The sequence below is a fragment of the Photorhabdus antumapuensis genome, from assembly GCF_020387775.1.
GTDB lineage: Bacteria > Pseudomonadota > Gammaproteobacteria > Enterobacterales > Enterobacteriaceae > Photorhabdus > Photorhabdus antumapuensis.
The window spans coordinates 1-57,671 of record NZ_JAHZMK010000044.1 but is presented as its reverse complement, the minus strand read 5'-3'; the positions used below and the strand labels follow the sequence as shown (position 1 = coordinate 57,671).

Below are 57,671 nucleotides of genomic sequence, written 5' to 3'. Positions count from 1 at the left end.
TTGTCAGATATTCTGATTTAATTCTATATATTGATAAATATGTGATATATATCACCAAGAATATTATTATGTAATTAAAGTTAAAATAACTCAATGAACTATTACTTTGATTATTAAATAATGGGAGAGCTTGTTTCTCTCAGTTAAGATTGGTGATTTTTTATTAGTTACAGCGTGTTTATTCGGCTATGAAATTTCTTGGTAAAGGAGGCTCTGGTAACAATTAAATGTTCCGAGCCATGTCTTAATTCCATCTGCGAAGTGACTGAGATAATGGGATGGTAGAAATAACCGCCGCTATTAGTTTTGATATCAAAATGATTTAGCGAGAAGTTTTCACCTTATTTCTCTTCTTCTTCACTTTCATTTGATTTGCTGTTGGCTGTCAGCAAATAGGGCGATTGTTGCCAGCGGCTTGGGGCTAATTGCAATAAGTTATGTGCCAGAATAAAACCAATTGCTAAAGCGAGTAAGATCATGATTCTGAGCAGGTTAGTGGTGTTGTCCACCTGTTTGGACTCTGTTGCCAATTTGTGGGTATCCAGCGTCAGACGCAGAAAACCTTTTGGCTCATCTTTTCCAGGGATGGGGACGACTATCTGGTAGTTAAAATAGCTGCCTGCTTTTTTACCATCCAGAGATAGACGATCTCGCACCGAGACGTTTTCTCCGCTATGGGCAACTTGTGTTCCATTGTTAAGATAAACACTGGCATCAAGTATGCGACTGTTTGTTGTCAGATGATGCAAATTAGCCAGTATCCGCTCATTATTAAGATCTTTGCTGCCACTCTCCATATAATCAGATAAGCTGAATGCGACTTGTTTTGCCAAGGTTTTTGCCAATTCTTCAAATTGATCCATCTGGGCTTGTTGGTGAGAACGGCTAAAATAAGAAACGCCCTGCATTAAAAATACTAATAAAGCAATGCAAATCAATATAATAGCTGTTTTATGCAGTCGGAATTTTAATTTAGCTTTGATCATGGTTATCTCTTCCAAGCTTTGGTCAACGCAATGTTGCCAGATGCAATACAGAGAGGATAGTTTGAAGCGCAATTTTTTGCTGTCAAATCATGTGGGATTACAGGAGTAGGGATTAATGTCTAATAACCTGGCTTATCACTATTTGCCGGAAGAGGTCCATAAGTGGCCGGGATTACCACTTTCATTAAGTGGTGAAGAGGTTATGCCATTGGATTATCGGGCTGGTGACAGTGGTTGGTTGATATATGGTCGTGGCCTGGATAAACAACGTATTAGTAATTTTCAACATCGGCTTGGCGCTGCTATTGTCATCGTTTCTTCATGGCGTATTGATGACTATCAGGTAGTCCGTATTGCCGGAAATTTGACTGCTCGTATTAAACGGCTAGCTGATGAGTGTCGGTTGGATGTGGTTCCTTTGGGGCAGATCCCACGGTTGCGGTCACCAGGTTTGCTGGTGATGGATATGGATTCAACGGCAATTCAAATTGAATGTATTGATGAAATTGCCCGTTTGGCTGGCGTAGGTGACAAAGTGGCCGAAATTACCGAGCGGGCAATGCAAGGAGAGTTGGATTTTTCTGATAGTCTGCGGGAGCGAGTTGCTCAGTTGGCAGGGGCTGATGCTGATATTCTGCAACAGGTTGTAGAAAATTTACCACTTATGCCGGGGCTGACCAGTCTGGTGCGTAAGTTACAATCCTTTGATTGGCATGTGGCAATCGCATCGGGTGGTTTTACCTATTTTGCTGACCATTTGCGCCAGAATTTACGTTTGGTGGCTGCGGTAGCCAATCAGTTAGAAGTAAAAAATAGCAAGTTGACAGGTAAGGTTATAGGACCAATTGTTGATGCTAAATATAAGGCTGTCACATTGGTGAAACTGGCGAAAAAACTGGATATCCCATTGGAGCAAACTGTCGCGATTGGTGACGGTGCTAATGACTTGAAGATGATCCGCAAAGCAGGGTTAGGTATTGCTTATCATGCCAAACCGAAAGTTTATGCACAGTCGAAAGTGACCATCCGTCATGCTGATCTCATGGGAGTATTGTGTGTGTTAAGTGGCGGTCTTAAACACGAAGAGCGTTAATAGAGTCTTTAGGAGTGCAGAGTGGCGAAAGCAGCAAAGCGGGCATTTGTCTGTAATGAGTGTGGGGCGGATTATCCGCGCTGGCAGGGGCAATGTAGTGCGTGTCATGCTTGGAATACCATTACTGAGGTGCGCTTAGCCGCAGCACCTTCCTCCCGTAATGACCGGTTCAGTGGTTATGCGGGAGATGCTGGTGTTAGCAGGGTTCAGAAATTATCAGAGATTAGTCTGGAAGAACTTCCTCGTTTTTCCACGGGATTTAAAGAGTTTGATCGGGTGCTTGGCGGTGGTGCTGTTCCCGGTAGCGCGATTCTGATTGGCGGTAATCCTGGAGCAGGAAAAAGTACCTTATTGTTGCAGACGATGTGTCAGTTGTCTGCACAGATGAAAACTTTATATGTCACTGGGGAAGAGTCGTTACAGCAGGTTGCAATGCGTGCGCACCGGTTGGGATTGCCGACTGATAATCTGAATATGTTGTCAGAAACCAGCATTGAACAAATTTGTCTGATTGCAGAGCAGGAGCAGCCAAAGTTGATGGTGATTGACTCCATCCAGGTCATGCATATGGCGGATATTCAATCTTCGCCGGGGAGTGTCGCTCAGGTCAGAGAGACTGCCGCTTATCTTACTCGGTTTGCTAAGACTCGTGGTGTTGCCATTGTTATGGTTGGTCATGTGACCAAAGATGGCTCGTTGGCGGGTCCAAAAGTGTTGGAACACTGTATTGACTGCTCAGTGATGCTTGATGGTGAAGCGGATTCCCGCTTTCGCACTTTACGCAGTCATAAAAATCGGTTTGGGGCCGTTAATGAGCTTGGCGTATTTGCCATGACAGAACAAGGATTGCGTGAGGTTAGTAACCCATCAGCGATTTTCCTGAGCCGTGGTGATGAAGTTACCGCTGGCAGTTCTGTCATGGTGGTGTGGGAAGGAACTCGTCCTCTGTTGGTAGAGATTCAAGCGCTGGTGGATCATTCTATGATGACCAATCCACGGCGGGTGGCTGTGGGTTTGGAGCAAAACCGGTTGGCTATTCTGTTGGCTGTCCTTCATCGTCATGGTGGTTTGCAAATGTCCGATCAGGATGTGTTTGTGAATGTTGTGGGTGGCGTTAAGGTAGCGGAAACCAGTGCGGATCTCGCTTTACTGCTCTCTTTAGTCTCCAGTTTTCGGGATCGGCCATTACCCCGTGATTTGGTTGTATTTGGTGAAGTCGGGTTGGCAGGGGAAATCCGTCCTGTTCCCAGTGGGCAGGAACGCATATCCGAAGCCGCTAAACATGGTTTCAAACGGGCGATAGTGCCTTATGCCAATATGCCGAAAAAAACGTTGCCAGGGATGGAAGTTTTTGGTGTGAAAAAGTTGGCGGATGCGTTATCTGTTATGGAAGATTTTGGTTAAGTAGGGAGGATATATGGGGCAATTTGACTACCTGAAAGAAGCGATTAAACAGACTGGTTATACGTTGCAACAGGTTGCCGATGCAAGTGGTATGACCAAAGGTTATCTCAGCCAATTAATTAATGACAAAATTAAAAGTCCCAGCGCCCAAAAATTGGCTGCTCTCCATCACTATCTGAGGTTGCAATATCCTGTGCAAAATAAAACTGTTGGAGTGGTATTCGGCAAGTTCTATCCATTGCATACTGGGCATATCTATCTGATTCAACGAGCCTGTAGTCAGGTGGATGAGTTGCATATTATCCTTTGCCATGACGAGTCTAGAGATCGGGAGCTGTTTATGAGCAGTTCCATGTCTCAGCAACCAACGGTGAGTGATCGTTTGCGTTGGTTGCTTCAAACATTTAAATATCAGAAAAATATTCATATTCATTCTTTTGATGAACAGGGAATTGAAGCTTATCCACATGGTTGGGATGTGTGGAGTGAAGGCATGAAAGCCTTTATGTCAAAAAAAGGCATTAATCCAACTTATATATATTCAAGCGAAACTCAGGATGCTCCCCGATATAAAGAGCATTTAGGAATTGAGACAATTCTTATTGATCCACAGCGCTCGTTTATGAAAATCAGTGGTCGGCATATACGCCAGGACCCATTCCGCCATTGGGAATATATCCCTACGGAAGTGAAACCTTTCTTTGTTCGTACCGTAGCGATTCTTGGTGGAGAATCCAGTGGTAAATCTACGTTAGTTAACAAATTGGCAAATATTTTTAATACGACAAGTGCTTGGGAATATGGTCGTGATTATGTTTTTTCTCATCTGGGGGGAGATGAGATGGCGCTACAATATTCGGATTATGACAAGATTGCATTGGGGCAAGCCCAATATATTGATTTTGCCGTAAAATATGCGAATAAGGTTACATTTATAGATACCGATTTCGTCACTACCCAAGCATTCTGTAAGCGATATGAAGGACGTGAGCACCCGTTTGTTCAGGCATTAATTGATGAATATCGATTTGATTTAGTCATTCTACTGGAAAACAACACTCCTTGGGTTGCTGACGGTTTGCGTAGTCTTGGCAGTGAGCAGGATCGTAAAGCGTTCCAGCAATTGCTGGAGGATATGCTGAAAAATAATAATATTGAATATGTCAATGTGGATTCACCCGATTATGATCAGCGTTTCCTACGTTGTATTGAACTCATTCAGCAACTTTTAGCGGCTAATCCTAAATGACACGTCAGTTGAATCGTTTATAATTAGATTTGTATATAATATTTTATATGATAAATTAATAAATATATATCTAATCACAATATGCATTGTGGCTAGATATTTTTATTTCCTGTAAGTAATAAAATATATAACAGCTATTAATATTTTTGATACTTCTATTGATTATTTATTTCTTGAATAAAAACAAAATTAATAATTAAATACTTCCCAGTTGATTTTTAAATAAAAGTTTTTGTTTTTTTGATTGGTGGGGGAATAAGAGAATTTTGATTTTTTTATTAATAATTTAATGTTCGATGTGTCACTGTTATTATGATAATTAAACATTAGTTTTAACATGTTGTTATGATATTAAGGTGTTTTTATCTATAAAAAATTATTTGTCTGATGTTATTTTTTTATTTGTGCTAACAAGATAATGGCCTGTTGTTAATGAGTAGTTGATAGGAATGGGTTGATCTTGTTTAGTAAAATTTTGATTTTAGCATACAGATAGTCATTTGAAATAGTCACTGGTAGAAATATTGATATACTTTCAATTGAGATATTTCTTATATGATTTTCCCTCGTTTGTGTAATCTTATAATGATGAATATCTGTATTTTTACGGATTGCTCTGGCTGTAAGAGTTACTGATAATGCCAGATTTCTTACACTATTAATTATGCTGAGATAATGAATTTGAATCAAATCGCTACGATTGAAGCCATTGATATTTCATATGGTTTTTCGAACAGTAAAGCTAACCAGAAAATGATTTCAGACATCACTCTTTCTATTTTTCCAGGTGAATTTACTTTGATTAATGGGGATCTCTGTTCAGGAAAAAGTACTTTGCTGGCAATGATTTCTGGGTTATTGCCTCTCGACGGAGGAAAAATATTAATTGCTGATAACGAGCTGGGGAGGTTGAATAACTTCGAATTAGATAGATTCCATTTGATGCATTGTGGTTTTATCTTTCAAAGAATTAATTTATCTAATGAACTTACGGTCTTGGATAATTTGCTATTATCTCTCTCTTGTGGAATCACGGCTTCTCATCAGGAAGCAATAGTCAGGGCAGCTAAGGCCCTCAATATTGTTGGTCTGAAACACAAGAAAGATATCTATCCCAAGGAATTACGTGATAATGAAAAACAACGGGTGGCAATGGCCTGCGCCATTGTGAAAAGCCCTCGGTATTTGTTTGCTGACGAGCCAACCCGTCATCTTAATAATTATGAATGCCAAACAGCTATTGATATCTTAAGTTTTATTGCTCATAACCAAAGAGGTACGGTTGTTGTGGCTTCACAGGATAATAGGCTTATTAAACATGCAGATCGTATTATTACTTTGAAAGAAGGAAAGATTATCCATGATACATATCTTACACATAGCATAATGAATAAGACTATGAGTTTATATCTAAATAATTGAGCGGAAAACGGCCTGTTGCCAGGCCATTTTCAATATGATTATTTGCTGATTTTCTTATATTTAATGCGATGCGGTTCCAGTGCTTCTGCTCCGAGAGTCCGCTTCTTATAGTCTTCGTATTCACTAAAGTTACCTTCAAAGAAAGTGACTTTACCTTCATCTTGATAATCAATGATGTGGGTTGCAATACGGTCAAGGAACCAACGATCGTGGGAAATAACCATTGCACAACCTGGGAACTCCAACAAGGCGTTTTCCAGTGCGCGCAAAGTTTCAATGTCCAGGTCGTTGGTTGGTTCATCGAGCAACAGCATGTTACCGCCGACTTGCAGCAGTTTAGCCAAATGCAGCCGTCCCCTTTCACCACCAGACAGTTCACCGACACGTTTACCTTGATCAACACCTTTGAAGTTAAAACGGCCAACATAGGCGCGACTTGGTAGCTCGAAGTTACCGATACGCATGATATCCTGGCCGCCGGAGATCTCTTCCCAAACGGTTTTCTTATCATCCATGTTGTCACGGAACTGCTCGACAGAAGCGAGTTTGACGGTTTCACCTAACGCTATGGTGCCGGAATCGGGTTGTTCTTGGTTGGAGAGCATCCGGAAAAGCGTAGATTTACCTGCACCGTTAGGCCCGATAATCCCAACAATCGCCCCTTTGGGCAGAGAAAAGTTCAGATTATCAATCAGAACCCGGTCGCCATAGGATTTGGTTAGATTTTCCACTTCCAGAACTTTGTCGCCCAGGCGTGGCCCAGGTGGAATGAACAGTTCGCTGGTTTCGTTACGTTTCTGGTATTCAACGCTATTTAATTCTTCAAAACGGGCCAGACGTGCTTTACCTTTTGCCTGACGGCCTTTCGGATTTTGGCGAACCCATTCCAGCTCTTTCTCAATGGATTTACGGCGTGCGGCTTCGGTTGCGGCTTCTTGAGCCAGACGAGCATCTTTTTGTTCCAGCCATGAAGAGTAGTTACCTTCCCACGGAATGCCTTCACCACGGTCAAGTTCCAGAATCCAGCCAGCAACGTTATCAAGGAAGTAACGGTCATGGGTAATTGCAACAACGGTACCTTCGTAATCGTGCAGGAAGCGTTCTAGCCAGGCGACAGATTCGGCGTCAAGGTGGTTAGTGGGTTCGTCCAGTAGCAGCATGTCAGGTTTTTCTAGCAGTAAACGGCAGATTGCCACACGGCGACGTTCACCCCCGGATAGATGCTCGATTTTTGCATCCCACGGCGGCAGACGCAGGGCATCAGCGGCGCGTTCAAGCTGGTTATCAAGGTTATGACCATCGTGGGACTGAATAATCGCTTCCAGCTCACCTTGCTCTTTAGCCAGTTTGTCAAAATCAGCATCAGGATCAGCATAGGCTGCGTAGACTTCATCCAAACGGGTTAGCGCATGTTTTACCTCGCTAACCGCTTCTTCCACTGCTTCGCGGACAGTTTGTTCAAGGTTTAATTTAGGCTCCTGTGATAGATAGCCAATTTTAATTCCTGGTTGTGGTCGGGCTTCTCCTTCGATATCTTTATCAATGCCGGCCATAATGCGCAGTAAGGTCGATTTACCGGCGCCATTAAGACCAAGAACCCCAATTTTTGCTCCCGGAAAGAAACTCAAGGAGATATTTTTCAGAATGTGACGTTTCGGGGGGACAATTTTACCGACCCGATGCATGGTGTAGACATATTGAGCCACGTTGCTATAAGCCTCGCTATCTCTGATGATGATAATGCCTGTATTGCGAAGCAAGTCGCATGGACAGGGCGCGTTGATACCTGATTATATCCGTTTAGGTTATTGATGTTCATCTGAACACGATTTGTCACAGTTTACCCGATTTAAGTTAATAAACTCTATAACCCAATTGCCCGAATAAGATGATCTTGGGTTGAATTTGTTAAAGTGAATCAATTTATTGGATAAACAACTTACCTGATTCTTATATGTAGTTATATATATCATCATAGGGTAAATTAATGTGGTGATCCGTGGTAGTTATATTATTATGCTGTTTATGCATTCGTAATATTAACCTATTTGATTTGATCTCCGGGAGGAGCGTGATAATGGCTAAATGGCAATGCCTTACGATGGCTATAGGATTGGTTTTTATCTCTGTAGCAGCAAACGCTGATTCTCTGGAAAATCAGCGGCAGAGATATCAGCAGATTAAGCAAGCGTGGAATGTCAGCGATAGGGCTGAAATAGCAAGACTGATGCCAACATTGAAAGACTATCCTCTTTATCCTTATCTGCAATACCGGGAACTGACTCAGGATCTGTCACTTGCCACAGCAACGCAGATCCGTGATTTTATTGATCGTCACCCTAATCTGCCTCCTGCACGTTCTTTATCATCCCGGTTTATCAATGAGCTTGCACGCCGCGAAGACTGGCGCGGGGTACTGGCGTTCACTCCTGCTGCACCGAAATCTATTACAGCCCGTTGCCATTACTATTTTGCTAAATGGGCTACAGGTGAGAAACAGGCTGCCTGGCAAGGAGCGAAAGAAGTTTGGTTGAATGGTCGTTCTTTACCAGACAGTTGCGATAAATTATTTGATGTTTGGCAACAAACAGGCCATTTATCAGTGAAACTGATATTACAGCGTATTAGTCTCGCGTTAAAAGCGGGCAATACGTCACTGGTCGGTTACCTCGCTAAACAGTTACCACAGGGATATAAAAGTATCAGTGAAGGTCTGATTAAGTTGCAGAATGATCCGGTTACCGTAGCGGATTTTGCTGATCATACCGGACCGACTGATTTTAGTCGTGTAGCCACTTTAGCTGCTTTTTCGCGTTTCGCACGTCAAGATCCGGAGCAGGCAAGAGTGATCATCCCATCAATGGTCAAAGTGCAAAAGATGAATGCAAGTGAACATCAGCGATTAAAAGATATTGTTGCCTGGCAGTTAATGGGTGAGGTGAGTGATGAACAGGAAAAGTGGCGTGATGATGCGATCCGCGATAGTCAATCTGTTGCATTGCTTGAGCGTCGTGTTCGTTTGGCGTTGGGCCATGCAGATGAGCGTGGTGTGGCTCAATGGATAAAATTGTTACCGTTGGAGAACCAGAACAAAGAGGAGTGGCGTTATTGGCAAGCCAATATTCTATTAGCTCAGGGTAATAAAAGCGAAGGTGAGGCAATATTGCGTAAACTGGCAGAAGGCCGAGGTTTTTATCCAATGGTTGCTGCGCAGAAACTGAACGTCAGCTATCCGTTGATGATAAATACCGCAAAAAAGCCAGATGCTGCTATTGCTTCAATACCCGAAGTACAGAGAGTAAAAGAGCTGCTGTATTGGCAAATGGATAGTCTTGCTCGCATCGAGTGGAGCTATCTGGTCGCCAGCCAAGATAAATTAAAACAACAGCAACTGGCGCGTTATGCTTTCGATCAAAAATGGGCGGCGCTTAGTGTACAGGCGACAATAACCGGGAAAATGTGGGACTACCTTGAAGAGCGTTTTCCATTGGCATGGCGGCGGGAATTTAGTCACTTCACTGCAAATAAAGGCATTTCTCAAAGTTATGCCATGGCGATAGCCCGTCAGGAAAGTGCTTGGAATCCGCAAGCTAATTCGCCTGTTGGGGCAATTGGGTTGATGCAGGTGATGCCAAAAACGGCAGAGGATATGGCTAAACAAAATGGTATTCAGGGATATGTAAACAGTAGCCAACTTATAAACCCGCTGACGAATATCGAAATCGGTACTGCTTATCTCGAATCGGTTTATCAGCGCTTTGGTAATAATCGGATACTTGCCAGCGCTGCCTATAATGCCGGGCCAACTCGTGTAGATCGCTGGTTATCTAACAGTGGTGGACGGCTGGATGCGATAGCCTTTATTGAAAGCATTCCATTTTCTGAAACCCGCAATTATGTCAAAAATGTTTTGGTTTATGATGTTTTCTACAGTCATTTCATGGGCAAATCATCAAATGTGTTGACTAACGCAGAATGGCAAAGGCGTTATTGATTTATAGGAAACTATGTTATGCTGCTGTACTAGTTAAATAGTATGATGACTGATTAATTATGACGACAAATCATCTGACAGACCCGGCACTTTCGCCGCAAGATCATGAAGATTGGCAATGTTTCGTGATATTACTCCAACAGGCTTTTGCTGAAAATCTACAGCATCCGATTTTGCAGTTATTATTGACACCTGATGAACGGACAGCACTGGCTACCAGGGTACGCATTATCAAGGAGTTGATGAGTGGAAAAATGAGTCAACGTGAGCTGAAAAATGAACTTGGGGTAGGTATTGCGACGATTACGCGTGGTTCTAATAGCCTGAAATTTGCCTCAAACGATGTGAAGGCTTGGTTGGAACAGCAATTACTGCAATAGCAGGCCGCCAATTGCGGCCTAGGCGGAATGCTTGTTTAACGGGCGTTCAGCTCTTTATAAATTTCATGATGTACAGGCACTAAAGCCAATATCAGAGCTTGGTGGTACACACTGGTACGAGTCAGGATGCCATCAGTGAAAAAGCCAATTGCACCATCTTTCTGCTTGATGTTATCAATGCCTGTCAGGTAAGCCATTTCATGGCCTAATTCCCGACCTTCGCGGATACCATCAAGAATTTTTTCTGGTAGCATCAGGCTGGCTGAACGAGATTCTCCGCGAATTTGCTGATATTCCACGACCATCCAGGCAAATGTCATATCGTCTTCAATACCCGCTTCCACACCTACCCAAAAGTCTGCTTCAGGGCGAACTTGTCTGGCAGCCATGACACGCTGGCGGGCGCCAGTGCGGGTTTCCGTGTTACCAATAGGCTGTTGTGGGACGCTACTGTCTACATTGATATCTTCGATCCGATAAGTACCTGGCCCAAAAACATCATCAAAAGCGAGACTAATGGCTTTAATTTTTGCAGGGTTGGTGGTTGCAGCAATAACGTGATACATAATAGATGAGTTATCCTTTGAACGAGTATTTACGCAGTATAACGGAAAATGAAAATGTTACAGGTATATCTTGTTCGTCATGGGGAGTCTGAATGGAACGCAGCACGTCGTATTCAGGGACAATCCGACAGCCCTTTGACTGAAACAGGCGAACATCAAGCCAGATTAGTGGCGCAAAGAGTAAAAGCTGAAAGTATTACCCATATTATTACCAGTGACCTTGGACGTACACGCCGAACGGCGGAAATTATTGCTGAGGTTTGTGGTTGTGAAATTATTCTGGAGCCACGTTTGCGCGAGTTGCATATGGGGGTGCTTGAACGCAGAAATATTGATTCATTAACATCGGAAGAAGAGAACTGGCGTAAGAAAGTCCTTGATGGCACACCTGGGGGACGTATCCCCAAAGGCGAATCTATGGATGAACTGGCTGTGCGTATGAGGGCTGCGCTGGAAAACTGTCGTAATCTGCCTGTTGGTAGCCGGCCCTTGTTAGTCAGTCATGGCATCGCTTTGGGATGTTTGGTTGGCACAATATTGGGATTGCCCGCACATGCTGAACGTCGTCTTCGCCTGCGAAATTGCTCTCTGTCCAGAGTGGATTATCAGCACAGTCCGTGGCTAGCGTCGGGCTGGATTGTAGAAACGGCAGGCGATATCACACATTTGGATACGCCCGCACTGGATGAATTACAACGTTAATGCTGGATAGGAATGAGATACTGAAATTCGATGATATGATTCGCCGCTTCCTTTTCTCTATCATTGGTATTGGTAAGATAATATCGTTCGATGTCGTATCCCTTCCTACGTGTCAGGTTTAGCATTGGCAGGCAAATACCATAGACGGTAAACAGGAAATCCTGTAAGCCATCTTTGGTACCGTAGTAACTAAATGAGACGTATTCTCCAGCCGGTAATGTCACAGGTTGGCTGCCTGCCACATCAAACTGGGCATATTGGGGTTCTACCGCTGTTGTATACAATACGGTTTGTTCATCTTCTTTTTCTGGATTGGGAGTCGCATGATGAAGGCCATAAAGTACAGGAGGTAACACTTCTGCATTTTGCAGATAGTATGTCCAGAAATTGTGGCGCATTTCAGTACAAAAATTAGACCATTGTTCCAGCGTATAGGAACAGGTCTGTTCTATACCCACCAGTGGCTGTTCCTTTAGTGTGAGATAGGTTGCTTCGGGAATATACCTTTTATCCAGCAATATGGGCGGGCAAATACCCGTGGCGCACCATTCCTCACTGAGTCGATAAAGTGCTGGTGTTTTATTGAATTGTTTTTTAAATGCGCGAGTGAAAGTTTGTTGGGAGTCAAACTGGTACTGTAAAGCAATATCCAGAATAGGGCGGCTGGTTAAACGCAAAGCAACGGCTGCCCGCGATAACCTTCTGGCACGGATATAGGAGCCAATAGCCTGGCCGGTAATGTCTTTAAACATACGTTGCAGGTGCCATTTAGAATAACCTGCTTTAGCTGCAACATTATTGAGTGATAATGGTTGATCCAGATGATTATCTAGCCAACGTAATAAATCACGAATGATGCCGGTTTGATCCATACATCTCCTTAGTCATTAAGACCAGAAAGAACAACATAAGAACCTATACTACTAGGCTATTTTGTTTGCCACTTGAACAGCCCCACAGAGTGGTAGAACGAATTATTCCTTGTGTATCGTATGTCTGCTCTGATTTCTGCGTAATGTTCGTGTTCATAATTTGTTGACAAGCGTGGCATTCAACAATAACTCTACTGGATATAAGCACTAAGTGTAAAACAAGTCTTATATTTACAATAGGATACTTATTCGTATTATTATTTCACTCATTACTTTGTGAAATTATATTAATGATTAATTGTTCCTATTGATGATATTACCGTTATGTTTGGTATCTTGGCGGTGAAATTTTACGCTGAATTAATTAAGGCATGAGACTATATATGTTAAAAATCATAAAGATACTCGTAGCAACAACATTGTCGTGCCTATCTGTGGCGGCTCTGGCTGAAGAGATTGGCTCGGTGGATACTGTTTTTAAATTTATCGGGCCTGATCACAAAATTGTCGTGGAAGCGTTTGATGATCCTGATGTTAAAAATGTGACTTGCTACCTGAGCAGGGCAAAAACAGGCGGAATAAAAGGGGGTTTAGGACTTGCGGAAGATACTTCTGATGCTGCTATTTCTTGTCAGCAGATTGGAGAGATTGAACTAACAGACAAGATTAAAAAGAGTAGCAAAAAAGGTCAGGTGGTTTTCCAGAAACGAACCTCACTGGTGTTTAAAAAACTTCAAGTCGTTCGCTTCTATGATGCAAGCCGTAATGCATTAGTCTATCTGACATATTCCGATAAGATGATCGATGGTTCACCGAAGAATGCGATCAGTGCTGTACCTATTATGCCGTGGAAGACAGTGGAAAATTGAGGGGCAGGATGGGTTCCTACAGGGATATCCCATCCTGTCATTTTTAGAGGCTTACCGATAGTTCAAGTTAGGCTTCCAAATCACCACAGAAACGATAGCCTTCACCGTGAATGGTGGCGATAATTTCTATCGTATCTGGCGTCGATTCAAAATGTTTACGGATACGACGAATCGTTACATCAACAGTACGGTCATGAGGTTTCAATTCACGACCTGTCATCTTTTTCAGTAAATCTGCGCGCGTTTGGATTTTGCCTGGATTTTCACAGAAATGAAGCATGGCGCGGAACTCGCTGCGTGGCAATTTATACGGTTCACCAGCCGGGCTGATCAGAGAACGGCTATTGATATCTAATTCCCAACCGTTGAATTTATAACTCTCAACCTGGCGACGTTCCTCGCTGACATTACTCAGATTCATGGTACGAGAAAGTAGGTTGCGGGCGCGAATAGTCAATTCACGCGGGTTAAATGGTTTGGTGATGTAATCATCTGCACCGATTTCCAAGCCAAGGATTTTGTCTACTTCGTTATCACGGCCAGTCAGGAACATCAAGGCAACATTTGCTTGCTCACGCAGTTCGCGGGCAAGTAACAAGCCATTTTTGCCTGGAAGGTTAATATCCATAATTACCAGGTTAATGTCGTTGTTTGACAGAATATGGTGCATTTCTGAACCATCGGTGGCTTCATAAACTATGTACCCTTCAGCTTCGAAAATGCTTTTTAGGGTATTGCGAGTGACAATTTCGTCTTCAACAATCAAAATGTGCGGGGTTTGCATGGTTGCTACCTAGAATCGCTTAAAAATAAATCAGAATGATTCAAACTACTCTTATCTCAGGATATTTACTGGTTATTATTTGTCATCACTGAAATTATAGTTTAAATCAGTAATAACATTTATTGATATGTTTTACACTGAAAGTAAAAGTTGCTTTTCCTTTGGTGGGTATGTACCCAAAAAACTGGTTAAACAGTGTTATGTTAGTCCATTAACAGCAATATAACAGCTTGCAATGCATTTACCATCTAAAAAAACTACCTTTTATTGACGTACATCAAAATTGATTGTAGCACGTTAATATTATTTATATTGGTTATTTTATACCTTGTATTCTGTCATGCAAATGACAAATTCTTGTTAACGCACAGAGTGGTTTTGTACGAAAAATAATCCCCCATGAGCTTGGTGGTGAATAAAAATAACTAATTTTTACGAAAAGATAAAATATATTGTTAATTTTGTTAAAAATGGATTTAACAACTAAAAGATTGGGTTCAGTAAGAAATATTTGTTTGTCTTTATGACCATGAAATGAATTATTCCAATGTTAAAAATATCAAAAGCATAAGGTTATTTAGAGAAAACGTTTGACTTTGCGCACAAATTCATTTAACCAATATAGGGTCGAACCCATTAAATGACAGGCAGGAACCTATGCGAACTATCAGCCTGAAAACCACAATTATTACCACCACCGGAACCACAGGTTACGGGGCGGGCTGACGCATATATAAAACAGAGAAAAAAGCCCGCATCCAAATCAGATGCGGGCTTTTTTTTGGCGCGGAATCAGGAGAAAAATGTTAATGCGAGTGCTTAAATTTGGAGGAACTTCGGTCGCTAATTACCAGCGTGTATTGAGCGTTGCCGATATTGCAGAAAAAAAACTTTCTCAAGGAGGGGCTGCGTTGGTGCTTTCTGCTCCGGCAAAAATTACCAATCATTTAGTGGCGATGATTGAGAAAACGGTAGCTGGGCAAGAGATCATTACCCATATGCACGATGCTGAGCAGATCTTTATTGATTTATTACAGGGGGTGGCACAGGTACAACCCGGTTTTGCTTATGAACGGTTAAAAATGATGGTTGAGCAAGAATTTGCTCAATTGAAACAGGTTCTGCATGGTATTTCGTTACTGGGCCAATGTCCGGACAGCATTAGCGCTTCCCTGATTTGTCGTGGGGAAAAACTCTCTGTCGCAATTATGGAATCTGTATTGCAGGCGCGTGGTCACAAGGTCACGGTGATTGATCCGGTAGAAAATTTGTTGGCACAAGGTCATTACCTTGAATCTACGGTAGATATCAACGAGTCTACGAAGCGCATTGCTGCTCTGAATATTCCTGATGATCATATTGTCCTGATGGCTGGATTTACGGCTGGAAATGATAAAGGGGAGCTGGTTGTCTTGGGGCGTAATGGTTCTGACTATTCTGCTGCGGTTTTGGCGGCTTGTTTGCGGGCTACATGTTGTGAAATCTGGACTGATGTGGATGGGGTTTATACCTGTGATCCCAGAGTTGTGCCGGATGCACGGTTATTAAAAGGCATGTCCTATCAGGAAGCGATGGAACTCTCTTATTTCGGCGCCAAGGTATTGCATCCACGGACCATTGCTCCAATTGCTCAATTTCAGATCCCTTGTTTGATTAAAAATACCGCCAATCCAGATGCACCGGGAACACTGATTGGTGACGGGCAGAAAGATGAAAGTACGCCGGTAAAAGGGATTACCAACCTGAGCAATATGGCAATGATTAATGTATCAGGCCCTGGTATGAAGGGGATGGTTGGTATGGCGGCAAGGGTATTTGCTGTTATGTCCCGCAAAGGGATCTCTGTTGTGCTGATTACTCAGTCATCTTCAGAATACAGCATCAGCTTCTGTGTCCCTCAACGTGAATTGGAACGTGCGCGTCAGGCGCTGAGTGAAGAATTCTATCTTGAACTGAAAGAGGGAGTTCTTGATCCTTTGGATGTGATGGAAAATCTTTCCATTATCTCTGTTGTTGGCGATGGTATGCGTACCCTGCGTGGCATCTCTGCCCGTTTCTTCTCTGCATTGGCGCGCGGTAATATCAATATTGTTGCCATCGCACAGGGATCTTCTGAACGTTCTATCTCGGCGGTTATCGATAATGAAGTGGCAACGACAGCTGTTCGTTTGTGCCATCAGATGTTATTTAATACCGATCAGGTGATCGAAGTTTTTGTTGTCGGCGTTGGGGGAGTTGGTAGCGTTTTGATTGAGCAGATCCGTCGTCAACAAACTTGGTTGAAGCAAAAGCACATTGATTTGCGGGTATGTGGTATTGCTAATTCACGGGCTATGTTGACGAACATGAGAGGTATTTGCCTTGATAATTGGCAGCAATGTTTATCAGAGGCCAAAGAACCTTTTAGTTTGAGCCGTCTGATCCGTTTGGAGAAAGAGTACCATTTGCTGAACCCGGTGATAGTGGATTGTACCTCTAATCAGCAAATTGCTGATCAATACGCTAGCTTCCTGAGTGATGGTTTTAATGTGGTCACGCCGAATAAAAAAGCCAATACTTCGTCAATGGCTTATTATCATCAGATCCGTAGGGCGGCAGAAAAATCTAAACGTAAATTTCTGTATGACACTAACGTAGGCGCTGGTCTGCCTGTTATTGAGAACTTACAAAACTTGCTTAATGCGGGTGATGAACTGGTTCAGTTCAATGGCATTCTTTCCGGTTCTCTCTCTTTTATTTTCGGTATGCTGGATGAAGGAATGTCATTATCTCAGGCGACGTTACTGGCAAAAGAGAAAGGCTATACCGAACCCGATCCGCGTGATGATCTGTCCGGTATGGATGTTGCCCGTAAGCTGTTGATCCTCGCTCGTGAATCAGGTTATGAACTTGAACTGGATGATATTGATGTAGAACCTGTGTTACCAGCCTCCTTTGATAACAAAGGGGACGTGGATGCTTTCCTTGAACGTTTACCCTCTCTTGATCAGGTTTTCAACCAGCGTGTGGCAGAAGCAAAAGAACAAGGGAAAGTGTTGCGCTATATTGGCATGATTGGAGATGGCTGTTGTAGAGTGAAAATCGTGGCAGTAGACAGCAATGATCCGCTTTATAAAGTCAAAAATGGCGAAAATGCGTTGGCATTCTACACGCGTTACTATCAGCCTATACCACTGGTACTGAGGGGATACGGAGCGGGAAATGATGTTACTGCCGCAGGTGTTTTCGCAGATATGCTGCGTACTTTGTCCTGGAAACAGGGAGTTTAATTGTGATTAGAGTCTATGCGCCTGCATCTATTGGCAATGTCAGTGTTGGGTTTGATGTACTGGGCGCCGCGGTCTCTCCAGTTAATGGTGCTTTATTAGGTGACTGCGTTACTGTCCGGGCAGCGAAGAGTTTCAGTTTGCGTAATGAAGGGCAGTTTGTGGGGAAGTTACCTGAGAAGCTGGAGCACAACATCGTTTACCAATGCTGGCAATTATTCTGCCAGCGTTTGGGCAAACAATTACCTGTGGAGATGATGCTGGAAAAAAATATGCCAATTGGTTCTGGCCTTGGCTCCAGCGCTTGTTCTGTTGTTGCAGGTTTAATGGCACTGAACGAGTTTGCAGGTCTCCCATTTAATGAAAGCCAACTACTGGCAATGATGGGGCAACTGGAAGGACGTATTTCCGGCAGTATTCACTATGATAATGTCGCTCCATGTTATCTCGGTGGTTTGCAACTGATTATGGAACAAGGGGATATTATCTGTCAGCCAGTACCTTCGTTTGATGAATGGTTATGGGTGATGGCCTATCCGGGTATCAAAGTTTCTACCGCAGAAGCCAGAGCAATTTTACCTGTAAAATATTTGAAGCAGGATGTTATCGATCATGGACGTTTTCTTGCTGGTTTTATTCATGCCTGTCATACACGGCAACCAGAGCTGGCAGCCAGATTGATGAAAGATGTGGTTGCGGAACCGTATCGTACCCAACTGTTACCGGGTTTTGCCAAGGCGCGTGAAACAGCAAAACGGGTAGGGGCATTGGCGTGTGGTATTTCTGGTTCTGGCCCGACATTGTTCTCCATTTGTAATGATATGGCTACCGCAGAGGAAATGGCTGAGTGGCTGCAACAGCATTATGTTCAGAATGATGAAGGTTTTGTACACATTTGCCGTCTGGATCTCGCAGGCGCACGACAAATAGGGTAACTAATGAAACTGTATAACTTGAAAGACAACAGCGAGCAGGTGAGTTTTGCGCAAGCAGTCAAACAGGGGTTAGGCAAACAGCAAGGGCTTTTCTTTCCGCAAGATTTACCCGAATTCAGTCGTGAAGAAATTGACCAACTGTTGAAACTGGATTTTGTCACCCGCAGCGGTCGCATTCTTTCAGCATTTATTGGTGATGAAATTCCGCCAGAGCAATTGGCGACCCGAGTTGAGAGCGCTTTTACTTTTCCGGCACCTGTGGCAAAAGTGGAAAACGAGGTTGCAACGCTAGAATTATTCCACGGCCCGACTTTGGCGTTTAAGGATTTTGGTGGCCGTTTTATGGCGCAAATGTTGGCACAAGTTGCTGGTGAACAGCCAGTAACTATCCTGACTGCGACTTCCGGCGATACAGGGGCAGCAGTAGCCCACGCCTTTTATGGGCTGAATAATGTACAAGTGGTAATCCTCTACCCACAGGGCAAAATCAGCCCGTTACAGGAGAAACTGTTCTGTACATTGGGCGGTAATATTCACACGGTGGCGATTGATGGCGATTTCGATGATTGTCAGGCATTGGTTAAACAGGCGTTTGATGATCAAGAGTTGAAACAAGCTCTGTATCTCAATTCAGCCAATTCAATTAACATCAGCCGTTTGTTAGCGCAAATTTGCTATTACTTTGAAGCGGTTGCTCAGTTACCAGAAGATAAGCGCGAACAACTGGTTATCTCTGTACCGAGTGGGAATTTTGGTGATTTGACCGCGGGTTTATTGGCAAAATCAATGGGATTACCGGTAAAACGCTTTATTGCTGCTACTAATGTTAACGATACGGTTCCACGTTATCTAGAGGATGGAAAATGGTTGCCTCATCGGACCGTTGCCACGCTTTCCAACGCAATGGATGTGAGTCAGCCAAACAACTGGCCACGTATTGAAGAACTGTTCCACCGTAAATCCTGGCCGTTGAGTGAATTGGGATATGGTGTAGTTAGTGATGAAGTGACTAAAGAGACCGTTAAGGAACTGGCTAAACTGGGTTATATCTCTGAACCTCATGCAGCGGTTGCTTATCGTGTTCTGCGTGATCAATTACAAGAAAATGAATACGGATTATTTCTCGGTACGGCTCATCCAGCAAAATTTAAAGAGAGTGTGGAACAGATTTTGGGTGAGGAATTACCATTGCCCAAAGCGTTGGCTGAACGGGCTGATTTAGATTTGTTATCCCATCATTTACCAGCAGATTTTGCTAAATTGCGATCTTTTTTGATGGAAAGAACACCTAAATCATCATGAAAATAGGCGCCGCACAGATTATGCGGCGTATATTATTGATAATAAGGTCTTAATGTTGTTCAGGGCGTTTAAATACCAGTTCATTCCCTTTGGATAACGATTCATCGAAAGCGTAGCCATCCAGATTAAACTCCACCAGACGGTCAGTTTGCGTTAACTGATTCTGAATAATAAACCGGCTCATCAGTCCACGGGCTTTTTTTGCATAAAAACTAATGATTTTATACTTACCATTTTTCTCATCGAGAAATACAGGTTTGATAATTTTACCGGCTAATTTTTTCGTATTCACGGATTTGAAATATTCATCAGAAGCCAGATTAACCAACACATTATCACCTTGTTGTTCCAGAGCATCATTGAGCTTTTCTGTGATCAGATCTCCCCAGAAAGCGTAGAGATCTTTACCGCGTTTATTTTCCAGTTTGATCCCCATTTCCAGCCGATAAGGTTGCATCAGATCCAAAGGACGGAGCACACCATAAAGGCCAGACAAGATCCTCAGATGCTCCTGAGCAAAATTAAAATCCTTATCGGAGAAAGTTTCAGCTTGCATACCAGTATAAACATCACCTTTAAATGCCAGGATAGCCTGACGGGCATTTTCTGGAGTGAAATCAGTATGCCATTCGCCAAAACGGGCTGCGTTTAAGCCAGCAAGTTTATCGCTGATACCCATCAAACTCGCAATTTGGGCAGGTGCCAGTTCGCGGCAAATATTGATTAACTGCTTTGATTGGTCGAGTAATTCTGGTTGGCTATATTCTGCCGTGGTAAGCGGGCTTTCATAATCAAGGGTTTTTGCAGGTGAAATAGTAATAAGCATAATATCGTCCCGGTTGTTCAGATGAAGTTACTTTAACAAAAGATAGGATAATAAAGAATTAATAATGACGATAGTAGAAACTGTGTACGTGATATCTGTCGGGTGACAAGCTGATAATTTTGCACTCCATTTTATTAATCTACACTGCCCTTAACATTAAAAACATTTAAATAATTTATAAAGGTATATTTTAATTTAAATTTAGATATAAATTTAAATTAAGTTTTTGTGGATTATTTAAATATCAGCTTTTGTGCGTTTGATCAATTTTTTTTGAATTGTAATATAGTAATTATTCTAAAAGTAAGCGGCTATATTATATTTACAATTTCTTATTTGATTGAAATCGATTGGATAAATAAAATATAAGTGGGATAAGATATGGAGAATAAAAATAGGCTATTATCCTCTGATATAATATCTATCTTTGGCACAGGAATAAGTGAAATAGCGCTTCTTTCACTTGTATATTCAATTACCAAGTCGGAGATAGATACGTCTTTAATGGTATCTGTAAGGTTAACAGCGAGTATATTAGTTTTTGTGGTTATTGGTGGGCTAACTGCTCGGTTTAATATGCGGGCTATTTGTATTTTTTCGGATTTCTTCCGGGCAGTAACAATATTTCTTGCTGTGTTTGTCAATAATATATATTTATTATTTTTCATATCTTTTCTTCTGTCATTTTTTTCAGGTTTGAATATATCGATAAGATCAGTGGCATACCAAGTATTTGTTAGCTCAGAAGAAAGAGTTGCTTTTATATCAAAGCAACAATTCTATTATGGATTGCTCTCTATATCTTCTCCATTGATAGCGGGTTTTTTGATAAATATGATTTCAATACGCTCTTTATTTATTATTGAATCAATGTGTTTTATTTTATCAATTATATTTCTCTTTTTTATCGGCGATTGGGGAACTAAAATAAAGGAAAAAGATATTTCTATGAAATATGGTGGCTTAGAATATATTATCAAGAATAATACGCAGAGAAATATATTATTATTCAGGATAAGTATTTTAACTGCCATGGTGTCATATCAAGTGATTTCGACCTATATAGTGACTTCTAACTATACAACAATTGCCTCTTTATTTAGTGGATTATATTCGTTTTCTTTTTCTGATTTGATTGCTTATTTTTCCTTTTTAGCTTCTGTTTCAATGTTATTTGGGTCTTATTTATCTGGTCGCTATTTTACTATAAGTAGAATAAAAAAATCTTTCTTTCTTGGTTCTCTATTGATTGCGATTGGGAGTATTCTTTGGGCTATGCCTTTATCAAAAATTGTCCTGTTATACTATACTCTGGGAACCATGCTTATTTTTATCGGACTTTCTTTTTTAAGGATATCTCTCTATACATCAGGGCAAGAGCTGACTCCAGAAAAATATTTTGCGAGAATAATATCGTCTTCAGATGCAATTTCAAGAAGTTACCAGTCAGCCTTTGGTATTATAATAATATGGTTAATCCCTTTGCTAGGAAGTAGTATTTTATTTGTCTTTTTTGCAATGTGTTCTTTGAGCTCAGTTTTTGTTGCAAAGAAAATAAGTGCTGATGTTGAGAATAAACTAACATTAAAGTAATTTATTTTGTATGAAATTATGGGTAATGGTTTCAATTTACTGAATTTTTATCATCTGTGATGAGATCCTTAAACCAAGAAACTTTACTAGCGGGGAGTCTGTAATGATGCCCTAAAGTTTGAAGGATTTGCCATCGAAAACATTTGTAAATCAACCAAACATCCTCAATTGTTTTTACCGCCTTGCAGCAAGGTCTTACCGTGTTATCATCAAAGGATGGCTCAGAAACAATGCCACAATTTCACGCATAACGATGAGATATGACAAAATGACCGATAAACTAACCTCCCTGCGTAAACTGACAACAGTAGTGGCAGATACCGGGGATATTGCGGCGATGAAACTTTATCAGCCACAAGATGCGACAACTAACCCATCTCTGATCCTTAACGCTGCCCAGATTCCTGAATACCGTAAATTAATTGATGAAGCAATTGCGTGGTCGCGTGAACAGAGCGATTCCCATGAGCAGCAAATTATGGATGCTAGCGATAAATTGGCGGTGAATATTGGTTTGGAGATTCTGAAACTGATCCCTGGCCGTATTTCGACAGAAGTTGATGCCCGTTTGTCTTATGACACCGAACGCAGTGTTGCTAAAGCTAAGCGCCTGATTAAGTTGTATAACGAGGCAGGTATTAGCAATGATCGGATTCTGATCAAATTGGCTTCAACCTGGCAGGGTATCCGCGCGGCTGAGCAGCTAGAAAAAGAAGGGATTAACTGTAACCTGACACTACTGTTCTCTTTTGCTCAGGCACGTGCTTGTGCGGAAGCCGGAGTTTATCTGATTTCGCCATTCGTTGGTCGTATCCTTGACTGGCATAAAGCGAACAGCGAGCAGAAAGAGTTCGCTCCACACGAAGATCCCGGCGTCATTTCTGTGACTGAAATCTACCAATACTATAAACAACATGGCTATGACACGGTGGTTATGGGAGCAAGTTTCCGTAACGCGGGTGAGATCTTGGAATTGGCGGGTTGTGACCGTTTAACTATTGCGCCTGCACTGTTGAAAGAGCTGTCTGAATCTCAGGGGGAAATTGAACATAAACTGAGTTATGCCGGTGAAATTAAAACGCGTCCAGAGCCATTGAATGAAGCCCAGTTCTACTGGGAACATCATCAGGATGCAATGGCAACAGAAAAACTGGCGGATGGTATCCGTAAATTTGCTATTGATCAGGGCAAACTTGAGAAGATGATCGCTGATCTGCTGTAATGATAGGCCATAAGCTATTCTTTTAGCGTTAAAGGCGGCATAATTAGCCGCCTTTTTGCTATCAGTTAATTGAGGTTTGTATGAATGAATTGCGTATTGGCTTGGTATCCGTCTCTGATCGTGCATCGAGTGGTGTTTATCAGGACAAAGGGATTCCGACATTAGCAGAGTGGCTGAAAAGTGCGATTACCACCCCTTTTCAGATAGAGACTCGTCTGATCCCGGATGAGCAGATCATCATTGAACAAACCTTGTGTGAGCTAGTGGATGAAATCGGCTGTCATCTGGTTTTGACCACCGGTGGAACTGGTCCCGCACGTCGGGATGTGACCCCTGATGCCACATTAGCGGTTGCAGACCGTGAAATGCCGGGATATGGCGAGCAGATGCGTCAGATTAGTTTGCAATTTGTTCCAACGGCAATTTTATCTCGTCAGGTTGGCGTTATCCGCAAGCAAGCTCTTATTTTAAATTTGCCAGGGCAACCAAAAGCAATTGCGGAAACGCTGGAAGGCTTGAAAGACGAAAATGGTAAAGTTCTGGTATCCGGTATTTTTGCCAGCGTGCCATATTGTATTCAATTGTTGGATGGCCCATATGTGGAAACCGATGATAAGGTAGTCGCGGCTTTTAGGCCGAAGAGTGCTCGGCGTTGAATGAATTTATCGAATTAATGGTTCCCTAAATGTGCCCACTAATAATGATTTCGTAAGAAACGTCGGCCTTTTGTGACAGCCACAATGCCTTTAGGATCATCGTCGTTAGCCGATGTACTTAAACTCGTAAATGCAATAATGACCAGTGTAAAGAGTAAGGTATAGAGCATTTGATCCATAAATGGCATCGAAAATGGCATAAATTTCAGGAATAAGGCAAAAGGTATTGATAAAACCACACCAATTATTGCCCCCTTACTGGTTGTTTTTTTCCAGAATAAGCCAAGTAAAAACACGGCTAAAATACTTGGTCTGACAAGGCCGATATATTCCTGAATATATTGGAATGCTTGGTTAATGCCACCAAGCATTGGCGCGACAAAACAGGCGATGGCAAATAAAATAGCTCTATTGGGATAGGTATTTAGTGTAATCGTTTACATTTGCGTGATTAATATCTCAGATTGGTGTTGATGCCCGCTGTTAAACTGTGTCCAGCCTGAGTGTGAATAAAAATTTTTACCATGGGTGTTGAAAAATATAAATCAAAGTAGAGACTGCTATGCCCAAGATTACGTTCAATCCTGTTGAACATCCCCATCGTCGTTATAATCCGCTAACCGGGCAATGGGTTTTGGTCTCTCCTCATCGGGTGAAGCGGCCGTGGCGTGGGCAGGATGAGCAGCCATTGATAGATAATATTCCTAACTATGATGAGCAATGTTTTCTTTGCCCATCAAATACACGTATTTCCGGTGATAAAAATCCTGCTTACCAAGGAAATTACGTTTTCAATAATGATTTTTCAGCCTTAATACCAGATTCACCTGAGGTGCCCCAACCGTCTCACCCGTTATTTAAAATACAAGGAGTACGAGGATTAAGTCGCGTAATCTGTTTTTCTCCTGATCACAGTAAGACATTGCCAGAATTGCCAATTGAACAAATTCGTCAATTGATTGATACCTGGAACGAACAAATTGAGATATTGGGTAAAGAGTATCTCTGGGTACAATTATTTGAAAATAAGGGCGAGATAATGGGGTGTTCTCAGCCTCATCCGCATGGGCAAATCTGGGCAAATAGTTTTTTACCCAATGAAATTGAGCGTAAAGATAAACAACTGCGTGCTTATTACCAGGAACAGGGTTCCAATTTACTGATGGATTATGTTCAGGCTGAATTAAATGATGGTGAACGGGTTGTAGTCGATACAATCCATTGGTTGGCAGTTGTACCTTATTGGGCTGCATGGCCCTATGAAACCATGTTGTTACCTAAAGTTCATGTGCGCCGAATGAATGAATTAACGGATGAGCAACGCGATGATTTGGCGGTCGCGCTTAAAAAGCTTACCAGCCGTTATGACAATTTATTTCATCGCTCGTTTCCCTATTCGATGGGGTGGCATTTTGCACCATTTTTTGAACAAGGTACCGATATTGAACATTGGCAACTACATGCACTTTTCTATCCGCCATTATTGCGATCGGCTACTGTGCGAAAATTTATGGTGGGCTATGAAATGTTTGCTGAAACACAACGTGATTTAACGGCAGAGCAAGCGGCTCAGTTTTTGCGTGCTTTGAGTGATGTACATTATAAAGAGCAACAATACTCATTATCGAGTGGCTGATACCATATTTGAGAGTAATATGATGGAAACTTTAATTAATCGTGTTAAAGATGTTTTTGATTTAATATTTCATTATATGCCGACACATATTATTCAGGCGCCAGGTCGGGTTAATTTGATTGGAGAACACACGGATTATAATGATGGTTTTGTATTGCCCTGTGCTATTAATTACCAAATTGTGGCTTCTGCGGCGAAGCGACAGGACAATATTATTCGTGTTGTTTCAGTTGATTATGGTAATGAATTAGATGAATTTGATATCAGTCAACCTATTATATTTCACGAAAGTAAAATGTGGGCTAATTATATTCGAGGGGTTGTGAAGTATTTGCTCCGTCGTGGATATGTATTTAAAGGGGCAGATATTGTAGTGACAGGTAATGTGCCGCAGGGAGCGGGATTAAGCTCATCGGCTGCATTGGAAACGGCTATTGGTCAAACATTTAAAACTCTTTATCACTTAGCGATTAGCCAAACGGAAATTGCGCTAAATGGACAGCAAGCGGAAAATGAATTTGTGGGATGTCATTGCGGCATTATGGATCAATTAATTTCAGCAGAAGGGAAAAATAATTATGCATTATTAATTGATTGCCGGCATTTAACCACTCAGGCTGTGTCTATGCCTAAAGATATAGCGGTTATTATTATTAATTCAAATAAGAAACGAGAATTGGTTGGCAGTGAATACAATATTCGCCGGACTCAATGTGAGCAAGCCGCGGCATTATTTGGTGTTAAAGCTTTACGGGATGTGACAATAGATGAGTTTGAAAAGCGTATTTCTGAGCTTGATGGGATCGTCGCTAAACGTGCACGCCATGTGATCACAGAAAATGAACGCACTCTTCTGGCAGCAAAAGCATTAGCAGAGGGTGATATGCCATTAATTGCAGAACTTATGGCACAATCACATCAGTCAATGCGTGATGATTTTGAAATTACCGTACCTGAAATCGATACCTTGGTTGATATTGTGCAGCAAGCCATTGGTAAACAGGGTGGAGTGAGGATGACCGGTGGTGGGTTTGGTGGTTGCGTGGTGGCTTTAGTATCACAAACTTTGGTTGATGCGGTTAAGGATGCTGTAGAGCAACACTATTTTGCGTTGACAGGTCTGAAAGAGACCATTTATGTGTGTCAGGTTTCGGATGGTGCAAGTCTGGTTGAAACACTGTAGGCAATAAAATGACAGATGCTTACTTTGAATTATTGAACATTGGAAAAAATAGGATAGCAATACGTTCATAACGGACTGGAAGAGGGGGAGAATTTTTCCCTCTTCCCACCCGTAGTTTATTACTGTTTTATCTCGCCAATAGGCAGAATGGTGCGGCCATACTGTTCATTCAGTACTTCCGCCATTGCCAGATAAAATGCGCTGGCGCCACAAATTATCCCTTCATAACCGGCAATCGTTAGAAGAGCGGTATTTCCGGTAAAGTTGCCAATAGCTAACAAAGCAAATAACAGCGTCAGACCACCAAAGATAAACTGTAGTACGCGGTTAGCCTTGAAGGTGCCAAAGAACATAAACAGAGTAAACACACCCCACAGGCCAAGATATACCGCTAAATATTGACTGCTGGTGGCTTCTGCCAGTCCCATTTTGGGTAGAAATAATAACCCGACCAGGCTAAGCCAAAACAGGCCATAAGAGGTGAAAGCAGTTGCGGCAAAGGTATTGCCTTTCTTATATTCAAAAAGTCCTGCCAGTACTTGAGCCAGGCCGCCGTAGAAAATACCCATGCTCAGGATAACGGATGCCAGTGGAAAGAAACCTGCGTTATGCAGATTAAGCAAAATAGTTGTCATGCCGAAGCCCATTAAACCCAAGGGGCCGGGATTAGCCAATTGATTAGCGCTCATATAAGTCCTCTGAAAGAAAATCGCAAAAGTCATAAATAGCAAAGGTGGCGAATCATAATGATCTGTCAGCAAGGAAACAATGACCTGTGAAATAATAAAAAGGTTTTTTTTTCTCATCCCCCTTGATGATGGCTTTAACGACCCCATCTTATAATCAACCGCAGTTGCTAATCGCTGTCCTATACAGCCGGTGTATAAAGCAAAGGTGAGGAATCGTGTAGAGGCATAAAAATGGGTGCCATTGAAAAGCAGAGAGTTATCCTCATATTGATTAGCAACTTGACTGATTACGAATTTCTTTGGAGGCGTTTAGATGGGTAAAATTATTGGTATCGACCTGGGAACTACCAACTCTTGTGTAGCTATTATGGATGGCACGACAGCTCGTGTGCTGGAAAACAGCGAAGGTGATCGCACAACCCCTTCCATCATTGCTTATACCCAGGATGGTGAAACTCTGGTTGGTCAACCGGCTAAACGTCAGGCTGTTACTAACCCGCAAAATACGTTGTTTGCTATTAAGCGTCTGATTGGACGTCGTTTCCAAGACGAAGAAGCGCAACGCGACGTAGCTATCATGCCATACAAAATTATTGCGGCAGATAATGGCGACGCATGGCTGGAAGTGAAAGACCAGAAAATGGCTCCTCCTCAGGTTTCTGCTGAAGTTTTGAAGAAAATGAAGAAAACAGCGGAAGATTATCTGGGTGAGCCAGTGACTGAAGCGGTAATCACCGTACCTGCATATTTTAACGATGCTCAGCGTCAAGCAACCAAAGATGCTGGTCGTATCGCAGGTCTGGAAGTAAAACGTATTATCAACGAACCAACTGCGGCTGCACTGGCTTATGGCTTGGACAGAGAAGTGGGTAACCGTACAATCGCGGTTTATGACCTTGGTGGTGGTACTTTCGATATCTCTATTATCGAAATCGATGAAGTTGACGGCGAAAAGACGTATGAAGTGCTGGCAACCAACGGTGATACTCACTTGGGTGGTGAAGACTTCGACAGCCGTATGATCAACTATTTGGTTGACGAATTTAAGAAAGATCAAGGCATTGATCTGCGTAACGACCCATTGGCAATGCAACGTCTGAAAGAAGCGGCGGAAAAAGCAAAAATTGAGCTCTCTTCTGCACAACAGACCGATGTTAACCTGCCATATATCACCGCAGATGCAGCCGGTCCTAAGCACATGAACATCAAAGTGACTCGTGCGAAACTGGAATCACTGGTAGAAGACTTGGTTAAACGTTGTATGGAGCCTGTACGGGTTGCATTGCAAGATGCTGGCCTGTCAGTTTCTGATGTGAACGATGTCATTCTGGTGGGTGGTCAGACCCGTATGCCAATGGTACAGAAAGTGGTTGCTGACTTCTTCGGTAAAGAGCCACGTAAAGACGTGAATCCTGACGAAGCGGTAGCAATGGGTGCTGCGGTACAGGGCGGTGTTTTGGCCGGTGATGTGAAAGATGTCTTATTGCTGGATGTTACACCACTGTCTCTGGGTATCGAAACGATGGGTGGCGTAATGACTCCCCTCATTGTGAAAAACACCACGATCCCAACCAAACACAGCCAAGTGTTCTCTACGGCAGAAGACAATCAGTCTGCGGTAACTATCCATGTGTTGCAGGGTGAGCGTAAACGTGCCGGTGATAACAAATCTCTGGGACAGTTCAATTTGGATGGTATTCAGGCAGCACTTCGTGGTATGCCTCAGATTGAAGTGACTTTTGATATTGATGCTGACGGTATTTTGCATGTATCTGCTAAAGACAAAAACACTGGTCGCGAACAGCAGATCACCATTAAGGCATCTTCTGGTCTGAATGAGGAAGAAATTCAACGGATGGTTCGTGATGCAGAGGCTAACGCTGAATCTGATCGTAAATTTCAAGAATTGGTACAAACACGTAACCAAGCAGATCAACTGGTTCACGGTACTCGTAAGCAAGTAGAAGAAGCGGGTGACAAGCTGCCAGCAGAAGATAAAACTGCGATTGAAAGTGCTATCACTCAGCTAGAAACCGCAGCGAAAAGCGAAGATAAAGCGGATATTGAAGCGAAAATTCAGGCTTTGGTTCAGGCTTCCGCTAAGCTGTTGGAAATCGCTCAGCAGCAGGCTCAGGCTGGTGCAACCGCAGACGCGGGTGACAGCGCGAAGAAAGATGACGACGTTGTAGACGCTGAATTCGAAGAAGTTAAAGATAAAAAATAATAGCCCTTAGCGGGCGCGGTGACAGTTAGATGATGACAACTGTTGCTGATTAACCGGCACGGGCGTCGAGGGAACTCTGCGCCCGTGTGCGCATGTTAAGGGTAAAATAAGAGATGGCGAAAAGAGATTATTACGAAGTTTTGGGGGTTTCCAAAACAGCGAGCGAAAAAGAGATTAAAAAAGCCTATAAGCGGCTAGCGATGAAATATCATCCTGATCGTAATCAGGGTGATAAAGAGGCGGAAAGCCAATTCAAAGAAGTTAAAGAAGCTTATGAAATTCTGACGGATGACCAGAAACGGGCTGCTTATGACCAATATGGTCATGCTGCTTTTGAACAAGGCGGCATGGGCGGCGGCGGCGCTGATTTTAGCGATATCTTTGGTGACGTTTTCGGTGATATCTTCGGTGGTCGTCGTCAGCAGCGTCCAAGCCGCGGTGCTGATTTGCGTTACAGCATGGAATTGACGCTGGAAGAAGCGGTTCGTGGTGTGACCAAAGAGATCCGCATCCCGACATTGGAAACCTGTGATGTCTGTCATGGCAGCGGCGCTAAAGCAGGAACCAGCCCTGTAACCTGCTCAACCTGTCAAGGTGCTGGTCAGGTTCATATGCGTCAGGGGTTCTTCACCGTTCAGCAACCTTGTCCACACTGTCATGGCCGTGGTCAGATCATTAAAGATTCTTGCCATAAATGTCATGGTCATGGGCGAGTTGAAAGATACAAAACCCTGTCTGTTAAGATCCCGGCGGGTGTGGATACCGGTGACCGCATTCGTTTGAGTGGTGAGGGTGAAGCCGGAGCTAAAGGTGCTTCCGCAGGTGATCTGTACGTTCAAGTACAGGTGAAATCGCACCATATTTTTGAGCGTCAAGAAAGTAATCTCTATTGTGAAGTACCGGTTAACTTTGCAATGGCGGCACTGGGCGGAGAAATTGAAGTACCAACCCTTGATGGTCGTGTGAAACTGAAAATACCTGCTGAAACCCAGACAGGCAAAATGTTCCGCATGAAAGGCAGAGGTGTTAAATCTGTCCGTGGTGGCATTCAGGGTGATTTACTGTGCCGGGTAGTGGTAGAAACGCCAGTTAAATTGAATGAAAGACAGAAAGAATTACTGAGTGAATTGGGTGAATCTCTCGGTGGTACCGGCGAAGAAACGAATAGCCCACGTTCTAAAAGTTTCTTCGATGGCGTAAAGAAATTCTTTGATGATTTGACCAAGTAACAGTCGATATCTCCACATATATAGAGCTGGATTGCTAAATAAAACTCGAATTACTGGTAAAAAGTCCTCGTTTTAAATGAGGACTTTTTGTTTGAATTGAAAATTATAAACTAACAGTAATTTGTGTGAGCAAGTTATAGGCATCATCCTCTTTCGGTGCCACTGATGGGTGATGAGTATACGATAAACTATTAGTCCAATAGATTCCGTTGTGAACACGATAGGTATCTGGTCCTCTTGGTAAAAGGGCATCATATGAGCTACAGTCATTTTCTGCGGCCACAGTGATATTGTTATAAAGAAAAATAGGTGGAATCGTGAGTAAAAGAAATTTATTGGTTATTCTCATTTTTTTCCTCCGGGGCTTGAAGGATATTGCCGTGACTGCTTATCACCTTTTTATACCAACTAAAACTTTTTTTACGCCGCCGTTCTAATGTTCCATTGCCTTGGTCATCGCGATCGACATAAATAAACCCATACCGTTTTGACATTTCCGCTGTAGAGGCGCTGACCAAATCTATTGGCCCCCATGAAGTATATCCTAATAATTGAACGCCATCTTCAATGGCTTCTCGTATCTGAAATAAATGATCGTTGAGATATTTAATACGATAATCATCAATAATAGAGCCATCATCTTGAATAACATCTCTGGCACCCAAACCGTTTTCTACAATAAATAGGGGTTTCTGGTAACGGTCATATAGCATATTGAGAAGATAGCGAATGCCTTGGGGATCGATTTGCCATCCCCATTCTGAGCTAGGCAGATAAGGATTTTTCACTGGATTAATGATATTCCCTGAGGTCTTGATAATCTCAGGATTTGTCGTCGCACAACTACTCATGTAGTAACTGAAAGAGAGGAAATCAACGGTTTCTTTGAGTGCTTTTTTATCTTCATCTGTTATATCAAGTGTAATATTTTGCTCTTCAAATAGACGGGACATATAGGATGGGTAATATCCACGAGCTTGTACATCAAAGAAGAACAACCATTCGCGATTCTTTTTCAATGATTCTAATACATCATCGGGATGACAAGTTAATGGATAATATGGTGCCGCTGCCACCATATTACCTATTTTTGCATCAGGAATAATTTCATGGCAGGCTTTAACTGCTTTAGCACTGGCAACTAATTGATAATGTAGCGCCTGATAAATATCTTGAATTTTACTTTTTTCTGGTAATCCTGCGCTGGTAAAACAAGAGAATAGAGACATATTAATTTCATTGAATGTCAGCCAATATTTTACTTTATGTTGGTAACGTTCAAAAACAGTTCTGGCATAATGGTCAAAAAACGCAATGGTTTCACGATTTCCCCAACCACCATATTTTTTTACTAAGCCATAAGGCATTTCAAAATGGGAAAGCGTAATCAATGGTTGAATATTATATTTTATCATTTCGTCAAACAGGCGATCATAAAAAGCCAAACCATTTTCGTTCGGTATTTCCTCATCTCCTTCAGGAAATATACGTGTCCAGGCGATAGAGGTTCTCAGGCATTTAAAGCCCATTTCAGCAAATAGCGCAATATCCTCAGGATAACGGTGGTAAAAATCGATGCCAATATCCTTAATATGAAAATAACCCAAATTGCGTTCTATGCTGTGACCAATGACTCCGTAGGGTTGCATATCTGAGGTTGATAACCCTTTGCCATCTATTTGATAGGCTCCTTCAACTTGATTTGCAGCCAGTGCTCCTCCCCAAAGGAAGTTATTTGGAAATTGTTTTTTCATGATTTGCCTCTTGTTAATTGCTCGTTAAACTTGGAAGATATCCTCTTAATATGATTCTTCCTCTTAGAGTTTAAATTAATTTTTTGTACGGGATGTTATTGGTGAAGCTTTTACTTCTGATGGTAAACCGAATAAATAGGTTGCGATACAGGAGAAGACAAATGAACCTAACGAACCTAATATGACACTCCAGAAAGCACTATCTATGCCGGAGGGAGAAATGAATGAGGTAAACGCAAAGATACCCATGCCGCCAGCGTTATATGCTGTTCCTGAATAGAAACCGACAATGGCTCCGCCAAGTGCCCCGCCAATACAACCGATAATAAATGGGCGTTTTAGTGGCAGTGTGACACCATAAATAGACGGCTCAGTGATGCCAAAGAGGCTTGATATCAGTGCGGTACCTGATAATGCTTTCATATTTTTATCGCGTGTACGTAAAAATACCCCCAGAGTTGCACCTGCTTGACCAAATATTGCTGGCTGGAGCAGTGGAGAGAGCATATCTTTTTTCTGGGTCATCATATTATTGATCATTATTGGGATAAGCCCCCAATGCAGACCGAAAATGACACAAACTTGCCACAATGCGCCCATCAAGAGTCCAGCAATGACCGGATTTAATTGATAGAAAAAGAGATATCCCGCTGCCAGGCTATCACTAAGCTCTGTTGCTATAGGGCCAATAACTAGAAAAGTCAAAGGAACCGTAATCAATAGACATAGGAAAGGTGTGGCAAACATTTTGAAGGAGGAATGAAACCAACTGTTAAACTTCTTTTCCAGTAAGCAGCTAAACCATGCTGATAAAATAATGGGAACAACGGTTGAGCTATAATTAATGAAAGTAATAGGAACACCAAGGAAACTGAGGTGAATAGCGGGAGTTTGCGAAAGTTTAAATGCCTCAGTCATGGTTGGATAGGTTAAAGCTGCCCCGATAACCATAGTAATAAAAGGGTTGCCTCCGAACCGTTTACCTGCGGTATACCCTAATAAAATAGGCATGAAATAGAGCATTGCATCGCCGGTAGCATATAAAATTTTATAGGTACCGCTGTCTATGCTCATCCAATGGAATACGTCGGATAAAGCGAGAATGCCTTTAATTAATCCGGCTGCGACCAATACACCTAATAGAGGGGTAAAAATACTGGAAATAATATCAATGGCGACATCAAGAATACGTTTTAAGCCTCTGGAGTTATCTCGTTTTATCTCTTGCTGTGAAGTTGGATTTTGTTTAACCTCGGCTTCTTCTGCATCATCTTGTAAATATTTACGATTAATATCGTCGTAAACATCGCCTACATGGCTACCAATGACCACCTGATATTGCCCACCACTCTCTACTACAGTAATAACTCCCGCAGTCTGTTTGAGTAATTCGCTATTGGCCAGGCGATTATCTTTAAGTTTAAATCGTAAACGAGTGGCACAATGGACCAGGCTAGATATATTCTCTTTCCCTCCTATTGCGCTGACTATTTTCTCAGCCAGACTTTCGTATCTCATTGGACTTCCCCTTCATTTTAATACGCTGAAAACAGCGAAAGGCCAAATTTAAGGTAAAAAAAAACCTAACCCACCATCTACAATAGCCTTGGAATAAGGGGACTGTAGCGTGATGGATTAGGTTTTGCCCGACATCAGTTACAACTAAGTCGGTAACAAGCCTATATCAATAGGCTAAAAACTAATTACTCATTGTAACATTTGCAAGTCATTAAATGTAATTTTGGTGAAAATGTGATGTTTATCATAAATATCCTAAGCAGGTTGAATACGTTGCTGTGTCGTTGACTTTATAAAAATTATGACTTAGCCTGAAAGATAACATAATGAATATAGTGTACAGGAGTGTTGCTGATCAGATCAGGCACAACCAGGTCACAAATATATTTCACCTATTCTATAGGTTGGTGTAGATAATGGTTTATCCTGTAAGGTATCTCTTTTGTTAACGATAGTAAAACTCATAAATAATAATGTCGTTCTTGCCATTGATGAGAATAATAATGAAGTTATTCTAATGGACAAGGGCATAGGTTTTAATAGAAAAAAAGGCGATAGGCTTAATATTCAAGATGTTGAAAAAGTTTTCACTGTTGAAAAGAACGATAAAATTAATCAAATTCTTGCGACTATTCCAATCTCAGTGATAGAGCTAACCGAGAAAATTATCGCATTAGGGAAAGATCTTCTTGGCAAATCTCTCAACGATTCATTACTCATTACTTTGTCGGAACATTTAAACTTTGCATTTGAGCGTGTGAGTAAAGGATATCAGATTGGTAATGTCTTACAATGGGAGATCCCTCACCTTTACCCGTTAGAATATGAAGTCGGTAAACAGGCGCTTATCCATATTAATGACCAGATTGAAAAGCCATTACCGCCGATAGAAGCCTCATTGATTGCCTTGCATTTTGTGAATGCGCAATATGAAGGGCAAACGATGGGAGATACATTAAAATTAACGAATTTGATTAATAAAACGGTTAAACTCATTCACTACTATTTTCATGTTAACCTTGATACAACATCTGTGAATTACTCTCGTTTTATTACGCATTTGCGCTATTTCCTGATTAGACAAAATAAAAATGAGCATTCTTCTGCGATTGAGATGGATTTTTCTCTGCAAGAGTTGATCGAAGAAAAGTATTTCAAAAGCTACAACTGTGCAGTTAAGCTAATTAAATATCTGAGGGAAAAATACCAATGGCAAGTGCCCGATGATGAATTGATTTATTTAGTCATTCATATAGAACGGGTGGTTAATGATAGTCACAAGAGCAGAGATTTATAATAAGTGGATCTGTCAATCTCCAGTAGTATTAGATGAGAGTATATTTATGTGATTTTGGTTTTTTTTGGTAATAGATTAGAGGTGGGGGGATAAGATGAATGATGAAGATTTTGCAGAAGAGATCATTATGTTTCTTGGCGGAGGAGGAAATATAAATAAAAGTTGGCATTGTGTTACCCGATTGCGTTTCAATATTATAGATGATAGTAAAGTAGATATTGCAGCGATAAAAAAAATGCAGGGGGTTATGGGGGCGCGTTTTCACAGCGGGCAATTACAGATAATTATTGGTAATAGAGTTGTTGAAATATTTAGTGAAATAATTAAGCAATTAAAAGAAAATGAAGGAAATCATGATGGTTCAAAAAAGGGTTTCATTAGTCATATTCTTGATATCATTTCAGGCATATTTGTTCCCATATTGCCAGCAATTGTAGGGGCGGGTTTACTGAAAGGTGGATTAATTTTTTTCTATATGATGGATTGGGTTTCAGAGCAGAGTAATGAGTATAAACTATTATATATTCTTTCTGATACACCTCTCTATTTTTTGCCTGTTCTTTTGGCTTTTTCAGCGGCAAGAAAATTTAAAACAAATGAATTTATTGCAGCCACGTTAGCGTGTATTTTAATTTATCCAACATTATCTGACCTTGTGAGCAGTTCTGGTGGCGGATATTTCAGTGTATTTGGTATTACTGTTCCCGCTATTCATTATAGTTATACTGCCATTCCAATTATTTTAGGTGTTTGGCTGCTTAGTTATATTCATAGGTGGGTCGATAGGTTTATTCCGACGATATTAAAAATAATATTTACACCATTATTGGTCTTATTAATTTCTGCGCCTATTCTATTGATTATTGCCGCCCCGTTGGGAAATACCATGGGTTTGTATCTTGAAAAGTGGCTTTTAATATTATTTTCCGTAGCTGGGCCATTTGCGGGATTATTGTTAGGCGGATTAATACCTATTTTAGTCATTACTGGGGTGCATTATGCCTTTTTGCCGAGTGTTTTTGCTAATTTTAAATCTCTCGGATACGATTTTATGTTATTACCCATCAGTTTTGCTAGTAATATTGCCCAAGCTGGTGCGACATTAGCAGTTGCAATTAAAACTAAAGATAGACAAATGAAATCATTAGCTTATTCATCTTCATTCTCTGCTTTTTTAGGCGTAACTGAACCCGCAATGTATGGTGTTACGCTTAAATTAAGAAAACCTTTTTATGCTGCATTAATGGGGGGAGCAGTTGGTGGGGCTATTGTGGGTATTTTCTCTGTGAAAATATTTGCTTTTAGTGTGCCGGGATTGGTGTCATTACCTTTTTATATGCAAAAAGATAGCAATAACTTTATTTTTATTTTGCTTGGCATTGTTAGTAGTTTCTTAGTGGCGTTTATATCCACTTTATTAATGAAATTAGAATCTAATGTTGATTCTATAGTATTAATAAAGCCACGCTTTTCAAAAACGAAGAAAATTACATTACTTTCTCCAATGAGCGGTACAATAGAACCTCTCTCAAGTGTACCTGATGACACTTTTTCTGAAAAAATTATTGGTGATGGTATTGCTATTATTCCTATCGAAGGCGTGGTTAAGGCGCCTTTTAATGGCAAGGTTTCAATGATTACGCCGACTGGACATGCTATTGGTTTAATTTCCGATCAGGGAGTGGAATTATTAATTCATATTGGTATTGAAACGGCCGGTTTACAAGGAGCAGGATTTAATTTGCAAATTATAGAAGGGCAGAGAGTGGTTGCTGGCGAGGTATTAGTTAATTTTGATCTGGAATTTCTTCAAAAGAATAAAATTCAGATGATATCGCCAATTATTGTCACCAATAGCGAGGAATATCACTCAATAATGCCTACTAAAAGGAAAAGTGTTATTGGATGTAAAGATGATTTGTTGGTTATTAATCGATGTTAATTTGTTTTTCAAGTAATTAATGTATCTTGATAATATTCTTAATGTTTGTTTTTGTATTTAAATATTGCAATATACCTAATAGATTTCAAGTTGCAGCGCGGCGGCAAGTGAACGAATCCTCAGGAGCATAGATAACGATGTGACTGGGGTGAGTGAAAGCAGCCAACAAAGCAGCAGCTTGAAAGATGAAGGGTATACAACCAGTTTTAATATCCACTGATTATCCATTCTGCTTTCTCGTTATTATTATGTTTTTTTATTTTATCTGCCGAATTTTTAGAGATTATCTAGCTATATAAATTCTGAAAAAAATATATTTTGCATAATATGAATTCATATCGAATACAAATACTTTGCGATTAAAAATTAAACGATTTATATTGACAATTAGCCCCAAAAGGGCTACTTTTTATTATGTAATATATTAAGGTAGCGGAATGGCCGCAGCCTGTCATCCCTAAAAAAGGAAGAACGATGAGCACTAATGAAATGACTACTGCTGAACTCGAAAAAATCCATGCTGAAATAGCAAAATTAATGACGGAAACGACAAAGATAAATCGTGAAGCTATGTGGTATCCGATTGTTGTTGCTTCTAGCCTTATTGGTGCGGTAGCTACCATCACAACTCTATTGCTCAAATTCATTTAATTAATTGGCCCCATAAGGGGCTTTGTTCTGGAATACTTATGCGACTGATTGACAATTATTCTCCTCCTACTACTGAAGATCTCATTAAGCTCAAAGAAGAATTAGGCTTTACAGGAGAACAAATGGCCGATTTAGCGGGAGTTTCCGGCAACAACCAATGGAGAAAATACACGGGAGGGAAGATTCCACGTGTTATGTCTCCGCACATTCTATTCTATATAGCAACACAGTTAACACTATCAGAAGATGATTTAAACCGCATTTTGGCTAAGATGCGGGAAATTGGTGCTAATGTAAGATAAATAGGGTCTCTCCCATTTAATGATTTCCTCTGATTGATAATCTATTTTATTGAGATGTAGATCATCAATAGATCGGTTATAGCGAATTATTCTGGTTATAAAATCGATTTTTTTCGAAACCATAGCTAGAGTACCATTTAAGGCCGATCAGTTTCAGAGGTTAATCATCGTGACAGCAATTATTCGTCAATTCCTGAAATTAGAAGCGGCTGGAGGGCTCCTTCTTATTATTGCTGCCATTATTGCGCTGATAATGGCAAACTCGCCATTACAGGGTATTTATCAGCAATTTCTTAATATTTCGGTGGTAGTGCAATTCTCTGCACTGGAGATCAATAAGCCCTTATTGTTGTGGATCAATGACGGCTTAATGGCTGTTTTCTTTTTGATTGTTGGTCTGGAAGTAAAGCGGGAACTGCTGGAAGGTTCTTTGGCCGGGCGTGATAAGGCAGTATTTCCGGTGATAGCGGCGATAGGTGGTATGGTTGCTCCGGCACTGATATATCTACTATTTAATGGCAATGATGAGTTTACCCGTCAGGGATGGGCTATTCCCGCGGCAACCGATATTGCTTTTGCCCTGGGTGTGATGGCGCTATTGTCTAAGCGAGTACCAACAGAACTCAAGGTTTTCTTGTTGGCGCTAGCGATTATTGATGATCTGGGCGTTATCGTGATTATCGCTCTGTTTTATACCAAAACTGTTTCTCTTGTGGCGCTTGGACTGTCAGCAGCAATGATGGCTTTGCTGGTTTGGATGAATTGGCGTGGTGTCGAAAAAACATCGGCTTATCTGGTTGTTGGCGCTATCCTTTGGGTTTGCATCTTGAAATCGGGTGTTCATGCAACGCTGGCGGGCGTTATTGTTGGTTTTCTGATTCCTCTGCGTGGTCAGAATGGTCATTCACCATCTGAATTACTTGAGAATGGTTTGCATCCTTGGGTGGCGTATCTTATTTTGCCATTATTTGCTTTTGCCAATGCAGGTGTAGCCTTGAATGGCGTTACGTTAAATGGTTTGACCGATATATTACCGTTAGGCATTGCTGTGGCGCTGTTTCTTGGTAAGCCATTGGGAATTTTTCTTTTTAGCTATATTTCTATTAAGATCGGATTTGCTAAATTGCCACAGCAGATTAATCTTAAACAGATATTTGCGGTTTCTGTTCTCTGTGGAATCGGTTTTACTATGTCTATCTTTATTTCAGGATTGGCTTTTGAAGGAGTCGATGAATCTTTCAGTACCTATTCCCGTCTTGGTATTCTGATGGGTTCAACCATCGCTGCGTTTATGGGTTATGGCTTGTTACGAATGGTCTTACCAAAGAAAAAGTGATGGCAGAGTGGTGATAAATTCATTAATTTAGCCAAATGAAGTTCTACCTTTTAGAGAAAATTTCTGGACTGACTCATCATTTTTGTATTTGCGGTACAACAGCTAAAATTGTATCGCGGATACTTTATGTAGTGAAAAAACAGAAAATCACCGGAAGACGGTGGATTAGTAATGTATGGCTGGCGTTGTCTATCAGACGAAAGCGATACATAAGGAAAAACGTATGCGGGTGTCACATCTGAATTTTAATCATCTCTATTATTTCTGGCATGTTTGCAAGGAAGGATCTGTGGTTGGGGCGGCAGAAGCGCTTTATCTAACACCTCAGACGATCACAGGACAGATAAAAGCGCTGGAAGAGCGTCTGGGAGGGAAACTGTTCAAACGTCAGGGCAGGGGATTAGTGCCATCAGAGCTAGGGCAGCTTATCTTCCGCTATGCGGATAAGATGTTTATGCTGAGCCAGGAGATGTTGGATATCGTTAACTACAGCCGTGAATCTAATCTTCTATTTGATGTTGGTGTTGCTGATGCACTGTCCAAACGTCTGGTTAGCCAGGTATTGGAAACGGCGGTTGTGGAACATGAGCAGATTCATCTACGTTGTTTTGAATCAACCCATGAACTGTTGCTGGAACAACTCAGCCAGCACAAACTCGATATGATATTGTCTGATTGCCCGGTGGATTCTTCCCAACAGGAAGGGCTGTTCTCAGTAAAACTGGGTGAATGTAATGTGAGTTTCTTCTGCCGACAACCTATCCCGGAAAAACCTTTCCCGGAATGTTTGGAGGAACGTCGCTTATTGGTTCCAGGGCGTCGCTCTATGTTAGGGCGTAAGTTGTTGACTTGGATCCGTAATAAAAATCTTCAGGTTGAAGTGCTCGGTGAGTTTGATGATGCCGCGTTAATGAAAGCGTTTGGTATGTATCATAATGCGATTTTCGTGGCGCCATCTTTGTATGCCAATGATATTTTTGCAGATAATGACATTGCCGAAATTGGCCGGTTGGATGCCGTGCAGGAAGAGTATTATGTGATTTTTGCTGAGCGAATGATTCAACACCCGGCTGTTCAAAGGGTATGTAATAAAGATTTTTCTGCGTTGTTTAATGTGCCATCTAAGAAGCGCACTTAAAAAATAATTGATAATAATTGCAAACACTGAAAAACCGGCGCAGGCCGGTTTTTCAGTAATCCAAACGCAAATTATTGCATTGCGTTGATTTGCGCTGTCAGATTAGATTTATGACGTGCTGCTTTGTTTTTGTGGATCAGACCTTTACAGGCGTGACGATCGACAATAGGTTGCATGTCATTAAATGCTTTCTGTGCAGTTTCTTTATCGCCAGTAGCGATAGCAGCATATACCTTCTTGATAAAGGTACGCACCATAGAACGACGGCTAGCGTTATGCTGACGACGTTTTTCAGACTGAATGGCGCGTTTCTTAGCTGATTTGATATTAGCCAAGGTCCAACTCCCAAATATATTCTATCGAGGACAATTCAAAGGCCGAGGAATATGCCTGTTCAACCTTCTTTTGTCAATGGATTTGTGCAAATAAGCGCCGTTGTACTGCGGCAACTTGCTTCGTTGTGATGGCGCAGGATTTTATCAGCTTACTTAGTGGGAATACAGTCTTTCACAATAAAAATCTCATTGAATAGTCCAGATAGAAATAAAATGAATATTTTTCGGGATTCCTGCTCGTTTTTGTTGTATGAATCAGGGCTATTGATTTAAATCATCTTATGATGGTGGGTTAACCTTGAGCTTTGTACAAGGTATAATTTGGCAATTTCCAGGGTATTGAGCCAGCTATGGAGCTAATTCGCGGTATACGTAATATCCGGACATGTCACCGCGGTTGCGTGTTGACGATTGGTAATTTTGATGGTGTCCACAGAGGTCATCAGGCACTACTGAAACACTTAAAACACGAAGGGCAGCGTCTGGGATTACCAGTAATGGTCATGATTTTTGAGCCACAACCCTTGGAGTTTTTTGCTAAGGGGGGTGCTCCTGCGCGTCTGACGAGATTGAGGGATAAAGCCAAATATCTCGCCCAATGTGGAGTGGATTATTTATTATGCGTGAAATTTGACAGACATTTTGCGGCAAATACGCCAGAAGCTTTTGTTTCACGGTTGCTGGTGGAAAAATTGGGTGTTAAGTTCCTCGCTGTAGGAGATGATTTTCGTTTTGGTCAATCTCGCAGTGGTGATTTTGCCTTTTTGCAGCGAGCCGGTGAGACATACGGCTTTGATGTAACCAACAGTGAAAGTTTTTGTGATGATGGTTTGCGGATTAGCAGCACAGCTATCCGTCAAGCACTGCAAGATGATGATTTGGTGTTAGCCGAAACATTATTGGGACATCCATACAGCATTTGTGGCCGGGTCGTTCATGGTAAGCGACTAGGGAGTACTATTGGTTTTCCAACAGCAAATTTGCCGTTAAAACGATTAGTGGCTCCGGTACAAGGCGTTTATGTTGTTGAAGTCTATGGTTTGGGAGGCCAGCCTTTACCGGGTGTTGCCAATATTGGTACACGTCCAACAGTCTCTGGTCAGGGTCAACAACTTGAAGTACATCTAATTGATACCCAAATGGATCTCTATGGGCGTTATATTGATGTGGTGTTACGTAAAAAATTGCGTAATGAACAGCGGTTTGCTTCCCTTGATGCACTCAAGCAGCAAATTGCGAATGATTTGGTTGCTGCGAAGGAATTTTTTAAGCAGCTACCTGTGTCATGTATCTAGCGGAAAATTGGAATTGAGAATCGAATGAGTGACTATAAAAACACCCTGAATCTGCCAGAAACGGGGTTTCCAATGCGCGGAGATTTAGCAAAGCGCGAACCAGATATGTTAAAACGTTGGTACAAAGATGAGTTGTATCAGGTAATTCGTAAAGCAAAAGCCGGTAGAAAAACATTTATTCTGCATGACGGCCCTCCTTATGCGAATGGCAATATTCATATTGGTCACTCAGTCAATAAGATTCTCAAAGATATTATTATTAAATCCAAAGGAATGGCGGGATATGATTCGCCATATATCCCTGGTTGGGATTGCCACGGTTTACCCATTGAGCTTAAGGTTGAGCAGCTTATTGGTAAGCCGGGGGAAAAATTTTCCGCCGCTGAATTTCGTGCCGAGTGCCGCAAATATGCCAAAGAGCAGATCGAAGGTCAGAAGAAAGACTTTATCCGTCTGGGCATATTAGGTGACTGGGAACGTCCATATTTGACGATGGACTTTAAGACCGAAGCCGAGATTATTCGCGCATTGAGTCGTATTATCGCTAATGGTCATTTGTTGAAAGGCGCCAAGCCTGTTCACTGGTGTACCGATTGTCGTTCATCACTGGCCGAAGCGGAAGTTGAGTATTACGATAAAACTTCGCCATCGATTGACGTGCGTTTTAATGCAGTTGATGTAGCAGCCGTTTGTGAGATATTTGGTGTGCAGGCACCAGCTCAGCCAGTCTCTCTGGTTATCTGGACAACCACGCCGTGGACATTGCCGGCTAACCGGGCGATCGCTTTGCATGCTGAATTTAACTATCAATTAGTACAGATTGAGGGTGAATGCCTGATCTTGGCTGCTGATTTGGTAGAAAGTGTGATGAAGCGCGCAGGTATAACTTCGTGGGCAGTATTAGGGAGTTGTGCGGGTGCGGCGTTGGAGCTATTGCGCTTTAAACATCCATTTATGGGCTTTGATTCACCGGTTGTACTGGGTGATCACGTGACTTTGGATGCGGGTACTGGCGCTGTGCATACGGCTCCAGGTCACGGCCCGGACGACTTTGTTCTCGGTCAGAAATATGGTTTGGAAGTTGCAAACCCGGTTGGCCCGAATGGTTGCTATCTACCCGGTACTTATCCTTCTCTGGATGGCATGTTTGTCTTTAAGGCGAATGATGTTGTGCTGAATATCCTGAGTGAAAACAATGCATTGCTGCATTTGGAAAGATTGCAGCACAGTTATCCTTGTTGCTGGCGCCATAAGACACCGATTATTTTCCGTGCCACGCCACAATGGTTTGTCAGCATGGATCAAAATGGTCTGCGCAAACAATCGTTGCAAGAGATCAAAGGGGTTCAGTGGATCCCGGGCTGGGGTCAGGCCCGTATTGAGGCAATGGTTGAAAACCGTCCTGACTGGTGTATTTCACGCCAACGTACTTGGGGCACGCCGATGTCTCTTTTTGTCCATAAAGAGACGGAAGAACTTCATCCACGTACTATCGAGTTGATGGAAGAAGTTGCAAAACGTGTTGAAGTTGATGGCATTCAGGCGTGGTGGGATCTGGAATCAGCCGAACTGTTGGGTGATGATGCGGCTAATTATGTCAAAATTTTTGATACGCTGGATGTCTGGTTCGATTCGGGATCAACCCATGCATCGGTAGTTGATGCCCGCCCTGAATTCCAGGGTAACGCTGCGGATATCTATCTTGAAGGTTCAGATCAGCATCGTGGCTGGTTTATGTCTTCCCTGATGATCTCAACGGCAATAAAAGGTAAAGCACCTTATCGTCAGGTGTTAACGCATGGTTTCACCGTGGATGGTCAGGGCCGTAAGATGTCTAAGTCTATCGGTAACACCATCAGTCCACAGGATGTGATGAATAAATTAGGGGCGGATATTTTGCGTCTGTGGGTTGCCTCTACTGATTACACCGGTGAAATTGCGGTATCAGATGAGATCCTGAAACGTTCTGCCGATGCATATCGCCGTATCCGTAACACAGCGCGTTTCCTGCTGGCAAACCTGAATGGTTTTGATCCTGAACAACATAGGGTTAAACCGGAAGAGATGGCTGTGTTGGATCGCTGGGCTGTAGGCCGTGCTCAGGCTGCTCAGGCAGACATTATAAAATGTTACGATGAGTATGATTTCCACTCTGTTGTTCAGCGTTTAATGCAGTTCTGTTCTGTGGAAATGGGGTCGTTCTATCTTGATATCATTAAAGACCGTCAGTATACCGCGAAGGGCGATAGTCTGGCTCGCCGCAGTTGCCAGACTGCGCTGTATCATATTGTAGAAGCACTGGTTCGCTGGATGGCGCCTATTCTCTCCTTCACCGCGGATGAAGTTTGGAATGAGTTGCCTGGCAAACGTGCTCAATATGTGTTTACCGAAGAGTGGTACGACGGCTTGTTTGGTCTGGCCGCAGGCGAACCAATGAATGATGCTTTCTGGGCTGATTTGTTGGCTGTGCGAGGTGAGGTTAACAAAGTTCTGGAGCAGGCACGTGCAGACAAACATATCCGTAGTTCACTGGAAGCCGCGGTGACGCTGTACGCCGATAATGAATTGGCGGACAAACTGAATAGCCTTGGAGATGAATTGCGTTTTGTTCTGCTAACATCTCAGGTTGTTGTTGCAGATTATGCGCAGGCTGGTGAAGATGCGCAACAAAGCGAAATCGGTAGTTTGAAAATTGCTTTCCGCAGAGCGGATGGCGAAAAATGTCCTCGTTGCTGGCATTACGCTAAAGATGTGGGATTGGTGGCGGAACATGCAGAACTTTGTGGCCGCTGTGTAACTAATGTTGCCGGTAACGGCGAAGAGCGTAAGTTTGCCTGATGAATAAACCCATTTGCTCCACCGGCCTTCGCTGGCTTTGGTTAGTTGTTGTGGTATTGATTTTGGATCTGGGTAGTAAGCAGTTAGTGTTGCAACACTTTCATCTGTATGAATCCGTTCCATTGATACCTTATTTTAATCTGACTTATGCCCAGAATTTTGGGGCGGCTTTCAGTTTCCTTGCAGAGAAAGATGGTTGGCAGCGTTGGTTCTTTGCATTCATTGCTGTTGCTATTTCAGTTGTGTTGACGGTGATGATGTATCGTTCCAGTGCAAAGAAGAAACTGAGTAATATCGCTTATGCCCTGATTATTGGTGGAGCATTGGGTAATCTGTTTGACCGGTTGGTTCATGGTTTTGTCATCGATTTTATTGATTTTTATGTCGGTGATTGGCACTTTCCAACTTTTAATATCGCCGATATGGCGATATGTATCGGGGCTGGATTGGTTATCATTGATAGCTTTCTAAGCCCGGATGAAAAGACCATCAAAGTGGGATAAGTAAGATGTCAAACCAGGTGAAGGTGGATAGTGCAGTTTTACTGCACTTCACTTTAAAACTGCAAGATGGCTCTATTGCCGACTCCACTCACACTCAGGGCAAACCTGCATTATTTCGTTTAGGTGATGGAACCCTTTCTTCACCTTTGGAACAGCAGCTTACTGGGCTAAAAGAGGGAGATAAACATACCTTTACTTTGGCTGGTGAGGCTATATTTGGTAAACCGAATCCTGATCTGATCCAATATTTTACTCCGCGTGATTTTGCCGAAACGGGTATTCCTGAAATTGGCACTATAATGTTATTTACGGCAATGAATGGCAGTGAAATGCCGGGCATAGTCAAAGCCGTAACAGAAGAATCTGTGACGGTTGATTTCAATCACCCGTTAGTTGATCAGAACGTTACGTTTGAAATTGAAGTGTTGGAAATTGATCCCCAATTGGAGGAAAACCATGCAGATATTGCTGGCTAACCCCCGCGGTTTTTGTGCCGGTGTTGACCGTGCTATCAGTATTGTAGAACGCGCACTGGAATTATATGGTGCGCCGATCTACGTTCGTCATGAAGTTGTGCATAACCGTTATGTTGTAGATAACCTGCGCAAGCGGGGTGCTATCTTTATTGAAGAAATTTCAGATGTACCGGATGATGCGATTCTGATTTTTTCGGCACATGGTGTTTCACAGGCTATTCGTGCTGAAGCGCGTTCTCGCAATTTGACCATGTTGTTCGATGCGACTTGCCCGTTAGTGACGAAAGTCCATATGGAGGTCGCCAGAGCCAGCCGCAAGGGCAAAGAGGCTATTCTGATTGGTCACGCTGGACATCCCGAAGTTGAAGGTACAATGGGTCAGTACAACAATGCGGAAGGTGGAATGTATCTGGTTGAATCTCCGGAAGATGTATGGAACTTGAAAGTCAAAGATCAAGACAACTTGTGTTTTATGACTCAAACCACGTTATCCGTTGATGATACTTCAGCAGTGATTGATGCACTTAATGCACGATTCCCAAACATCGTTGGTCCGCGTAAAGATGATATTTGTTATGCGACGACTAATCGTCAGGAAGCGGTGCGAGATTTGGCGTCTGATGCCGATGTTGTTTTGGTTGTGGGTTCAAAGAATTCATCTAACTCTAATCGTCTCGCTGAGTTAGCTCAGCGGGTTGGTAAGCCTGCTTATCTGATAGATTCCGCTGAGGATATTAAAGAAGAGTGGATTACCGGTACCTCTCTGGTTGGTGTAACCGCTGGCGCTTCGGCACCGGATATTTTAGTTCAGCAAGTCATTGAACGCCTGAAAAATCTTGGGGCTGAGTCCGTCGAGGAATTACATGGTAGGGAAGAAAATATTGTGTTTGAAGTGCCGAAAGAATTACGTGTTGAAGTCAAAGAAATTAGCTAAATAATCATGATAAATAAGAATAAAGTAGCGTACTTTATCTTTATTTAAAATATTCATCTGACTGATCATCGTGTTAAATATAGTGAGGGCTTATGGCTGATACAGATATTCGTGTTGCTATTGTTGGCGCTGGTGGGCGTATGGGACGTCAGTTGATTCAGGCCATTTATCAATTAGATGGTGTGGTTCTTGGTGCCGCTTTGGAACGCTCCGGTTCTTCTCTGATTGGCGCCGATGCCGGAGAGTTGGCGGGTATTGGTCATACAGGTGTGACGGTTTGTGATGACCTGAAAAGTATCGTTGATAATTTTGATATCCTTATCGATTTTACCCGCCCGGAAGGAACGTTGACTCATCTTGAAATTTGTCACCAGAACGGTAAAGCGATGGTGATCGGTACAACTGGCTTTGATGAGGCTGGTAAGCAGGCAATTAAAGAGGCTTCTGCTGATATCCCGATTGTATTTGCCGCGAATTTCAGTGTTGGTGTAAATCTGGTGCTTAAATTATTGGAAAAAGCAGCGAAAGTGATGGGTGAGTATAGCGATATCGAAATTATCGAAGCGCATCACCGCCATAAAGTGGATGCACCATCAGGAACAGCTTTAGCAATGGGAGAGTCTATTGCTCATGCTTTGGGGCGGGATCTTAAAGCGTGTGCTGTCTATGCCCGTGAAGGTTATACCGGTGAACGAGATCCGAAAAGTATTGGTTTTGCGACTATCCGTGCCGGGGATATCGTGGGTGAGCATACCGCTATGTTTGCAGATATTGGGGAGAGAGTAGAGATAACTCATAAGGCTTCCAGTCGGATGACGTTTGCAAATGGCGCTGTAAAGGCTGCTCTATGGCTAAGTGGTAAAAATAGTGGCCTTTTTGATATGAAAGATGTGCTAAATCTCGATTTACTTTAAAAAGCTATTTTTGTAATTTATTGATATCGCATAATTAAATGTTTTATTATGCGATTTTTGATTTCTTTGTTTAATTTTATTATTTTTTGGTTTTTTTTTCTATTTTTGTCTTGTTTATAACCTTAATTTTCTGCTTTCTTCTCCTTTTTATGATTATTTTCAACTTTTCATATGAAAATCAAATCTTCTATGCTCATTACCGTTTTATAAATTAACTTTATTGCTATTTTCAGTCTTATTTCATTGGTTTGTCTGGCGAAGTGTGCAAAAAAATAAGAAAAGTGACATTTTTTGTAGACAACTCTCCCTCTCATCATTAGAATGCGCGCAATTTGCCAAAATTTTGCCTAAAAAGCAGCTTTGGCATTGATTTTGAGGAATAAATCTGAATTAATATGCACTAATTGCGAGTAATTATTCTTTGGAGGGTGTTTTGATTAAGTCAGCTATATTGGTTCTGGAAGATGGAACCCAATTCCACGGTCGTGCCATAGGTGCGGAAGGGGCGGCAGTTGGGGAAGTGGTGTTCAATACCTCGATGACCGGATATCAAGAAATTCTCACAGACCCTTCCTATTCCCGCCAAATTGTCACTCTTACTTATCCCCATATTGGTAATGTCGGTGTTAACTCAGTCGATAAAGAATCACTAAAAGTACAAGCCCAAGGGCTAGTGATTCGTGATCTACCACTGTTGGCCAGTAACTTCCGCTGCGAAGAAACGCTTTCCGATTATCTTAAACGTCATAATATTGTTGCGATAGCAGATATCGATACCCGTAAACTGACGCGTTTGTTAAGAGAAAAGGGTTCACAGAATGGTTGTATTATAGCAGGTAAACAGATTGACGCTCAGGTTGCACTGGAAAAAGCGCAAGCGTTTCCGGGGCTGGAGGGGATGGATTTAGCAAAAGAGGTGACAACTAAACAGATTTATCCGTGGTTACAGGGGAGCTGGAAGCTGGCAGGGGGATTACCGGAAGATAAGCAAGAACAGGATCTGCCTTATCATGTTGTTGCTTATGACTTTGGTGCAAAACGTAATATCTTGCGAATGCTGGTGGATCGTGGCTGCCGCCTGACAGTTGTTCCTGCCCAGACATCGGCTGAAGATGTACTGAAACTGAACCCGGATGGTATTTTCTTGTCCAATGGGCCGGGCGATCCGGTGCCTTGTGGTTATGCAATCGATGCAGTCAAAACCCTACTTGAGACAGAGATTCCGATCTTTGGTATCTGCCTTGGACACCAATTGTTGGCGTTAGCCAGTGGCGCTGAAACTATGAAAATGAAATTCGGCCATCATGGTGGTAACCATCCGGTGAAAGATCTTGAATGTAATGTTGTAATGATTACTGCACAAAACCACGGCTTTGCTGTGAATGAAAAATCACTGCCGTCAAATTTGCGCGTTACTCATAAATCTCTGTTTGACGGCACGTTGCAAGGGATTCATCGTACCGATAAACCTGCATTCAGCTTCCAGGGGCATCCAGAAGCTAGCCCTGGTCCACATGAAACTGCATCGTTATTTGATCACTTTATTGAACTCATTGAGCAGTATTGTCAGAAAAATAATCGTCATAACACCAAGTAATCAGGAGAAAATAAAATGGCAAAACGTACTGATATTAAAAGTATCCTGATCCTGGGTGCCGGCCCAATTGTTATTGGTCAGGCTTGTGAATTCGACTACTCAGGAGCACAAGCGTGTAAAGCGTTACGGGAAGAAGGTTATCGTGTCGTTCTGGTGAACTCGAATCCTGCTACCATTATGACTGATCCAGAAATGGCCGATGCCACTTATATTGAACCGATCCACTGGGAAGTGGTACGTAAAATCATTGAAAAAGAGCGTCCCGATGCGATTCTGCCAACAATGGGCGGACAAACTGCACTCAACTGTGTGCTAGAACTGGAGCGTCAGGGTGTTCTGAAAGAGTTTGGCGTTACCATGATTGGCGCTACCGCGGATGCAATTGACAAAGCGGAAGATCGCCACCGTTTCGATATAGCAATGAAAAAGATTGGCTTGGAAACTCCGCGTTCTGGTATCGCCCATTCAATGGAAGAAGCGCTGGTAATCGCTGATCAAGTCGGTTTTCCTTGTATTATTCGTCCTTCCTTTACTATGGGAGGAAGCGGTGGTGGTATTGCTTATAACCGCGAAGAATTTGAGGAAATTTGTGAGCGTGGCTTGGATCTTTCACCAACCAATGAACTCTTGATTGATGAATCTCTGATTGGTTGGAAAGAGTATGAAATGGAAGTTGTGCGGGATAAAAACGATAACTGCATTATCGTCTGCTCTATTGAAAACTTTGATGCGATGGGGATTCATACCGGTGATTCCATCACGGTCGCCCCGGCGCAAACGCTGACGGATAAAGAGTATCAAATCATGCGTAACGCTTCGATGGCGGTATTGCGTGAAATCGGTGTAGAAACTGGGGGATCTAACGTACAGTTTGCAGTGAACCCAAAAAATGGCCGTTTAGTTATCATCGAAATGAATCCTCGCGTTTCTCGCTCTTCTGCGTTGGCTTCGAAAGCGACAGGTTTCCCGATCGCTAAAATTGCCGCTAAATTGGCTGTGGGTTATACCCTTGATGAGTTGATGAATGATATCACTGGTGGTCGCACGCCAGCTTCCTTTGAGCCTTCTATCGACTACGTAGTCACTAAAGTTCCTCGCTTTAATTTCGAGAAATTTGCTGGGGCTAATGATCGTCTGACAACCCAGATGAAATCTGTTGGTGAGGTGATGGCGATTGGTCGCACTCAGCAAGAATCTCTGCAAAAAGCATTGCGTGGTTTGGAAGTGGGGGCAACTGGTTTTGACCCGAAAGTCAGTTTAGATGATCCAGAAGCATTGACTAAAATTCGTCGCGAATTAAAAGATGCAGGTGCTGAGCGTATCTGGTATATCGCGGATGCTTTCCGTGCAGGTATGTCTGTTGATGGTATTTTTAACTTGACTGATATTGATCGCTGGTTCTTAGTGCAAATTGAAGAGCTAGTGCGATTGGAGGAGCAGGTGGCAGAACAGGGCATTAACAGCTTGACGGCTGACTTCCTGCGTCATCTGAAGCGTAAAGGTTTTGCTGATGCACGTCTGGCGAAACTGGTCGGTGTGGCCGAAAAAGAGATCCGCAAACTGCGCCACAAATATAATCTGTATCCGGTTTACAAGCGCGTTGATACCTGTGCGGCAGAATTTGCGACTGATACTGCATACATGTATTCCACTTATGAAGATGAGTGTGAAGCTAATCCGCATAGTGACAAGCCAAAAATCATGATATTGGGTGGTGGTCCGAATCGTATTGGGCAGGGGATTGAATTCGACTATTGTTGTGTTCATGCAGCCTTGGCACTGCGTGAAGATGGGTATGAAACCATCATGGTGAACTGTAACCCGGAAACCGTTTCAACAGATTACGATACTTCGGACCGTCTCTATTTCGAACCGGTGACTTTGGAAGATGTTCTTGAGATTGTGCGTGTTGAGCAGCCAAAAGGTGTGATTGTTCAGTATGGTGGGCAGACTCCGCTGAAATTGGCTCGAGAACTGGAAATTGCCGGTGTTCCAATTATTGGTACCAGCCCGGATGCGATTGATCGTGCGGAAGACCGTGAGCGTTTCAAACAGGCAGTAAATCGCCTTGGCCTGAAACAACCCGAAAATGCCACAGTGACCACGATAGAACGGGCAGTTGAGAAGGCAAATATTCTGGGTTATCCGCTGGTGGTTCGTCCATCCTATGTTTTGGGTGGCCGTGCGATGGAAATCGTCTATGACGAAGTTGACCTGCGCCGTTACTTCCAGACGGCGGTCAATGTCTCTAATGATGCCCCAGTATTGCTTGATTGTTTCCTTGATGATGCAGTGGAAGTAGACGTTGACGCTATTTGTGACGGTGAACGTGTATTGATCGGCGGTATTATGGAACATATTGAGCAGGCAGGTGTGCATTCTGGCGACTCAGCTTGTTCACTGCCTGCTTACACCCTAAGTCAAGAAATCCAGGATGTCATGCGCCAGCAGGTAGAAAAACTGGCGTTTGAATTGGGGGTACATGGCTTGATGAATGTCCAGTTTGCCGTCAAGAATGACGAAGTTTATCTGATTGAAGTCAACCCGCGTGCGGCTCGTACTGTGCCATTTGTTTCTAAAGCGACCGGTTTACCACTGGCGAAAGTTGCGGCTCGTGTGATGGTTGGTCAATCTCTGGCTGAGCAAAATGCAACTCAGGAGATCATTCCACCATATTATTCGGTGAAAGAAGTTGTATTGCCTTTCAACAAATTCCCTGGTGTGGATCCAATTCTTGGGCCTGAAATGCGGTCAACCGGAGAAGTAATGGGGGTTGGGCGTACATTTGCCGAAGCTTTCTCAAAGGCACTATTGGGATGTAACGCCAGAATGCCGCAAAATGGTAGAGCACTTTTATCAGTGCGTGAAGGTGATAAAGGCCGGGTTGTGGATTTGGCCGCTAAATTGCTGAAACAGGGCTTTGAACTGGATGCGACTCATGGTACTGCGGTTGTGCTAGGTGAAGCGGGGATTAACCCTCGTCTGGTGAATAAAGTTCACGAAGGGCGTCCGCATATTCAGGATAGAACCAAAAATGGTGAATATAGCTATATTGTAAACACGACTGCGGGTCGTCAGGCGATTGAGGATTCCAAACTTATTCGCCGTAGTGCACTACAATATAAAGTGCATTATGACACCACATTAAATGGTGGATTTGCTACAACAATGGCACTGAGTGCAGATCCAACTGAGCAGGTGATTTCTGTACAGGAAATGCATGCGATGATTAATAGCTAGTCTATATTCTGATTAATTGAAGTAATAAAAAGGTGCGCTTGAGAAAGCGCACTTATTATTTATTACTGACAAAATGCCGGATAAAAAAATCAGCACTTTGTTAATAAGTTGAACCCCAGCCTTTTAGCTGGAGTGGTTATTATTTCTTATTTTCAGGGTAATTATAGTGGTCTGGGATCTTATAATTTTCAGGAGTTTTCGGCCAATTATATCGATCTGTCCAACCTATCATTTCTATATCTTCAAAGATTCCATCAAAAAAATTACGTAAATTCATTGCATATATCCTAGCCATTACTAATGCTGTCTGAACTGCAACCACATCATTTTGGTCAAGGGCTTTTTTTGATACTGCAAACATGGATATCAATTTTTTGAGCTCATCTTGCAGTTCATCATCCAGATTTAACGAATAATCAAGGCTACCATCATTATCAAGCTTATTTTTTGAGATATTGCAAGCTGCTGCTAGCTCGACTAAAATCGTTTTTATGTCATTTAACTTGTTTATTTCAGTCAATTTTAAGTTTCCTCCCTTGACCAGCTTTGGTCTTATCCACATTTACTGGACTATCTAAATTAAGGACTGCTGCTGTTTAAAAAACTCTCCCATATTACTAACAGCACCTTTATTCGGCTGATAAGGCTGTTTATTCTTCCCAACAATCGAAGCAACCGAAGCTTTACCGCCGATAGCGCCACCAATACCGGCAGATTCTACCGCCTCTTTGGCTATTAATGCACCTTTTTCCCAGGTTGGCAGCGAGTTATATAACAGCCCTAAATAACGCTCCCGATGATTTTGCCTCCCACCTGGATTTTCATCGGGCCGCTGAATATTTTATCCAGCGTTATTACTACTAGTTTTTTAAATAATTTCTGCTGATAGGTAAGTAGTAACCAACAGATAAATAAACCCTAGCCGTGTGAACTGCACCTTTATAAGTTGAGTATCCAACTTTTGGGGTGCAGTTCAGATGATCGGGGGAACTAAAACCAAAATTAAAAATATACAAATTTTACGAATTAATAAGATCCTTTTTAGTTTCAATCAGAAGTTCAATAAATTCATCTAATGGAAACTTCAATTCAACTTGTTCAGATAATATTCTTAAATCAGGAAAAAACTCTACTTCAATATGTTCAATCCCCTTATCCTTATTAATTTGGCAAAGAATTTGATTTTTATATGATATCTCAACTGTTAATTCTTCATATTTATTATCACTGAAAAAATCAACATTAAAATCTGTACGCATAACTATTTATTCCTTTTCGGATCTAGAACACCAGAGAAAGATCCATCTGCATTATAGCGAACACCTCTTCCATCAGGAAGTCGATATTCAATACCTCCACGGGATAATTCTGTTTTGATAGTATTTGGATTTCCTAATACTTCATTAACAAATTTATTTGCTGCTGCATTTTTTTGAGCTACATTTCCTTTTAGTGGTTCAAATGTTCCATCTTGTCGACCTGCATGTTTTTCCCATGCCCTAGCGGCTTCAGATAGACCTTGTGGATTCATTGGCTTGTTGGCAGAACTGACTAAGTCCTCAATAGTAAATTTATTTCCTTGATTTACTACACTCGTCCCTTTTCCAGTTTCAGATTTCCCCTCTGTACCCTGATTCGGTTGATAAGGTTGTTTATTCTTCCCAACAATCGAAGCAACCGAAGCTTTACTGCCGATAGCGCCACCAATACCGGCAGATTCTACCGCTTCTTTGGCTATTAGTGCACCTTTTTCCTAGGCAGGCAGTTGTTCAAGCATATTAAGAAAAGATCCCAGCTTTTAGTACTGGGATCTTTCTGGTTTAAGGGAGTTGAGCAAGTAAGGATTTTACTTGCTCTGTATCTTCTGGATGTAATTGAAGATATTTCTCACAGGCTAGTTTTACATATTTGAAACAGGTTGCTTCGCTTACAATTATTGTTGGTGCTTGTTCCGGTGGATAGCCCCATGTAAACTCAACCCCTTCAAAATGTTCTTCTTCAAAAAAGCTATTCATATCTGGAAAGCTACAGTAAGCACCATCTGTAGAAAAACCATGCCTTTTTATAATATTTTCTATAACATCGTAAAAATAATTTTTTCCCTTTTGGTACATCACATCAAAATAGCCTTTCAGAATCCACTCAGGATTACTTTCATCATATGGTTGACCAAATAATTCTTGTTTCACTGTTATTTCCTTATTGAGGATGGAAGTTATTGATAGAGCCAGTGTCTTTGTCTATGTATATTCTAAATGTGATCCCTCCAGCCTTACCATCATATGCAGAAAGCCCTTTAGCTATAGCTTCTTTATACCCCGATGATGATGCTTGTTGTCCAAGTTCAATCATCTTTTGATCACTGATGATCTTTGGATCATAGACAGTTTTTGTGAATGGTTTTTCTTTATAACCAATGACATTTCCTGCTCTGTCGTATGCAGGAATTTGATATTTTATTTCGGTAATTCCATTCACACTTGTTGGCGTTGAGCTAATAATTTTTATCCCGTTTGTATTGACTGTATTATTGAAGGCTTCAGCATTATGTGTTCCTTTGATTCCTGCTTTTTGAGTAATTCCATCAAAGCTAGTTAAGTGATTTTTCTGGTTAATATTAAAATGGATCCCTTCTGGGTAAGTGGTCGTTCCCTTTCCAGTTGTACCCTTATTAGGTTGATAAGGCTGTTTATTCTTCCCAACAATCGAAGCAACCGAAGCTTTACCGCCAATAGCACCGCCAATACCGGCAGATTCTACCGCTTCTTTGGCTATTAATGCACCTTTTTCCCAGGCAGGCAGCGAGTTATACAACAGCCCTAAATCGTTCTGGTTTTCTGTCGTCACAAACTGGCTGATGCGATGAGCATCCTCAGCCGATAAGTCAAACATCCATCTTAAGCCACTGATGGCATCTGCTGTTTTTATCCCGCCGTCCATTTCGGCCTGATAGGTCAATGTACATAACCCACCGCTCCCGGCACAGTCAGATAACATGTCTGCCCGTTGTGCTGCGCTCAGTTTGTTGTATTTGTTCCAGATTGTTTCGGTAGGCGTTCCCTGCTTATTAGCTTCCTGGAGCTCTCTGGTCAGATTACTAGCTTGTTTACGCATATCTGGTGATTATTGGCAATAAGGCAGAAAGCCCACGTGATGTGGGCTTTCGGTTCATAATGGCTGGGATTATTATTTACTAGATGGATAAATGTAATTATCAGGGATCTTTGGCCAACCATTCAGACCAAGCAATACTTCTACATCTTCAGTTATTGCTTCAAAGAAACTAGATAAACTCATTGAATGACTACGGATTCTCAATAAAGCTGCTTGTGCAGTCACTTCATCTCTATTTTCTGTCGCATTAGCTAGCAACTCAGCGGTATCACACAATAAAGTTAAATATCTTTTTAGTCTTTTATCTAAGTGGTCATTGTAGTTTACTGATAGGTTATCCGTATCTATCGTACCAATAGATTTTTGGTTGAGAATGAGCAAAAAGTCTTTTTTCATTCTATCAAGAGGAATATGGTCTATCATTTTGGTAATCTCCGTCCTTCAGCCATTGCTTTTTGAGTTTTAACTTCATTGTACGAACCATCTAAATTAAGAACAGATTTGAATTTCCCATTCTTATCAAATAGTTCAATATGATTTTTATGCATACCATCAAGATAATATTTATCACCTTTAGCTATATGATCTCCGACCACATCTTTAGCTTGATAAACACTTTGGCCTTGATAGATTTGGCTGGTTTTACTGGAGCTATTCTTTATCTGACTTCCAAATCCGGATTGTCTAAAAAATTCTCCCATATTACCAACAGCACCTTTATTCGGCTGATAAGGTTGTTTATTCTTCCCAACAATCGAAGCAACCGAAGCTTTACCGCCGATAGCGCCACCAATACCGGCAGATTCTACCGCTTCTTTAGCTATCAGTGCACCTTTTTCCCAGGCAGGCAGCGAGTTATACAACAGCCCTAAATCGTTCTGGTTTTCTGTCGTCACAAACTGGCTGATACGATGGGCATCCTCAGCCGATAAGTCAAACATCCATCTTAAGCCACTGATGGCATCTGCTGTTTTTATCCCGCCGTCCATTTCGGCCTGATAGGTCAATGTACATAACCCACCGCTCCCGGCACAGTCAGATAACATGTCTGCCCGTTGTGCTGCGCTCAGTTTGTTGTATTTGTTCCAGATTGCTTCGGTAGGCGTTCCCTGCTTATTGGCTTCCTGGAGTTCTCTGACCAGATTGTAGGCATTCATGGAGTTCAGGTGGTTAAAGAGAATAACAATTTCTCCGGCATTCGCCCCACTGTTAGCGCCTTTGGCACTGTTGGTCGCAATGGCCCCTGCAACGCTGCCAATGATTTTGCCACCCGCCTGAATTTTCATTGGATCATTGAATGTTTTATCCAATGTTATCGCGGCCAGTTCTGCGGCTAATGCCCCGGCAGCCGCCCCTTTGGCATCACCGCCGCCAATTTCCGCTGCAAGGGCAGAAACCGCCGCAT

At 42.1% G+C, this 57,671-nt stretch carries 50 protein-coding genes, 1 pseudogene and 1 other annotated feature; of the genes and pseudogenes, 33 read left to right on the top strand and 18 right to left on the bottom strand.

What is annotated here, in order from left to right; genetic code table 11:
* Positions 1-341: 341 nt before the first annotated feature.
* Positions 342-986, bottom strand: a complete 645-nt coding sequence (locus tag KZ793_RS16935) for a YtjB family periplasmic protein (protein ID WP_225816404.1) — start codon at positions 984-986, stop codon at positions 342-344.
* A gap of 115 nt (positions 987-1,101) precedes the next feature.
* Between KZ793_RS16935 and serB the strand changes: the two genes are divergently transcribed.
* The 4 genes from serB to KZ793_RS16915 all read left to right on the top strand — a co-directional run bounded on the left by serB (position 1,102) and on the right by KZ793_RS16915 (position 6,154).
* The gene (gene serB / locus KZ793_RS16930; protein ID WP_225816403.1) at positions 1,102-2,079 is read left to right on the top strand and encodes a phosphoserine phosphatase; all 978 of its coding nucleotides are present in this window, start codon (positions 1,102-1,104) and stop codon (positions 2,077-2,079) included.
* 21 nt (positions 2,080-2,100) lie between these two features.
* Positions 2,101-3,483 (top strand): DNA repair protein RadA, encoded by a 1,383-nt coding sequence (gene radA / locus KZ793_RS16925; protein WP_225816402.1) that lies wholly within the window; start codon positions 2,101-2,103, stop codon positions 3,481-3,483.
* 13 nt (positions 3,484-3,496) lie between these two features.
* The gene (gene nadR / locus KZ793_RS16920; protein ID WP_225816401.1) at positions 3,497-4,732 is read left to right on the top strand and encodes a multifunctional transcriptional regulator/nicotinamide-nucleotide adenylyltransferase/ribosylnicotinamide kinase NadR; all 1,236 of its coding nucleotides are present in this window, start codon (positions 3,497-3,499) and stop codon (positions 4,730-4,732) included.
* A 675-nt stretch (positions 4,733-5,407) separates the two neighbouring features.
* Positions 5,408-6,154, top strand: a complete 747-nt coding sequence (locus tag KZ793_RS16915) for an ABC transporter ATP-binding protein (RefSeq protein ID WP_225816400.1) — start codon at positions 5,408-5,410, stop codon at positions 6,152-6,154.
* 38 nt (positions 6,155-6,192) lie between these two features.
* On the opposite strand, the gene ettA is transcribed toward KZ793_RS16915, so the two are convergent.
* Positions 6,193-7,860, bottom strand: a complete 1,668-nt coding sequence (ettA, locus tag KZ793_RS16910; protein WP_225816399.1) for an energy-dependent translational throttle protein EttA — start codon at positions 7,858-7,860, stop codon at positions 6,193-6,195.
* A 371-nt stretch (positions 7,861-8,231) separates the two neighbouring features.
* Between ettA and sltY the strand changes: the two genes are divergently transcribed.
* Both sltY and trpR read left to right on the top strand, forming a co-directional pair.
* On the top strand, positions 8,232-10,148 hold the full coding sequence (gene sltY / locus KZ793_RS16905) for a murein transglycosylase (protein ID WP_225816398.1): 1,917 nt from the start codon (positions 8,232-8,234) through the stop codon (positions 10,146-10,148).
* Positions 10,149-10,207: 59 nt separating this feature from the next.
* Positions 10,208-10,528 carry a trp operon repressor gene (gene trpR, locus KZ793_RS16900; RefSeq protein WP_118986644.1) on the top strand — a complete coding sequence of 107 codons (321 nt, stop codon included), beginning with the start codon at positions 10,208-10,210 and terminating at the stop codon, positions 10,526-10,528.
* A gap of 35 nt (positions 10,529-10,563) precedes the next feature.
* On the opposite strand, the gene yjjX is transcribed toward trpR, so the two are convergent.
* Positions 10,564-11,094: an inosine/xanthosine triphosphatase gene (yjjX, locus tag KZ793_RS16895; protein WP_049583776.1), complete on the bottom strand. Its 531-nt coding sequence runs from the start codon at positions 11,092-11,094 to the stop codon at positions 10,564-10,566.
* 54 nt (positions 11,095-11,148) lie between these two features.
* Between yjjX and gpmB the strand changes: the two genes are divergently transcribed.
* The gene (gene gpmB, locus KZ793_RS16890; protein WP_225816397.1) at positions 11,149-11,796 is read left to right on the top strand and encodes a 2,3-diphosphoglycerate-dependent phosphoglycerate mutase GpmB; all 648 of its coding nucleotides are present in this window, start codon (positions 11,149-11,151) and stop codon (positions 11,794-11,796) included.
* Here the strand turns inward: gpmB and robA are convergent.
* Complete coding sequence (gene robA / locus KZ793_RS16885) at positions 11,793-12,668, bottom strand: MDR efflux pump AcrAB transcriptional activator RobA (protein WP_225816396.1); 876 nt, start codon at positions 12,666-12,668, stop codon at positions 11,793-11,795. The two genes, gpmB and robA, sit on opposite strands and share 4 nt — an antisense overlap.
* A 383-nt stretch (positions 12,669-13,051) precedes the next feature.
* Here robA and creA point away from each other — a divergent pair, with 383 nt between their 5' ends.
* Positions 13,052-13,537 (top strand): protein CreA, encoded by a 486-nt coding sequence (gene creA, locus KZ793_RS16880; protein WP_225816395.1) that lies wholly within the window; start codon positions 13,052-13,054, stop codon positions 13,535-13,537.
* Positions 13,538-13,604: 67 nt separating this feature from the next.
* Here the strand turns inward: creA and arcA are convergent, their stop codons facing one another.
* A complete protein-coding gene (arcA, locus tag KZ793_RS16875) occupies positions 13,605-14,321 on the bottom strand; it encodes a two-component system response regulator ArcA (protein ID WP_225816394.1) in 717 nt (238 codons plus the stop codon).
* 657 nt (positions 14,322-14,978) lie between these two features.
* On the opposite strand from arcA, the gene thrL reads away from it, so the two are divergent.
* The 4 genes from thrL (at position 14,979) to thrC (ending at position 19,824) form a co-directional block, all read left to right on the top strand.
* On the top strand, positions 14,979-15,047 hold the full coding sequence (thrL, locus tag KZ793_RS16870; protein WP_225816409.1) for a thr operon leader peptide: 69 nt from the start codon (positions 14,979-14,981) through the stop codon (positions 15,045-15,047).
* Positions 14,986-15,105 (top strand) — a sequence feature (Thr leader region). It overlaps the preceding gene by 62 nt.
* Before the next feature lie 25 nt (positions 15,106-15,130).
* Positions 15,131-17,590, top strand: coding sequence for a bifunctional aspartate kinase/homoserine dehydrogenase I (thrA, locus tag KZ793_RS16865; protein ID WP_225816393.1), 2,460 nt, complete (start codon positions 15,131-15,133; stop codon positions 17,588-17,590).
* A gap of 2 nt (positions 17,591-17,592) precedes the next feature.
* Positions 17,593-18,522: a homoserine kinase gene (gene thrB, locus KZ793_RS16860; protein ID WP_225816392.1), complete on the top strand. Its 930-nt coding sequence runs from the start codon at positions 17,593-17,595 to the stop codon at positions 18,520-18,522.
* Positions 18,523-18,525: 3 nt separating this feature from the next.
* Positions 18,526-19,824: a threonine synthase gene (gene thrC / locus KZ793_RS16855; RefSeq protein ID WP_225816391.1), complete on the top strand. Its 1,299-nt coding sequence runs from the start codon at positions 18,526-18,528 to the stop codon at positions 19,822-19,824.
* 49 nt (positions 19,825-19,873) lie between these two features.
* Here thrC and yaaA read toward each other — a convergent pair whose 3' ends face one another.
* The gene (gene yaaA, locus KZ793_RS16850; RefSeq protein ID WP_225816390.1) at positions 19,874-20,650 is read right to left on the bottom strand and encodes a peroxide stress protein YaaA; all 777 of its coding nucleotides are present in this window, start codon (positions 20,648-20,650) and stop codon (positions 19,874-19,876) included.
* A 381-nt stretch (positions 20,651-21,031) separates the two neighbouring features.
* Here yaaA and KZ793_RS16845 point away from each other — a divergent pair, with 381 nt between their 5' ends.
* From KZ793_RS16845 to mog, 3 genes are all read left to right on the top strand, one after another.
* Positions 21,032-22,243, top strand: coding sequence for an MFS transporter (locus tag KZ793_RS16845; RefSeq protein ID WP_225816389.1), 1,212 nt, complete (start codon positions 21,032-21,034; stop codon positions 22,241-22,243).
* A 268-nt stretch (positions 22,244-22,511) separates the two neighbouring features.
* On the top strand, positions 22,512-23,465 hold the full coding sequence (tal, locus tag KZ793_RS16840) for a transaldolase (RefSeq protein ID WP_225816388.1): 954 nt from the start codon (positions 22,512-22,514) through the stop codon (positions 23,463-23,465).
* Between the two features lie 80 nt (positions 23,466-23,545).
* The gene (gene mog, locus KZ793_RS16835) at positions 23,546-24,121 is read left to right on the top strand and encodes a molybdopterin adenylyltransferase (RefSeq protein WP_225816387.1); all 576 of its coding nucleotides are present in this window, start codon (positions 23,546-23,548) and stop codon (positions 24,119-24,121) included.
* Between the two features lie 38 nt (positions 24,122-24,159).
* Here the strand turns inward: mog and KZ793_RS16830 are convergent, their stop codons facing one another.
* The gene (locus KZ793_RS16830; protein ID WP_225816408.1) at positions 24,160-24,513 is read right to left on the bottom strand and encodes a sodium:solute symporter family transporter; all 354 of its coding nucleotides are present in this window, start codon (positions 24,511-24,513) and stop codon (positions 24,160-24,162) included.
* 170 nt (positions 24,514-24,683) lie between these two features.
* On the opposite strand from KZ793_RS16830, the gene KZ793_RS16825 reads away from it, so the two are divergent.
* Together KZ793_RS16825 and galK are read left to right on the top strand one after the other, a co-directional pair.
* Positions 24,684-25,757 carry a UDP-glucose--hexose-1-phosphate uridylyltransferase gene (locus KZ793_RS16825; protein WP_225816386.1) on the top strand — a complete coding sequence of 358 codons (1,074 nt, stop codon included), beginning with the start codon at positions 24,684-24,686 and terminating at the stop codon, positions 25,755-25,757.
* Between the two features lie 22 nt (positions 25,758-25,779).
* The gene (gene galK / locus KZ793_RS16820) at positions 25,780-26,940 is read left to right on the top strand and encodes a galactokinase (protein ID WP_225816407.1); all 1,161 of its coding nucleotides are present in this window, start codon (positions 25,780-25,782) and stop codon (positions 26,938-26,940) included.
* Positions 26,941-27,059: 119 nt separating this feature from the next.
* On the opposite strand, the gene satP is transcribed toward galK, so the two are convergent.
* Positions 27,060-27,629 carry an acetate uptake transporter gene (satP, locus tag KZ793_RS16815; protein WP_118986689.1) on the bottom strand — a complete coding sequence of 190 codons (570 nt, stop codon included), beginning with the start codon at positions 27,627-27,629 and terminating at the stop codon, positions 27,060-27,062.
* Between the two features lie 313 nt (positions 27,630-27,942).
* Between satP and dnaK the strand changes: the two genes are divergently transcribed.
* On the top strand, positions 27,943-29,853 hold the full coding sequence (dnaK, locus tag KZ793_RS16810; protein ID WP_225816385.1) for a molecular chaperone DnaK: 1,911 nt from the start codon (positions 27,943-27,945) through the stop codon (positions 29,851-29,853).
* Between the two features lie 113 nt (positions 29,854-29,966).
* The gene (dnaJ, locus tag KZ793_RS16805) at positions 29,967-31,082 is read left to right on the top strand and encodes a molecular chaperone DnaJ (RefSeq protein WP_225816384.1); all 1,116 of its coding nucleotides are present in this window, start codon (positions 29,967-29,969) and stop codon (positions 31,080-31,082) included.
* Positions 31,083-31,414: 332 nt separating this feature from the next.
* On the opposite strand, the gene KZ793_RS16800 is transcribed toward dnaJ, so the two are convergent.
* Both KZ793_RS16800 and KZ793_RS16795 read right to left on the bottom strand, forming a co-directional pair.
* A complete protein-coding gene (locus KZ793_RS16800) occupies positions 31,415-32,836 on the bottom strand; it encodes a glycoside hydrolase family 1 protein (protein WP_225816383.1) in 1,422 nt (473 codons plus the stop codon).
* 75 nt (positions 32,837-32,911) lie between these two features.
* Positions 32,912-34,354, bottom strand: a complete 1,443-nt coding sequence (locus tag KZ793_RS16795; RefSeq protein ID WP_225816382.1) for a PTS transporter subunit EIIC — start codon at positions 34,352-34,354, stop codon at positions 32,912-32,914.
* A 442-nt stretch (positions 34,355-34,796) separates the two neighbouring features.
* Here KZ793_RS16795 and KZ793_RS16790 point away from each other — a divergent pair, with 442 nt between their 5' ends.
* From KZ793_RS16790 to nhaR, 6 genes are all read left to right on the top strand, one after another.
* A complete protein-coding gene (locus KZ793_RS16790; RefSeq protein WP_225816381.1) occupies positions 34,797-35,651 on the top strand; it encodes a PRD domain-containing protein in 855 nt (284 codons plus the stop codon).
* A 94-nt stretch (positions 35,652-35,745) separates the two neighbouring features.
* Complete coding sequence (locus tag KZ793_RS16785; RefSeq protein ID WP_225816380.1) at positions 35,746-37,593, top strand: beta-glucoside-specific PTS transporter subunit IIABC; 1,848 nt, start codon at positions 35,746-35,748, stop codon at positions 37,591-37,593.
* Between the two features lie 474 nt (positions 37,594-38,067).
* Positions 38,068-38,244, top strand: a complete 177-nt coding sequence (locus tag KZ793_RS16780; RefSeq protein ID WP_225816379.1) for a hypothetical protein — start codon at positions 38,068-38,070, stop codon at positions 38,242-38,244.
* Between the two features lie 38 nt (positions 38,245-38,282).
* The gene (locus KZ793_RS16775; protein WP_225816378.1) at positions 38,283-38,546 is read left to right on the top strand and encodes a helix-turn-helix domain-containing protein; all 264 of its coding nucleotides are present in this window, start codon (positions 38,283-38,285) and stop codon (positions 38,544-38,546) included.
* A 169-nt stretch (positions 38,547-38,715) separates the two neighbouring features.
* Positions 38,716-39,882, top strand: coding sequence for a Na+/H+ antiporter NhaA (gene nhaA / locus KZ793_RS16770; protein WP_225816377.1), 1,167 nt, complete (start codon positions 38,716-38,718; stop codon positions 39,880-39,882).
* A gap of 223 nt (positions 39,883-40,105) precedes the next feature.
* Positions 40,106-41,020, top strand: coding sequence for a transcriptional activator NhaR (gene nhaR / locus KZ793_RS16765; protein ID WP_225816406.1), 915 nt, complete (start codon positions 40,106-40,108; stop codon positions 41,018-41,020).
* A 71-nt stretch (positions 41,021-41,091) separates the two neighbouring features.
* Here the strand turns inward: nhaR and rpsT are convergent, their stop codons facing one another.
* The gene (rpsT, locus tag KZ793_RS16760) at positions 41,092-41,355 is read right to left on the bottom strand and encodes a 30S ribosomal protein S20 (protein ID WP_118986667.1); all 264 of its coding nucleotides are present in this window, start codon (positions 41,353-41,355) and stop codon (positions 41,092-41,094) included.
* Between the two features lie 350 nt (positions 41,356-41,705).
* Between rpsT and ribF the strand changes: the two genes are divergently transcribed.
* From ribF to carB, 8 genes are all read left to right on the top strand, one after another.
* Positions 41,706-42,650 carry a bifunctional riboflavin kinase/FAD synthetase gene (ribF, locus tag KZ793_RS16755; RefSeq protein ID WP_225816376.1) on the top strand — a complete coding sequence of 315 codons (945 nt, stop codon included), beginning with the start codon at positions 41,706-41,708 and terminating at the stop codon, positions 42,648-42,650.
* Between the two features lie 24 nt (positions 42,651-42,674).
* Entirely contained in the window at positions 42,675-45,488 is a 2,814-nt protein-coding gene (ileS, locus tag KZ793_RS16750) for an isoleucine--tRNA ligase (protein WP_225816375.1), read from the top strand.
* Positions 45,488-45,991 (top strand): signal peptidase II, encoded by a 504-nt coding sequence (lspA, locus tag KZ793_RS16745; RefSeq protein ID WP_118986670.1) that lies wholly within the window; start codon positions 45,488-45,490, stop codon positions 45,989-45,991. The genes ileS and lspA overlap by 1 nt, the downstream gene beginning before the upstream one ends.
* Before the next feature lie 5 nt (positions 45,992-45,996).
* On the top strand, positions 45,997-46,467 hold the full coding sequence (gene fkpB / locus KZ793_RS16740; protein WP_225816374.1) for an FKBP-type peptidyl-prolyl cis-trans isomerase: 471 nt from the start codon (positions 45,997-45,999) through the stop codon (positions 46,465-46,467).
* Positions 46,448-47,401 (top strand): 4-hydroxy-3-methylbut-2-enyl diphosphate reductase, encoded by a 954-nt coding sequence (gene ispH / locus KZ793_RS16735; RefSeq protein ID WP_225816373.1) that lies wholly within the window; start codon positions 46,448-46,450, stop codon positions 47,399-47,401. The genes fkpB and ispH overlap by 20 nt, the downstream gene beginning before the upstream one ends.
* Before the next feature lie 92 nt (positions 47,402-47,493).
* On the top strand, positions 47,494-48,315 hold the full coding sequence (gene dapB / locus KZ793_RS16730) for a 4-hydroxy-tetrahydrodipicolinate reductase (RefSeq protein ID WP_225816372.1): 822 nt from the start codon (positions 47,494-47,496) through the stop codon (positions 48,313-48,315).
* A 433-nt stretch (positions 48,316-48,748) separates the two neighbouring features.
* Positions 48,749-49,912: a glutamine-hydrolyzing carbamoyl-phosphate synthase small subunit gene (gene carA, locus KZ793_RS16725; RefSeq protein WP_225816371.1), complete on the top strand. Its 1,164-nt coding sequence runs from the start codon at positions 48,749-48,751 to the stop codon at positions 49,910-49,912.
* A gap of 15 nt (positions 49,913-49,927) precedes the next feature.
* The gene (gene carB, locus KZ793_RS16720; RefSeq protein ID WP_225816370.1) at positions 49,928-53,152 is read left to right on the top strand and encodes a carbamoyl-phosphate synthase large subunit; all 3,225 of its coding nucleotides are present in this window, start codon (positions 49,928-49,930) and stop codon (positions 53,150-53,152) included.
* 139 nt (positions 53,153-53,291) lie between these two features.
* Here the strand turns inward: carB and KZ793_RS16715 are convergent, their stop codons facing one another.
* From KZ793_RS16715 to KZ793_RS16685, 7 genes and pseudogenes are all read right to left on the bottom strand, one after another.
* Positions 53,292-53,672 (bottom strand): DUF6853 family protein, encoded by a 381-nt coding sequence (locus KZ793_RS16715; RefSeq protein WP_225816369.1) that lies wholly within the window; start codon positions 53,670-53,672, stop codon positions 53,292-53,294.
* Positions 53,673-54,171: 499 nt separating this feature from the next.
* Entirely contained in the window at positions 54,172-54,411 is a 240-nt protein-coding gene (locus KZ793_RS16710; protein WP_225816368.1) for a hypothetical protein, read from the bottom strand.
* A 2-nt stretch (positions 54,412-54,413) separates the two neighbouring features.
* A complete protein-coding gene (locus KZ793_RS16705; protein WP_225816367.1) occupies positions 54,414-54,683 on the bottom strand; it encodes a hypothetical protein in 270 nt (89 codons plus the stop codon).
* Positions 54,684-54,972: 289 nt separating this feature from the next.
* The gene (gene cdiI, locus KZ793_RS16700; protein ID WP_132346434.1) at positions 54,973-55,341 is read right to left on the bottom strand and encodes a ribonuclease toxin immunity protein CdiI; all 369 of its coding nucleotides are present in this window, start codon (positions 55,339-55,341) and stop codon (positions 54,973-54,975) included.
* Positions 55,342-55,351: 10 nt separating this feature from the next.
* Positions 55,352-56,266, bottom strand: coding sequence for a CdiA family toxin C-terminal domain-containing protein (locus tag KZ793_RS22720; protein WP_317987479.1), 915 nt, complete (start codon positions 56,264-56,266; stop codon positions 55,352-55,354).
* Between the two features lie 72 nt (positions 56,267-56,338).
* Positions 56,339-56,689 carry a hypothetical protein gene (locus KZ793_RS16690; protein ID WP_049583742.1) on the bottom strand — a complete coding sequence of 117 codons (351 nt, stop codon included), beginning with the start codon at positions 56,687-56,689 and terminating at the stop codon, positions 56,339-56,341.
* Positions 56,686-57,671 (bottom strand): annotated as a pseudogene (locus KZ793_RS16685) (hypothetical protein); the annotation flags it as partial. The gene KZ793_RS16690 and the pseudogene KZ793_RS16685, both read right to left, overlap by 4 nt.

Coding starts and splice junctions, on each gene's coding strand:
- KZ793_RS16935 (WP_225816404.1), bottom strand. CDS start 986: ATGATCAAAGCTAAATTAAAATTCCGACTGCATAAAACAGCTATTATA.
- serB (WP_225816403.1), top strand. CDS start 1,102: ATGTCTAATAACCTGGCTTATCACTATTTGCCGGAAGAGGTCCATAAG.
- nadR (WP_225816401.1), top strand. CDS start 3,497: ATGGGGCAATTTGACTACCTGAAAGAAGCGATTAAACAGACTGGTTAT.
- KZ793_RS16915 (WP_225816400.1), top strand. CDS start 5,408: ATGAATTTGAATCAAATCGCTACGATTGAAGCCATTGATATTTCATAT.
- sltY (WP_225816398.1), top strand. CDS start 8,232: ATGGCTAAATGGCAATGCCTTACGATGGCTATAGGATTGGTTTTTATC.
- trpR (WP_118986644.1), top strand. CDS start 10,208: ATGACGACAAATCATCTGACAGACCCGGCACTTTCGCCGCAAGATCAT.
- yjjX (WP_049583776.1), bottom strand. CDS start 11,094: ATGTATCACGTTATTGCTGCAACCACCAACCCTGCAAAAATTAAAGCC.
- gpmB (WP_225816397.1), top strand. CDS start 11,149: ATGTTACAGGTATATCTTGTTCGTCATGGGGAGTCTGAATGGAACGCA.
- robA (WP_225816396.1), bottom strand. CDS start 12,668: ATGGATCAAACCGGCATCATTCGTGATTTATTACGTTGGCTAGATAAT.
- creA (WP_225816395.1), top strand. CDS start 13,052: ATGTTAAAAATCATAAAGATACTCGTAGCAACAACATTGTCGTGCCTA.
- arcA (WP_225816394.1), bottom strand. CDS start 14,321: ATGCAAACCCCGCACATTTTGATTGTTGAAGACGAAATTGTCACTCGC.
- thrA (WP_225816393.1), top strand. CDS start 15,131: ATGCGAGTGCTTAAATTTGGAGGAACTTCGGTCGCTAATTACCAGCGT.
- thrC (WP_225816391.1), top strand. CDS start 18,526: ATGAAACTGTATAACTTGAAAGACAACAGCGAGCAGGTGAGTTTTGCG.
- yaaA (WP_225816390.1), bottom strand. CDS start 20,650: ATGCTTATTACTATTTCACCTGCAAAAACCCTTGATTATGAAAGCCCG.
- KZ793_RS16845 (WP_225816389.1), top strand. CDS start 21,032: ATGGAGAATAAAAATAGGCTATTATCCTCTGATATAATATCTATCTTT.
- tal (WP_225816388.1), top strand. CDS start 22,512: ATGACCGATAAACTAACCTCCCTGCGTAAACTGACAACAGTAGTGGCA.
- mog (WP_225816387.1), top strand. CDS start 23,546: ATGAATGAATTGCGTATTGGCTTGGTATCCGTCTCTGATCGTGCATCG.
- KZ793_RS16825 (WP_225816386.1), top strand. CDS start 24,684: ATGCCCAAGATTACGTTCAATCCTGTTGAACATCCCCATCGTCGTTAT.
- galK (WP_225816407.1), top strand. CDS start 25,780: ATGGAAACTTTAATTAATCGTGTTAAAGATGTTTTTGATTTAATATTT.
- satP (WP_118986689.1), bottom strand. CDS start 27,629: ATGAGCGCTAATCAATTGGCTAATCCCGGCCCCTTGGGTTTAATGGGC.
- dnaK (WP_225816385.1), top strand. CDS start 27,943: ATGGGTAAAATTATTGGTATCGACCTGGGAACTACCAACTCTTGTGTA.
- dnaJ (WP_225816384.1), top strand. CDS start 29,967: ATGGCGAAAAGAGATTATTACGAAGTTTTGGGGGTTTCCAAAACAGCG.
- KZ793_RS16800 (WP_225816383.1), bottom strand. CDS start 32,836: ATGAAAAAACAATTTCCAAATAACTTCCTTTGGGGAGGAGCACTGGCT.
- KZ793_RS16795 (WP_225816382.1), bottom strand. CDS start 34,354: ATGAGATACGAAAGTCTGGCTGAGAAAATAGTCAGCGCAATAGGAGGG.
- KZ793_RS16785 (WP_225816380.1), top strand. CDS start 35,746: ATGAATGATGAAGATTTTGCAGAAGAGATCATTATGTTTCTTGGCGGA.
- KZ793_RS16780 (WP_225816379.1), top strand. CDS start 38,068: ATGAGCACTAATGAAATGACTACTGCTGAACTCGAAAAAATCCATGCT.
- KZ793_RS16775 (WP_225816378.1), top strand. CDS start 38,283: ATGCGACTGATTGACAATTATTCTCCTCCTACTACTGAAGATCTCATT.
- nhaR (WP_225816406.1), top strand. CDS start 40,106: ATGCGGGTGTCACATCTGAATTTTAATCATCTCTATTATTTCTGGCAT.
- ribF (WP_225816376.1), top strand. CDS start 41,706: ATGGAGCTAATTCGCGGTATACGTAATATCCGGACATGTCACCGCGGT.
- ileS (WP_225816375.1), top strand. CDS start 42,675: ATGAGTGACTATAAAAACACCCTGAATCTGCCAGAAACGGGGTTTCCA.
- lspA (WP_118986670.1), top strand. CDS start 45,488: ATGAATAAACCCATTTGCTCCACCGGCCTTCGCTGGCTTTGGTTAGTT.
- fkpB (WP_225816374.1), top strand. CDS start 45,997: ATGTCAAACCAGGTGAAGGTGGATAGTGCAGTTTTACTGCACTTCACT.
- ispH (WP_225816373.1), top strand. CDS start 46,448: ATGCAGATATTGCTGGCTAACCCCCGCGGTTTTTGTGCCGGTGTTGAC.
- dapB (WP_225816372.1), top strand. CDS start 47,494: ATGGCTGATACAGATATTCGTGTTGCTATTGTTGGCGCTGGTGGGCGT.
- carB (WP_225816370.1), top strand. CDS start 49,928: ATGGCAAAACGTACTGATATTAAAAGTATCCTGATCCTGGGTGCCGGC.
- KZ793_RS16710 (WP_225816368.1), bottom strand. CDS start 54,411: ATGCGTACAGATTTTAATGTTGATTTTTTCAGTGATAATAAATATGAA.
- KZ793_RS16705 (WP_225816367.1), bottom strand. CDS start 54,683: ATGAATCCACAAGGTCTATCTGAAGCCGCTAGGGCATGGGAAAAACAT.
- KZ793_RS22720 (WP_317987479.1), bottom strand. CDS start 56,266: ATGCGTAAACAAGCTAGTAATCTGACCAGAGAGCTCCAGGAAGCTAAT.
- KZ793_RS16690 (WP_049583742.1), bottom strand. CDS start 56,689: ATGATAGACCATATTCCTCTTGATAGAATGAAAAAAGACTTTTTGCTC.